Below are 46,973 nucleotides of genomic sequence, written 5' to 3' on the forward strand. Positions count from 1 at the left end.
TCTTTATTAGCGGCAGCTTCTTTTCAGGTTTTAAAAATTTGTAGTGATTTTCAAGTAGAAAGTCAACCGCATTCTTCAGCAGAAAGAATTTTCTTTATTTGTAAAAAAACAAAGGTGAACTCTTAATAAGAGTTCACCTGAAAATTTTTTTATAATATAGAAGGAGTTTATCTTTCTGATAGAGAATTACTTATTTGGAATCTTGCTAAACTGAACAGACACTTCTTCTATATCTTCATAATACTTTTCGTGTGTTGCTTGAAATATTTTTTCAAACATTTCTCCCACTTCATCTTCCAATACTTTGATTCCTTTACCAGTAACCCCACCTTTTACACATACTTTATCTTGTAGAGTAGGAAGGGTATATATTTCTGTTTCCAACAACTTGCCCATACCAACGATCATTTCACTTGCCAAAAGAACAGCCTGCTCTTTGGTTATATTCGTTTCCGCAACTGCACCATCTACAAATCGTTGAAGTAAATAGCTGAAAAAAGCTGGCCCACAGCTAACGATATCAGAAGATACTCTGGTAATATCATCTTCAATTTGAACAGGATTTGAAATTTGTTCAAATAATTCTTCAATTGTTGTTTTTGTCTCCTTATGACACGAATTTCCGTAAGTAATTAGCGAAACCCCGGAGAAAGCCCGGTTCGTTATACTTGGTATCGCTCTTGTAACCTGACATTCTACAAGTGATTCTAGTTGATCAACATTAATAGGACTAGTTATGGATATTATGCATTTATTAGGTGTTAAAAGGTGGTCAAGACTCTTTAAAAGGGGGTGAATATCTAATGGTTTGACACAAATGAAAATTAAATCAGAATGTTTTACTACTTCCTCAGCTGTTTCTACCACATTTGTTTTTGGATATAAACTCTTTATCGCTTCAGCTTTAGACATCGTTCGATTCATCATATAAATGAATGAGGGTTTAATTGCACCCGACTCAATAAATGATTCAATTAATATTCTCCCCATATTTCCTGTTCCAACAAAACCTACATTCAAAGTATATCCCCTCCTTAGAATGCAATTCTCTCATACACGATATGTTTTGTAGTGATGTTTTATGATTAATTTTTAAAGGAGTTTTATTGATGAGTATCGTCCAAAAATACAAAAAATGGATTATCCTGTTAGTTAGTTTATTAGCAGTAACTATACTTTATTATTATTTTTTTAATATCCAAGCCTCATCTGAACTTGTGACAACAAATGTTGAAGGTGCCTATATGGAAACAAGTGTGATGGATGAAACAACTAAGGGTGAACAGAAAACAAGTGAGAATTCAGAAGCATCTACCATCGTTATTGATGTAAAGGGGGCTGTTCAAACACCTGGAGTTTATGAGATTTCAGCTAATGCAAGAGTACATGAAATTATTGAAAAAGCTGGAGGATTGAGTGATCAAGCTGATGAAGCGGCCGTAAATCTTGCTTCTTCATTAGAAGATGGGATGGTAGTTTATATTCCGCAAATCGGTGAAATTAAGGAAAATCCATTTCAGACTACTAACGAAGAAAAGGACAGCCCTAAGAAAATCAATATTAACCTTGCAACAAGTGAGGAGCTTCAAACACTGTCAGGTATTGGACCTGCAAAGGCTGAGGCTATTATTTCATATAGAGAAGAAAACGGTCAGTTTAAATCGATTGAAGGGTTATTAGAAGTATCGGGAATTGGAGAAAAATCATTAGAGAAATTAAAAGAAGAAGTTACTGTTAATTAAACTTAACAAAAGTTTGAATTGACGAATATTTGCATTTCCCGATAAACTAGGTTTAAGAAAAATGTCGAGTGGGGGAAGTAGCAGCATGAGTCGAATATCCTGGAATCAATATTTTATGTCACAAAGTCATTTACTAGCCATGAGGAGTACATGCACGAGGCTAGCCGTTGGAGCCACAATCGTTAGAGATAAAAGAATAATAGCAGGTGGTTATAATGGTTCTATAGCAGGTGGTGTACATTGCTCAGATGAGGGCTGTTATGTTATTGATAATCATTGTGTTAGAACCATACATGCTGAAATGAATGCACTGCTGCAATGTGCGAAGTTTGGGGTACCAACAGATGGGGCTGAGATTTACGTGACTCATTTTCCATGTCTTCAATGTTGTAAAGCACTTATTCAGGCTGGTATTAAAACCGTATACTATGCGGTTGACTATAAAAACCATCCTTATGCAATTGAGTTATTTCAACAAGCAAATGTGAAAGTAGAGCATGTTAATCTAGAGAACACATCTTTTGAGAACAAAAATAAGGAAAAAGAAGCGTTTGTGTTTGAACTACTGGACAAGCTGGAGAAATCACAGAAGAGTGACGAAGAGATAAAACGCTTAAAAAAGGAAGCAAAAGCCTTATTTTCGTAATAAAACAGTTTAAGAAAGCAATTGTTTAATGGCAATTGCTTTCTAATAAATCTTTTATCCAAAGTTAACAAATTCCATCATAATAAGGTGGTGAAGCTTATTAAAGGTCATTTTCTTTTCCTCGCAATAGCAGCTTGTTTAGCCATAACAATGGGGCGTTTTCATTTCCACCCGCTCTCTCTTTTCTTTACAATTACCTTTCTTATTTATCTCCATTTAAAGTTTAAATCCCCCCTCAGTTTCCTTAGTTTGATCGTCATTCTTATCTATCTTTCCACCTATTTTCTTACAGAATCTCAAAATCAAACAAAGCTGAATGAAGGAGAGTATCAGGCTACGGGCACGGTCAACTCTACTCCGGTAATTGATGGGAATTATGTGAAAGGAATCATTAAAACTGAAATAGGGGAGAAATTAACTTATTCCTATTTAATCAAGTCATTGGAAGAGAAAAACTCCTTACAGAAAATAAAAACAGGTGATGTTTGCGTTTTTAAAGGTGAATTAGAAGGACCAAAATCCCCAACAATGCCTAACGCTTTTGATTATAAACAATATCTTCATGACCACCATATCCATTGGGAATTTAAAATAGCTGATATTCACAGTTGTCACGCAGGTGATTTTAACGTGATGACTCTTCTTCAAAAGTATCGAGAAAAAGGACTAACGTTAATTGAGGAGAAATTTCCGAGTTCGTCCGAAGGAATTGTACAAGCCCTCCTTTTTGGAGAAAGGCGTTTACTTGATGAAAAAGTGGAAGTCGCTTACCAAAAATTAGGTATTGTCCATCTGTTAGCGATATCTGGCTTACATGTGGGTTTATTAGTCGGTGGAGCTTACTTTCTATTCATTTATTTAGGTATAACACATGAAAATTCAAAGAAAATCTTGATTATATTACTTCCGGTTTATATGATTTTAACCGGTGGCTCACCATCTGTTATAAGAGCATCCTTTATGGTTGTCCTTTATTTTATCATTGGGCTTGTTCATAAAAAGTTTACTGCAACAGATGTGATCAGTTTTACATGTTTAGTTTTACTTTTGATTAATCCATATTATTTGTTTCAAGTTGGTTTTCAATTATCGTATATTGTTAGTCTTGGATTATTACTTTCATCAAAAGTAATTTCATTGTTTTCCAATGCCTTTGTAAGGCTGTTCATTGTTTCAGCTGTTGCTCAACTTTGTGCGATGCCTCTCATCCTGTATCATTTTTTTGAGGTATCACTCATTAGTTTACCTTTGAATATGATTTTTGTACCTTTTTATTCAATATGTATTTTGCCTTTATCTATTCTGGCAACCGTTTTAGTTTCATTTTCATCAACACTTGGAATGCCACTGGTTTCACTATTACACATTATCTTGGATTATTCCCATCGGCTTGTCTTAAATGCTGCTAACATATCTTTTACCACATTGACGACTGGAAAGCCTTCACTCTTTTTTATTATCCTCTATTGTATGACATCAATTGTTTTATTCCTTCGTTTTGAAAAGAATCCCACATTAAAGTCTTTGTATAAACCGTTTTGTGGATTGCTCCTTCTTTTTTTCATACATTTGCACCTCTCATATATCAATCCTCAGGGAAGAGTTATGGTGATCAATGTTGGACAAGGTGACTCTATTTTTATTCAACTTCCATTCAACAAAGGGAATTTTTTGATTGATACAGGTGGGAAAATGACTTTTCCATCAGAAGACTGGGAGTTAAGAAGGAATGTTTATTCTATAGCTGAAGACACTACCATTCCTTATTTAAAGTCAATAGGGGTAACAAAACTTCATGGAATATTTCTATCACATGGCGACCTGGATCATATTGGGGAAGCCTTAAGAATCATAAATAAATTAAATGTGGATGAGCTTGTTATACCAAAAGGATTTATAAGGGGAGAGCTTGAAAATGAGATTGTTAAGATTGCGACAGAGAAGAAAATGAACATAAGAGTTGTTGAAGCTGGTGATCAATTACTATATAAGGGTTTTATGTTTCGTATTTTGTCTCCTTCTACCTTAACTGATAGTAAGAATGATGATTCCATGGTGTTGGTAGCGGAAATAGGTGGCTTAAAATGGTTATTTACCGGAGATGCTGAAATGAAAAGTGAAGAGAAAATGATGTTGGCATATCCAAATTTAAAAGTAGATGTATTGAAAATTGGCCATCATGGAAGTAGAGGTTCAACTTCTGATCAACTATTAGATCAATTAAGACCATCCATTGCGATCATTTCGGCTGGTTATCAAAACCGATATCAACACCCGCATGATGAAGTAATGGAAAAGTTGAGAAGAAGACAAATATCTATTTTTAGAACCGATCTTCAAGGTGGAATTTTATACGAATATAAAGGAAATGCAGGAACGTTTTTTACTCATCCGCCATACGATGAAGTAAAATGATAAACGAAAAAGAGACTGCAGCAGCAGTCTCTATGTAATCGTGTCATCACTTAAGCAGAGATTAATTTAACAACAGTCGCAATGATGAAAATTGTCGCGAAAAATCCAAATGAAACAACGAATCCCACACCTGAATCAATAGCATCATTACGTTTACTTTGGACGTTCTTTTCAAATTCGTTCACTGTTACCCCTCCTATATCAATTTTAGTATAAGCGATTACTATAAAAAAATCTACACCATCTTCCCATTAAAGGCTCGAGTTGATATGGTGACTGAGTGATTAACAAAAGGCGGCAATTTCCAACAATGTTAGTAACAATCAATAATAGTTCATTTTATATTGGTCACAATAAATAACAATTACATTGGAGCATCGCTTCGAATTCTGGTACCTAGGCCCTGAATCGAAGCGTTCACATAGATAAAAGGGAACTAAAGTGTTTTTAGTTCCCTTATTCATTTTGTATAAAAGAACACCCTTATAAAGTATCCACTTTTTCTTTACTACTTGCCAAAGCTGTTGTTTCATTTTACGATAAATAAAGTGAAACGAACGATTGGAGAATGAACATGATTTTTAATGTATGGAAAGATATTCAGAATAAAAAAGTACAACCAGTTTATCTATTAGTTGGAGAAGAGTCGTTTTTGATGCAGGAAACACTTCGTCATATCGTACAAGCTTCTCTTTTGGAAGAAGAAAAGGATTTTAATCTTTCTGTATATGATATGGAAGAAACACCAGTGGAAACGGCAATTGAAGATGCGGAAACGTTACCTTTTATGGGGGAAAAGCGTGTTGTTATTATAAAAAATCCAGTCTTTTTAACGAGTGAAAAGAAAAAAGAAAAGCTAGAACATCGTGTTGAAAAACTTGAACAATACATAAATTCTCCTGCCCCCTACACAATTGTTGTGTTTGTTGCTCCATATGAAAAATTAGATGAGCGAAAGAAAATAACAAAATTATTGAAAAAGCAATCTGTTGTGATTGAGATGAAATCACTATCTGATGATGAGGCAATAAAGTGGATGCTGAACGTGGCACAGGAACAAAGAGTGGAGTTAGAAAAGGCAGCAGTAGAACAATTGCTTGTGTTAACTGCTGGAGACCTGATGGCGATCCACCAAGAGCTACAAAAGCTTAGCACTTACGTAGGTGAGGGTGGAATCATTTCAGTTGAAACGGTAAACTTACTAGTGGCACGTACCTTAGAGCAAAACATTTTTGATTTAATTGAGCATGTTATTTACCGAAGAAGCAAAGAGGCCTTACAAATATTTTATGATTTATTAAAAAATAATGAAGAACCCATTAAAATTCTTTCCTTGCTTGTAACACAATTTCGCTTAATTTTACAAGTGAAGGAGCTCTCAACTGTTGGGTACGGTCAACAGCAGATTGCTTCGACAGTTAAAGTCCATCCATTTAGAGTAAAGCTTGCATTACAACAGGCTCGACTATTTCAAACAGAGGAATTGGCGCATATATTAATGGAGCTTGCTGAGGCTGATTATGAAATGAAAACAGGGAAAAAAGATAAACAACTTTTACTAGAGTTGTTTTTGTTAAAATTATTTAAAAACGATTAAACAAAAAACGATCCTCTTATTGGATCGTTTTTTATGTATAAGAAAGGGTTGTCTAGGTTTGCATAAAGCAAATTGACAACCATTCTTATCATTATGCAGTTAATCCGTTAACAGCTTTCGCTAAACGAGATTTGTAGCGAGCAGCAGTGTTTTTATGAACTAAACCACTTTGTGCAGCTTTATCGATTTGCTTGTTAGCTTCAACAAGTGCAGCTTTTGCATTATCAGCATCGTTATTTAAAACTAAAGCATCTACTCTTTTAATTGCAGTACGCATTGTAGATTTAATAGCAGAGTTATGTGCATTACGCTCATTGCTAGTTTTAACACGCTTGATTGCAGATTTAATATTTGGCATATCTTTCACCTCCTAAGAAGTTCATCGAGATCTATTTAGCTCGATCATTTCCTTTACATGAACAAAAGATATTCTATCAAACAGCCACTCATATTGCAATACTAATGTAAAGGAAAATACATTGAAAGCATGTAATTTTTTATCTTTCAGCGAAACGATCTCCATTCCAAAAGAATGTTTCACCAGAATAATGGAAAAGATAAGCAGTAGGAATGAATTTGGGAGGTATAGTTATGGGTAAATCACTAGATTTAAGTAATTATTCTGTTCGAACAGATTTAGCGGTAGAAGCACGAGCGATGGCGCTTGAGCAAACTGAAGCAGAAAATTCATCAGATATTTCTGGTGTTGTTATAAAGGAATGGGACGAAGAAGGAGTTAGTATCTCTTCCTTGGATATTGATGAAGAAGGGTCAAAAATTGTTGGGAAAAAGCCTGGCAAATATTTAACCTTGGAAGTCCAAGGAATTAGACAGAAAGATACTGAACTGCAAGAAAAAGTGATAGATGTGTTTGCGAAATTATTTAGTCAATTTCTTGCAGATAGTAATATCCCAAAAGATGCTAGCTGTTTAGTTGTTGGGTTGGGAAATTGGAATGTCACACCAGATGCACTTGGTCCGTTAGCAGTTGAAAATTTACTAATTACAAGACATTTGTTTAAATTACAGCCTGAAAATGTAGAAGAAGGCTTTCGTCCTGTTAGTGCATTAGCACCTGGAGTCATGGGGTTAACAGGTATTGAGACAAGCGATATTATCTCAGGAGTCATTGAGCAATCAAAGCCTGATTTTGTTATTGCGATTGATGCCTTAGCGGCTAGATCAATTGAGCGAGTAAATACAACAATTCAAATATCTGATACAGGCATCCATCCTGGTTCGGGTGTTGGCAATAAGCGAAAAGCGCTAAGTAAGGAAACTTTTGGCATTCCTGTCATTGCAATCGGTATTCCAACAGTAGTTGATGCTGTTTCAATTACAAGTGATACCATTGACTATATTTTAAAGCATTTTGGGAGAGAGTTAAATGAAGGGAATAAACCGTCAAGATCGTTAACACCAGCAGGAATGAGCTTTGGAGAACGTCGAGTACTAACGGATGATGACTTACCAAGTGATGAGCATCGTCAACAATTTTTAGGAATAGTCGGAGGACTAGAGGAAGACGAAAAAAGGAAGCTTATTCATGAAGTGCTATCACCACTTGGGCATAATTTAATGGTCACGCCGAAGGAAGTCGATATGTTCATTGACGATATGGCGAATGTTATAGCTAGTGGATTAAATTCTGCACTTCATCAGCAGGTTAACCAAGATAATTCAGGTGCTTATACACACTAGTTAAAATAGAATGGTTCATAAGAAAAAAACAGATTGTTCTACTTTCTTATGCTTTGTCATACATTTTAGTAGACAAGCATAAGGAGGTTTTTTATGAAATGAAGCGTTCTAGTACAAGTCGCAATATGGTTGTAACCTTAAATGGGACAAGCATAAAAAAAGGAATCGTTGTTAGCTTCATTGTTTTGTTCATGACCTTTTTACTTTCAGGTATTTTAACGTCATTAAAACCTGAATATCGTTTAACCTCCTCATCAATCAATGATTTAACACGAAATATTGATAGTGAGGCTTTTCTTCAATTATTAGGTGCTGAAAACCGCTTTTTTAGTTCTGCATTACCGGAACATGCAGAACCAATTAAGTTATCTTCGATTATGTTTAAAGTTGCCACGAGTATTAACCCTGATGACCCACGCAGCTTGCTAGGACGAGAGCTACCAGGATTCTCTCTGTTTGATAGTGAAATTGTTGTGGCTGGGGACGGGACAAACTATACAAATATGCCATACGAATCTCCACCGCCTACAGAGGTGTTAGAACAAGAAAGAGAAGCATCTATTACAAAGAATGAAGCTGTAAATTCTGGAGACGAAGAGCCAAAAGCTCCTCCTTCTCTTACTACAGGAGATAAAAAGGTCGTTTATATATATAACACTCATAACACTGAATCGTATCTTCCGTTACTAGAAGGAGAAAGTGACCCTAATCGCGCTATTCACTCTAAAGCAAACGTCACAATTGTTAGCGAGTTATTAGGTAAAGCTCTTCAAGATGAAGGAATAGGTTCACATGTAGAAAAAACAGATGTACAAGCCAGCTTAAAGCAAAAAGGTTGGAATTATGCAAAGTCATATACTGCCTCAAGGCCAATCGTTGAAAGTGCAATGGCTAGTAATCGTAACTTAAATTATATGATCGATATTCATCGTGATTCACAAAGAAAAGGTGTCACTACTATAAAAATTGGGGATAAATCATATGCCAAACTAGCATTTGTGATTGGTGGAGATAATCCAACAGCTGACAAAAATGAAAAGTTAGCTAAAGACCTTCATGACTTATTGGAAAAGAAATACCCTGGATTAAGTCGCGGGATCTTCGAGCAAGGAGGAAAAGGATATAACGGAGTTTATAATCAGGATCTCTCTCAAAACGCTATGCTCTTAGAATTTGGTGGGGTTGACAATAATCTGGAGGAACTTAAAAACACAGTTTCAGCTGTAGCTGATGTATTTAGCGAGTATTATTGGCAAGCAGAAAAAGTAAATGGTGATTCATCAGCTGAAAAAAAGTAAAACACATTGTGAGGGAAGTAAGATGATTAAATTCATGTTTAAATGCTTTGTTTTATGTTCTGTGCTTTTATTTGGCGTGTTAGTTGGCATGCAGCAAGCAAACCAAGGCATGATCAAAATGAAAGGATACAATGATCCTGATTTGCAAGGTGCTTTTCAAGTTGACAGTGAATCAGGTGATGTCGCTGCCTCTATTCTAGGAAACGAAGTAACCAGTCAGGATCTTGAAAAAAAACAGGAGCAGCTTGAACAAATTGAAGCCTTTAACTTCTTCTCTCAAATCGGTAAACAGCTTGCAGGTATTGTTAGTAATGGAGTATCGACAATATTGGATATGGTAACGAATTGGTTAAGTGGTTTACTAGAATAATAAGAAAGCCGACAAATAATCGCCATGCTAAACTAATGGCAATTAATAACTGTCGGCTTTTTTAGTACAACAACGGTTCATCCTCCGTTTTTATCCATTGAATCTTGATATGTCAATTGATATAATGAGAAATAGTGTATTTGTAAGCTATGTAGGAGTGAAAACATATTATGAATAGAGAAGAAAAATTAAAAAGGCAGTCGAAAATCCGGAATTTTTCGATTATTGCTCATATTGACCACGGTAAATCGACTCTAGCAGATCGTATTTTAGAAAAAACATCAGCTTTAACTCAGCGTGAAATGAAGAATCAGCTGTTAGATTCAATGGATCTTGAACGCGAGCGTGGAATTACGATTAAATTAAATGCCGTTCAATTAAAATATAAAGCGAAAGATGGAGAGGAATACACTTTCCATTTAATCGATACTCCAGGACATGTCGACTTTACGTACGAGGTTTCACGAAGCCTTGCAGCATGTGAAGGAGCAATTCTTGTAGTTGATGCAGCTCAGGGAATTGAAGCTCAAACTCTTGCAAATGTATATTTAGCGCTTGATAATGATTTGGAAATCCTTCCTGTTATTAACAAAATTGACTTACCAAGTGCTGACCCTGAACGTGTTCGTCAAGAGGTTGAAGACGTAATCGGTTTAGATGCATCTGAAGCAGTTTTAGCATCTGCTAAAGCTGGAATTGGTATTGAAGAGATATTAGAGCAGGTTGTAGAAAAAGTACCTGCACCACAAGGTGACCCTGAAGGGCCGTTAAAAGCTCTTATCTTTGACTCCTTATATGACGCTTACCGCGGTGTTGTTGCATACATTCGTGTTGTGGAAGGAACGGTTAAAGTAGGGCAAAAAATTAAAATGATGGCAACTGGTAAAGAATTTGAAGTAACTGAGGTAGGGGTATTCAATCCTAAACCTGTCCAGTTAAAAGAATTAAATGTAGGAGATGTTGGCTTTTTAACAGCTGCTATTAAAAACGTAGGAGACACTCGTGTTGGTGATACAATTACGAATGCAAAAAATGGGGCAACTGAGGCACTTCCGGGTTATCGTAAGTTAAATCCAATGGTGTTTTGTGGTCTTTACCCAATTGATACGGCTAAATATAATGATTTACGTGATGCATTAGAAAAGCTTGAGCTAAACGATTCGTCTCTTCAATTTGAGCCAGAAACGTCACAGGCTTTAGGATTTGGTTTCCGATGTGGATTTTTAGGACTACTTCATATGGAAATTATACAAGAACGCATTGAACGTGAATTCAAAATTGATTTAATTACTACAGCTCCAAGTGTTATCTATGATGTTCATTTAACAGATGGTGAAACTTTAAGAGTCGATAATCCAGCAAATATGCCTGATCCGCAAAAGATTGACCGTATTGAAGAGCCTTATGTAAAAGCGTCAATAATGGTTCCAAATGATTATGTTGGTGCTGTCATGGAGCTTTGTCAGAAGAAACGTGGAAATTTCATTGATATGCAATATCTTGATGAAAATCGGGTTAATATTAATTACGAAATCCCATTATCTGAAATTGTTTATGATTTCTTTGATCAATTAAAATCGAATACAAAAGGTTATGCTTCCTTTGACTATGAATTAATTGGTTATAAAACATCAACTCTAGTTAAAATGGACATACTATTGAATGGTGAGAAGATTGATGCGTTATCATTTATTGTGCACCGTGACTCATCATATGACCGTGGAAAAATTATTGTTGAAAAACTAAAAGAACTTATCCCGCGTCAACATTTCGAAGTGCCGATTCAAGCTGCGATTGGTCAAAAGATTGTGGCAAGATCGACAATCAAAGCGATGCGTAAAAACGTACTTGCTAAATGTTACGGTGGCGACATTTCACGTAAGCGTAAGTTATTAGAAAAACAAAAAGAAGGTAAAAAGAGAATGAAGCAAGTTGGTTCTGTTGAAGTACCACAAGAAGCCTTTATGGCTGTATTGCGTATGGATGAAAGCTGATTCTTTTAGATAGTATCGGATACATGCTATAATAAGTTCTCTTAGTTATATGAAAGAAAATGGATGCCGCAGCGATGTCTGCGGCTTCTTAATTAGAAGGTGAAAAAATGATTAGATCCGCGTACATTCATATTCCTTTTTGCCATCATATTTGTCATTATTGTGATTTTAATAAGGTCTTCTTCAAACAACAACCTGTTGATGAATATATTGAAAATCTTATAACAGAAATGCATCACGCTAAGGAAATTAATAAACAACAGGAGCCGCTTAAAACCATTTTTATTGGTGGTGGTACTCCTACAGCCTTATCGGCAAAGCAACTTGATCGACTTCTTGAAGGTATTTCGACCGAGCTGCTGTCAACAAATGAACTTGTTGAATTCGCAGTTGAAGCAAACCCTGGGGAACTTTCTATAGAAAAATTGGAAGTTTTAAAAAATGCAGGAGTTAATCGCTTAAGTATTGGGGTTCAAAGTTTTGACGATGAGCTTCTCAATAAAATTGGACGAGTACATCGAAAAGATGATGTATTTCGTACAATAAAACAAGCTGAACAGGTAGGGTTTGATAATTTAAGTCTCGATTTAATGTATGCACTGCCTGGACAAACAATCGAGCAATTTAGAGAAACGCTGGAAACTGCATTTACCCTAAATGTAAAACACTTCTCCGCATATTCTTTAATCATTGAACCGAAAACAGTGTTTTATAATTTAATGCAAAAAGGAAAATTAACACTGCCACCTCAGGAGCATGAGGCGCAAATGTATGAATTGGCAATGGAAGAAATGGAGAAGCATGGCTATAAGCAATATGAAATAAGTAATTACGCCATTCCAGGATATGAAAGTCAGCATAATCTAACGTATTGGAACAACGAGTATTATTATGGATTTGGTGCAGGTGCACATGGATATGTTAATGGGGTAAGAACATCCAATGTTGGTCCAATTAGAAAGTATATGGAGAAAATTGATGAATCTGGGACAGCTTTTTCTACACAAACAGAAGTGAGCAAAGAAGAAGAAATGGAAGAGCAAATGTTTCTTGGGTTACGAATAGTAAAAGGTGTTAACAAGGAAATTTTTCATGAAAGATTTTCAGTTAAATTGGAAGAAAAATTCGGTAGCCAAATCCAAAAACTCGTTAAACAAGGACTACTAGTAAATGACGATGAATCCCTTTTTCTTACTCATAAAGGAAAGCTATTAGGCAACGAAGTTTTCCAAGAATTTTTAATTTCATAAATAACCACGTCTTTATAAAAAAATGTGAGCTTTTCATTGATAAATCAAGTATTTTATAATTGACAATTTATTTTGGTTTTGATAACTTTTTATATATATTTAGCACTCGCGTTATAAGAGTGCTAACAGAGGTGATGAATAGTGCTTACAGATCGCCAATTGTTGGTTCTTCAAGTCATCATTGATGATTTTATTCATTCAGCTCAGCCTGTTGGTTCTCGATCATTAGCGAAAAAAGACGAAATAACGTTTAGCTCGGCTACTATAAGGAACGATATGGCTGACTTAGAGGACCTGGGATTTATCGAGAAAACACACAGTTCCTCAGGACGTGTTCCTTCTGAGAAGGGATATCGCTATTATGTGGACCATTTACTTTCTCCACAGAGATTAACAAAAACAGAAGTAACTCAAATTAAATCTATTTATGCTGAGAAAATTTTCGAACTAGAAAAGGTTGTTCAAAAATCAGCACAAATTTTGTCGGAAATGACAAATTATACATCGATTGTATTAGGGCCGAAAGTGAATGAAAATCGATTGAAACGGATCCAAATCGTGCCAATTAGTAAGGAAACTGCAGTTGCTATTATTGTCACAAATACTGGACATGTTGAAAATCGTACAATTACTTTCCCGGATTCACTAGAGCCAAGTGATATTGAAAAGATGGTAAACATTCTTAACGAAAGATTAGTAGGTGTACCACTGGTTGATCTCCAGAATAAGATCTTTAAAGAAGTTGTTACTGTCTTGAAGAATCATATTGAGAACTATGACATGCTATTAAAGATCATGGCTGGTTCATTAAACTTAGAGTCAAATGAGAAAATTTATTTTGGTGGTAAAACAAATATGCTCAGTCAACCGGAGTTTTCAGATATTGGGAGAATCCGGTCACTTTTAACAATGATTGAGCAAGAAAAAGAGTTGTATGGACTATTAAAAGCAAATTCTGCAGGTATTTCGATAAAAATTGGTAAGGAAAATGACCTTTCAGCAATGGAAAACTGCAGTCTAATTACCGCCACCTATTCATTAGGAGATAACCAGTTAGGTACAATAGCGGTGCTTGGTCCTACTCGAATGGAGTATTCTCGTGTTGTAAGTTTATTAACTAGAATGACACGCGACCTGTCTAAAACTCTTACTGACTTGTATCATGGTTCATAAGCTTGGTTATATTGATAAGGATGGAATGAGTGCTATTCCATCCGATTCCCATGCTATAAATACTAGATATATATATATCTTTCTTTAAGGGAGGTGAAAGATCGTGTCAAATGAAAAAAACGTTGCAGAACAAGAAGAAACAGTAGATACAGTTGAAAATGTCGAATCAGATGCTGAAATTGTAGATGCAGATGATGTTCAAGTAGAAGAAACTGAAGTAGTTGATGAGTCAGCTGCTAAAATTTCTGAACTACAAGCAAAGCTTGATGAAACAGAAAACAAAATGCTTCGAGCTCAAGCAGACTTTGACAACTTTAGAAGACGTGCTCGCTTAGATCAAGAGGCTGCTCAAAAGTATCGTGCACAAAGCTTAGTTTCTGAAATTTTACCTGCTCTTGATAACTTTGAAAGAGCGTTACAAATAGAAGCAAGCAATGATCAAACCAAATCATTGCTACAAGGAATGAACATGGTGTACAACCAATTAGTTCAAGCTTTACAAAATGAAGGTGTAGAAACAATCAAATCAGTTGGTGAACAATTTGATCCACATCTACATCAAGCAGTTATGCAAGTTGAGGATGAAAACTATGATTCTAATACTGTCATTGAAGAACTGCAAAAAGGATATAGATTGAAGGATCGAGTCATTCGACCTGCAATGGTTAAAGTAAATCAATAATTATCATAACTTACATATTAGGAGGTTCTATCTATGAGTAAAATTATCGGTATCGACTTAGGTACAACAAACTCATGTGTCGCAGTTTTAGAAGGCGGAGAACCGAAAGTGATCCCAAATCCAGAAGGTAACCGTACAACTCCTTCTGTAGTTGCTTTCAAAAACGGCGAACGTCAAGTTGGGGAGGTAGCAAAACGACAAGCTATCACAAACCCTAACACAATTATCTCAATCAAACGTCATATGGGTACTGACCATAAAGTAGAAGTTGAAGGGAAAAATTACACACCACAAGAACTTTCAGCCATTATTCTTCAACACTTAAAATCTTATGCAGAAGAATATTTAGGTGAGCCGGTAACAAAAGCAGTTATCACGGTTCCAGCTTATTTCAATGATGCTGAGCGTCAAGCAACAAAAGATGCTGGTAAAATTGCTGGTTTAGAAGTTGAACGTATTATCAACGAACCAACTGCTGCGGCTTTAGCATATGGTTTAGATAAAACAGATGAAGATCAAACAATTCTTGTTTATGACTTAGGTGGCGGTACGTTTGACGTATCAGTACTTGAGCTTGGTGATGGTGTATTTGAAGTTCGCTCTACTGCTGGGGACAACCGTTTAGGTGGAGATGACTTTGACCAAGTTATCATTGATTACTTAGTAGCTGAATTCAAAAAAGAAAACGGCATTGACCTGTCTAAAGATAAAATGGCCCTGCAACGTTTAAAAGATGCTGCTGAGAAAGCGAAAAAAGATCTATCAGGTGTAACATCAACTCAAATCTCATTACCATTTATCACAGCTGGAGAAGCTGGTCCACTTCACTTAGAAGTAAGCCTTTCGCGTGCTAAATTTGACGAGTTATCTTCAGACTTAGTTGAAAGAACAATGGGACCTGTCCGCCAAGCGTTAAGCGATGCTGATCTTTCAGCTAGTGAAATTGATAAAGTTATTCTTGTTGGTGGATCAACTCGTATTCCGGCTGTACAAGAAGCAATTAAAAAAGCATTAGGAAAAGAGCCTCATAAAGGCGTAAACCCTGATGAAGTTGTAGCACTTGGTGCATCAATTCAAGGTGGAGTTATTACTGGAGACGTAAAAGACGTAGTATTACTTGACGTTACTCCACTTTCACTTGGAATTGAAACGATGGGTGGCGTATTTACGAAGCTTATTGAACGTAATACAACAATCCCAACAAGTAAATCACAGGTGTTCTCAACTGCAGCTGATAGCCAAACAGCAGTAGATATTCATGTACTTCAAGGTGAGCGTCCAATGTCAGCTGACAACAAAACTTTAGGTCGCTTCCAATTAACAGATATTCCGCCAGCACCACGTGGAGTACCTCAAATTGAAGTATCATTTGATATCGACAAAAATGGTATCGTTAATGTTCGTGCAAAAGACTTAGGCACAAACAAAGAACAAGCGATCACAATCAAATCAAACACTGGTTTATCAGATGATGAAATCGACCGTATGGTTAAAGAAGCTGAAGAAAACGCAGATGCAGATAAAGCACGTAAAGAAGAAGTAGAACTTCGTAACGAAGCAGATCAATTAGTGTTCCAAACAGAAAAAACACTAAAAGATCTTGAAGGTAAAGTAGACGAAGCTGAGGTTGCAAAAGCGAATGAAGCAAAAGATGCTTTAAAAGCAGCAATTGAGAAAAACGAATTAGAAGAAATCAAAGCGAAAAAAGAGGCTCTTCAAACAATTGTACAAGAGCTTTCAGTGAAACTATATGAGCAAGCACAACAAGCTCAGGCTCAGCAAGGTGGAGAAGCTGGTAATAAAGCAGCTGACGATGTTGTTGACGCAGAGTTTGAAGAAGTAAATGATGACGACAAAAAATAAGTCATATTAAGGTGAAAAGTCAAAGTCAGGGTAGGTCTTGACTTTGGCTTTTTTTGTAAAAGTGAAAGGCTTGTTATAAGCAGTAACTATATGTTGCTTTTCTTCTCTTTTGAGTGATACAATTTACCTTATGTGAGAAAATCGGGAGTGAGAAATTATGAGCAAGCGTGATTACTATGATGTGCTCGGTTTAGGTAAGAACGCCAGTAAGGATGAGATAAAAAAGGCTTATCGTAAGCTTTCAAAGAAATACCATCCAGACATCAACAAAGAAGCAGATGCAGACGAAAAATTCAAAGAAATTACAGAAGCCTATGAAACATTAAGTGATGATCAAAAGAAAGCTCATTATGATCAATTTGGACATACTGATCCAAATCAAGGCTTTGGTGGCGGCGCTGGTTTCGGTGGCGATGGTTTTGGCTTTGAAGATATTTTTAGCTCAATCTTTGGCGGTGGCACAAGAAGAAGAGATCCTAACGCTCCAAGACAAGGTGCCGACTTACAATATACTATGACGCTGGATTTTGAAGAAGCTGTTTTTGGTAAAGAAACTACAATTGAAATCCCACGTGAAGAAACGTGTGAAACATGTGATGGCTCGGGTGCTCAAAAAGGAACGTCCCCTGAGACATGTTCGCATTGTGGCGGTAGCGGTCAACAAAGTGTTGAACAAAATACCCCGTTCGGTCGTATTGTCAATCGAAGAGTTTGTCACTACTGTGAAGGAACAGGTAAAATCATTAAGCATAAATGTGGAACTTGTCGTGGAGCAGGTAAAGTGAAAAAACGCAAAAAAATTCAAGTGAAAATTCCTGCAGGTGTTGATGATGGTCAACAGCTACGTGTCTCTGCACAAGGGGAGCCAGGAGTAAATGGTGGACCTCCAGGGGACCTGTATGTTGTTTTCCATGTGAGAGAACATGAATTCTTTGAAAGAGATGGCGACGACATCTATTGTGAAATGCCATTAACCTTTGCTCAAGCTGCACTTGGAGATGAAATTGAGGTTCCAACATTACACGGTAAGGTAAAACTTAAAGTACCTGCTGGAACACAAACAGGTAAAAAATTCCGTCTTTCTGGTAAGGGAGTACCGAATGTAAGAGGCTATGGCCAAGGAGATCAATATGTGATTTTACGTGTGCTAACTCCTACGAATTTATCAGAAAAACAAAAAGATTTGTTGAGAGAATTTGCTGAAATCAGTGGGGCAAAACCTGATGAACATGAAGAAAGCTTTTTTGATAAAGTAAAACGAGCGTTCAAAGGTGACTAATATTTAAGGTTAAGGATTGGAGTTGGTAGATATGAAATGGTCTGAATTAAGCATCCATACAACACAAGAAGCGGTGGAACCCATTTCTAATATTTTGCATGAAGCTGGAGCAAGTGGTGTGGTCATTGAGGATTTAGCTGACTTAATGAAGGAACGGAGTACATCCCTCGGCGAAATCTACCAACTAGATCCAACCGATTATCCAGAAGAAGGTGTTGTTGTAAAGGCTTATTTACCTGTTAATAGTTTTCTTGGTGAAACCGTTGAGGGCATAAAAGCTGGTATCAACAATCTACTGGTATATGATATCGATCTCGGAAGAAATCATATTACAATAAGTGAAGTAAATGAGGAAGAATGGGCAACAGCTTGGAAAAAATATTACCACCCTGTTAAAATTTCTGAAAAGTTTACGATTGTTCCAACTTGGGAGATCTATGAACCTGTAAGTTCAGATGAATTAATCATAGAACTAGATCCAGGAATGGCCTTTGGAACAGGAACACATCCTACTACTGTATTATGTATACAAGCATTAGAACGTACCGTTCAAAAGGACGATACAGTTATTGACGTAGGAACAGGATCTGGTGTTTTAAGTATTGCTGCTGGTTTACTTGGTGCCAAAAGTATTGATGCATATGACTTAGATCAAGTGGCAGTTGATAGTGCCCGCTTAAATTGTAAGATTAACAAAGTACAAAACATTGTCAATGTTTCTCAAAAAAATCTCCTTGACGGTGTTGAAGGCCCAGTTGATTTAATTGTATCCAATATTCTTGCTGAAATTATCGTTCGCTTTATTGATAAAGCATATGAAGTATTGAAACAAGACGGAACTTTTATTACATCAGGTATTATTCAAAACAAGAAAAATGAAGTAAAAGATGCTCTGCAAAATGCTGGTTTTGTGATTGAAGAAACAATGGTCATGGAAGATTGGGTTGCGTTTATCGCGAAAAAGAAGTAAAGAAAGAGGGAATCCCTTTGCAACGATATTTTATAAATACAGCAAAAGAAAATATTAAGGGAGATATCTTTATTACAGGTGACGACGTACACCATATCTCACGTGTTTTGCGTATGCAACCAGGTAATAAGGTTGTCTGCTGTACAAAGGATGGTTTTGAAGCACTTTGTGAAATTGTTGAAATTACCAATGACCAAGTGAGTTGTTCTGTATTAGAATGGATGACAGTGAATCATGAATTACCAGTTTCTATTTCCATTGCGAGCGGGTTGCCTAAAGGGGATAAGCTTGAGTGGATTATTCAAAAGGGCACCGAATTAGGTGCTTCTTCATTTATCCCTTTTAATGCTGCTCGTTCAATTGTAAAGCTTGAGACTAAAAAGGTCGGCAAAAAGCTTGAGCGTTGGTCCAAGATCGCAAAGGAAGCATCAGAGCAATCATACCGCAATACAATTCCAACAATTAGTGAACCATGTGATTTTCACGAACTGATTTCTCTAGCAAAAGGCTTCGATGTAAAAATTGTGGCTTATGAAGAGTCTGCTAAACAGGGAGAAAAGAAAAACCTGGCTAAAGCCTTTGATGAACTTCAGGTTGGAGGATCCATGCTTGCTGTGTTTGGACCTGAGGGTGGATTAACAGAAAAAGAGGTTTCAAAACTCGAGGAAGCTGGTTTTATTATTTGTAGTTTTGGCCCAAGAATATTAAGAACTGAGACAGCACCGTTGTATTTATTATCTGCTGTTTCCTATAATTTCGAACTATCGAGGTGAAGATCATGCCTACAGTTGCATTTCATACATTAGGTTGTAAAGTAAATCATTACGAAACAGAAGCGATATGGCAGCTCTTTAAAGAAGCTGGCTATGAACGTACTGACTATGAACGTGTTGCAGACGTATATGTTATTAATACTTGTACAGTTACCAACACTGGTGATAAAAAAAGTCGTCAAGTGATTCGTCGTGCCATTCGAAAAAATCCGGATGGTGTTATTTGTGTAACAGGATGTTATGCCCAAACTTCTCCAGCTGAAATCATGGCAATTCCAGGTGTTGATATTGTGGTTGGAACTCAAGACCGTGTAAAAATGCTAGAGTATATTGAGCAATACAAAGAAGAAAGAAAGCCAATTAACGGCGTTAGAAACATTATGAAAACACGTGTTTATGAAGAACTTGATGTTCCTTCATTCACAGACCGTACAAGAGCTTCATTAAAAATTCAAGAAGGCTGCAACAACTTCTGTACTTTTTGTATTATTCCTTGGGCTCGCGGTTTAATGCGTTCTCGTGACCCTAAAGAGGTAGTTGCACAAGCTCAACAACTCGTAGATGCGGGTTATAAAGAAATCGTCTTAACAGGAATTCACACAGGTGGATATGGTGAGGACTTAAAGGACTATAACCTAGCTATGCTTTTAAGAGACTTAGACGAGCAAGTAGAAGGTCTAAAACGTATCCGTATTTCTTCGATTGAAGCAAGTCAGATTTCTGACGAAGTCATTGAGGTACTTCAAAACTCTGACAAAGTGGTTCGTCATCTACACATTCCAATTCAGTCAGGCTCTGATACTGTCCTAAAACGCATGCGTAGAAAATATACGATGGAATTCTTTGCTGAGCGTATTGAGCGTTTAAAAGAAGCATTACCTGGCTTAGCGATTACATCTGACGTTATCGTTGGCTTCCCAGGTGAAACGGAAGAAGAGTTTATGGAAACTTATAACTTTATTAAAAAACATAAGTTTTCTGAGCTACATGTGTTCCCTTATTCTAAACGTACAGGCACACCTGCCGCACGTATGGAAGATCAAGTAGACGAGGACATAAAAAATGAACGTGTTCACCGTCTTATTGAACTTTCAGATCAATTAGCTAAAGAATATGCTTCACAATTTGAAAATGAAGTATTAGAAATAATTCCTGAAGAAAGATACAAAGAAGAAACAAACGAAAACTTATATGTTGGATATACAGACAATTATCTAAAAGTTGTATTCCCAGCAAATGAGGAAATGGTCGGAAAAATCGTCAAGGTCAAAATCACAAAAGCCGGCTACCCATTCAATGAGGGTCAGTTTGTAAGAGTGATGGAAGAGACTGTAAAGGTAGAAGAAGTTCGTTTAACTTCATGATAAGAGACTATAGATTAGGCGCGGATTCTTAGGAATTCGCGCCTAATTTTTGGGGAGAGTATTTGGATCTGTACGGCAAGATGAGGAGGAAATCCCAGTGGAGGTCGAAGAGGGATGAACGACAAGACGAAGAGGAAAGAGAGGTGAAGTGTCGTTCATAAGGGGGATGAACGACAAAGTGAAGAGGAAAGGCCGTTGTAGTGTCGTTCATAAGGTCGATGAAGACCAAAAGCTAGAGAAAAGTAAAGGAATACGATCTTCATACGTACCACTTTTAAAGGCTACTAAAATTAAAATCCAAGTGTATCTACTCGCTCTCTCTATATCAACGTAATTCCGCCCCATGCTATACAGAATTGACTTTTATCTTTCCTCTAACCATAAAAATGACTAAATTTCTCTTACTAGCACAAATTATTTTTATACTCGTTTTTATACATGATAAATGATAAGATGTAAGATGTCGGACAACCATCAAATTAAAGGAGAAGATACATAATGTCTAAAATTGCAAAAATGATAGATCATACAGCTTTAAAAGCGGATACAACAAAAGAAACAGTAGAAAAGCTATGTCATGAAGCAATTGAATTCCAGTTTGCATCTGTTTGTGTAAATCCAACTTGGGTTGAAATAGCTGCCCAACTTTTAAAAGATTCAGAAGTAAAGGTTTGTACTGTTATAGGTTTCCCGCTAGGTGCAAACACTCCTGAGACAAAGGGTTTTGAAACGAAGGATGCTATCTCAAAGGGTGCAACAGAAGTTGATATGGTCATAAATATCGGTGCTTTAAAAGATAAAAATGATGAGCTTGTTCAGCGTGATATTGAAGCAGTTGTGGAAGCGGCAAAAGGGAAGGCTCTAACAAAGGTTATTATAGAGACGAGTCTTTTAACTGAAGAAGAAAAGGTAAGAGCTTGTGAACTTGCTGTTAAAGCAGGAGCTGACTTTGTAAAAACATCAACAGGCTTCTCTACTGGCGGAGCTACTGTTGAAGATATTGCTTTAATGAGAAAAACAGTAGGTCCTGATATTGGAGTTAAGGCATCAGGTGGGGTTAGAGATACTGAAGGTGCAGAGGCATTAATCGCTGCGGGAGCTACTCGTATCGGAGCAAGTTCCGGTGTTGCAATCGTTAAAGGTGAAGTATCCACATCTGATTATTAAAATAAAGGGCTATAGTTTACAAAAAATAACAACAACCAATTTATTCCTTTTTGAGCATTAGTACAAACAAATGACAGGTATATTCATAAGATAGCCTTAAGATAAAGGTTTTTAATAAAAGAATAAGAATTTATTATATGAGTTGACCTGTTTTAGTCATTATATTATAATGTCAAAGTACATGTTTATCTATAGGCATGTTTTATTTACAAGTAGTCGATTGGTTGTATTCGGAGGGAGGGAAAGAGAATGTCAAAAACGGTCGTTCGTAAAAACGAGTCGCTTGAAGATGCTCTTCGTCGTTTCAAACGTACTGTATCAAAAAGTGGTACAATACAAGAAGCAAGAAAGCGCGAATTCTATGAAAAGCCTAGCGTAAAGCGTAAGAAAAAGTCTGAAGCAGCTAGAAAGCGCAAATTCTAAAAGAGGGTGTACGTATGAGTCTTCTTGATCATTTGAATCAAGATATGAAACAAGCGATGAAAAACAAGGAAAAAGAAAAATTAGTTGTCATTCGTATGGTCAAAGCTGCTTTACAAAATGAAGCGATAAAGCTTGGCAATAATGAATTGTCTGCTGAAGAAGAATTGACGGTTCTTTCTCGCGAATTAAAACAACGTAAAGACTCCCTCCAGGAATTTAAAAATGCTGATCGTTTGGACTTAGTTGAAAAAACACAAGCAGAGATTGATGTACTGGTCAAATATATGCCTGAGCAGCTTTCCGAAGAAGAAGTTGCAGAAATTGTTAAGCAAACAATTTCTGAGGTAAATGCTACTTCTAAAGCCGATATGGGGAAAGTCATGGGAGCACTTATGCCCAAAGTAAAAGGTAAAGCAGACGGAAGTCTTGTTAACAAGCTTGTGCAACAACAACTATCATAAATGACAAAAAGACATCTTGCTCTGCAAGGTGTCTTTTATTTTTTGTTTGTGAATTTATAACCTGCTTTAATCTTGGATAACGCTTTGACATCCAGCCTGAACGAGGCACTTGTGCTTTTGTTCATACATAAGAAAATCATTACATGACAATAAAAAAATAGCAAAGAATAAATATGTTTATAATATAATCATCTTTTACAAAAAAAGATGAAACTAATTCATGTGCATAACCGTATTACTAATAGGATATAGAAAGGGGGGTGTAAAGTGAGAAAAAGGTTTTCTCTTTTCTTGATTGTCTTCGCTTTTATATTAAGTATTTATCAAGGTTTTACTTCTATTATTAGTGCAGAATCAAATGAAAAGGTTTATATTATTCCTGTAGAAAAAACGGTTGAAAAAGGTCTATCGCAATATATTAAAAGAACCGTATCCGATGCACAGTCTCAAAAAGTTGATCACATTATTTTAGAGATTGATACACTTGGAGGGGCTGTTGATGGAGCTATGGAAATTGCTGATACTCTTCGTTCAAGTGAGATCCCGATTACTGCTTATATTAATAGAAGAGCAATCTCTGCAGGCGCTTATATAGCTCTTAACGCGAATCAAATATACATGGCGCCAGGTAGTCAAATGGGATCAGCTGCTATTATCACAGGTGATGGAAATGCGGCAGATGATAAAGCCCAGTCTTTATGGTTATCAGAAATGAGAGAGTCAGCAGAACGTAATGGTCGTGACCCCAAATATGCGCTGGCAATGGCTGATAAAGATGTAGATATCCCTGAATACGGAGCAGGAAAAGGTGATTTGTTAACTTTAGAGACAAAACAAGCACTCGAAGTTGGATATTCAGAAGGAACGGCTATTGATCGAGATGATCTACTAAAACAATTAGGCTACAATAATGCCGCGGAGATTGTAGCTGAAGAAAGCTTTGCTGAGAAAGTTGCAAGGTTTCTAACGAATCCGGTTGTTGTTCCAATTCTTCTTTCAATAGGAAGTCTAGGGTTGGTTGTGGAGCTTTATTCACCTGGATTTGGTGTTCCGGGAAGCATGGGACTTGCAGCACTTCTTTTATTCTTTTATGGTCACTTAGTAGCGGGATTAGCTGGAATGGAATCCATTATTCTATTTATTCTTGGGATTATCTTGATAATAGCCGAGTTTTTTGTACCAGGTGGTATATTGGGAATAGTAGGTTTTGTTAGCATTATCACTAGCTTATATGTAGCTTCAGGTGATTTTGTTCACATGACGATTTCACTTTTAATTTCCTTTGCTGTTTCAGTAACAGCATCCATTCTATTAGTAAAGGTGTTTGGAAAGCGTATGAATATATTTAAAAAGCTAATTTTGCGTGATTCAACAAATACCGAAAGTGGTTATGTATCCAATGTATCTAGAGCTGAATTAGTTGGTGCTGAAGGAGTAGCGCTAACAACTTTGAGGCCTTCAGGTACAGCTATTTTTAGTGATGAACGCCTTGATGTAGTGACAGAAGGCGGATATATTACAAAAGGAAATAAGGTAAAAGTAGTAAAAGTAGAAGGCTCACGTATTGTTGTGAGAGAACTATAAAGAAAAAACATTAACATTAGGAGGAATAACATAATGGATGCTTCTGCAATCTTATTAATTGGACTTGTCATATTGGGGCTAATCGTTTTAGGTGTTTTCTTTACATTTGTACCGATTGCCCTCTGGATTTCTGCCTTAGCAGCAGGTGTAAGGATAAGTATTTTTACGCTAATCGGAATGAGATTACGTCGTGTCATTCCAAGTAGAGTTGTCAACCCATTGATCAAAGCACATAAAGCAGGTCTTGATGTGACAACTAACCAACTAGAAAGTCACTATTTAGCAGGTGGTAATGTTGACCGAGTTGTAAATGCGTTAATTGCCGCAGAACGTGCAAACATTGAATTAACATTTGAACGCTGTGCTGCAATCGATCTAGCTGGTCGTGACGTACTAGAAGCTGTACAAATGAGTGTAAACCCAAAAGTTATCGAAACACCGTTTATCGCTGGTGTTGCGATGGATGGTATTGAAGTAAAAGCTAAAGCTAGAATTACTGTTAGAGCAAATATTGAACGACTTGTCGGTGGTGCTGGTGAAGACACAATTATCGCCCGTGTTGGTGAAGGGATCGTAAGTACAATTGGTTCATCAGATAATCACAAAAAAGTTCTTGAAAACCCTGATTTGATTTCTCAAACTGTTTTAGGAAAAGGACTTGACTCAGGTACAGCCTTTGAAATTCTCTCGATTGATATTGCGGATGTTGATATCGGTAAAAACATTGGTGCAGAATTGCAAACAGAGCAAGCAGAAGCAGATAAAAAGATTGCTCAGGCAAAGGCAGAAGAACGAAGAGCAATGGCTGTTGCACAAGAACAAGAAATGCTTGCACGTGTTCAGGAAATGAAAGCTAAGGTTGTGGAAGCAGAAGCGAAAGTTCCTCTTGCTATGTCTGAGGCTCTTCGTTCAGGTAATATTGGTGTAATGGACTATATGAACATTAAAAATATATCCGCAGATACAGACATGAGAGATTCAATTGGAAAAACAAATAAAGATCATAATGATTCAGATCAGTACTAAGAAGTGTTTTCAAATAAAAGGGATTGAGTTTTCAATCCCTATTCCTCATTCAAAAGGAGGGAGTAAAGAGTGGATATAACAGAAATTTTCACAAACCCTCTTGTCTGGGCGGCTTTAGCATGGCTGTTCTCTCGGGTTTTCACTTCTAAGACAAAAGAAGATGAAACGAAACAAAAACAACCAACTAAACAAACAGTTTCTCCGCAGGATACTCGGCAAGATTCTAGACCAAATCCAAGGCCGAACCCAAGGCCAAATCCAAGGACTAGCTCTAGACCAAATCCAAGGCCCGTGCCGAAGCCGGTCATGACTACGGTAGAAACGAAACAAAGAGAAGAAAACAAACCACCTCTTCAAACCGTACAAGAGGCTTATGAGAAGATGAAACGCACACCTGTTAAAGAAGATAGGGTAAATATCGTAAAAGAGCGTCTTGATAAACCTCGAGCTGTAAAAGAAGAGAAGTTACCAAAAGTTAACCGAAACGTAAATCGTAATCAGCTTATTGTTGATCAGGAAAGTGCTGCTCAAGGTGTTATTTGGAGTGAAATTCTTGGGGCACCTCGTTCAAAAAATCCACATTATACCCAAAATAGAAGACGATTGTAACTTAACAAATAAACGTGTTATAAGACTCCGGTTTCTCTCATACATATGAGATGAAAGGGGGTCTTTTTTTATGGCAAAAAAATGGCGCCAGCAATTAACGAGATGGATAACAAATAACATTGAACTCCCGCCGGATGTCATGATGGATCTTCCTAGAATTACGATGGTTGGACAGCTACATATTTACATAGAGAATCATCGAGGACTCCTTACATTTACTGATACTGAGCTCCGCCTATTACTAAAGCAGGGTCAGCTTTTAATTAAAGGTGAAGCCTTTGTCATAAAAACGATTCTTCCGGAAGAAATTTTATTAGAAGGTAAAATCAACCAAGTTTTATACCTTGATGAGTCTTAAATGTTTTTACTCCTATCGTTCGTAATTGTAAAGAACTTCATGTAATCATAAGGAATATTTGGGTGAAATTGTCTAGTTGTCTGCTGTGGTTTCAGCAACACGGCAGACAAGTATATATCTCTTTTTTATTGATGTGTTTCTTAAACAGGGGGATGAGTATGAAGAATCAATGGACGAGTTATTTGTTTGGTGTAGTTAAAGTGAGTATTAGCGGAAGAGGTACAGAGAGGTTTTTAAACGACTGTATCCGAAATAATATTGTGGTGTGGAATGTTAAACGATATGAGTCAGAAAGTTTAAGTTTTTTTATACGCCTTCAAGATGTACATGCTTTACGAGCTGTTGTAAAGAAAAGTGAGTGTAAATGTAGGTTTGAAAAGAGGTTGGGCTTTCCTTTTTTCGTTAAAAAGTCATGGAGAAATAATGGTTTCGTTTTAGGTTTGCTTGCCTTTTTAATGGTCATTTTTGTTTTATCTAATATGATTTGGGGAATAAAGGTCGAAGGTGCATCACCTGAAACAGAACACTTAATTAAAAAAGAATTATCCAGTATCGGAGTTAAAACCGGTAAGTTCCAATTTTTGGTTGAAAATCCAGATGATATTCAGAAGACTTTAACAGATAATATACAACAAATCACATGGGTTGGAGTAGAATTAACAGGTACAACCTATCATCTAAAAGTTGTAGAGAAAAACCAGCCTGAGGAAGAAGAGCTAGTAAGTCCAAGACATATTGTTGCACAGAAGGAAGCTGTAATTAAAAAGATGTTCGTTGAGCAAGGTCAACCGCTAACAACCCTAAATGAACATGTTTCAAAGGGGCAGGTATTAGTATCCGGTTTGATTGGTAAAGAAGATGAACAAAAGAAAGTTGCTGCTAAGGCTGAGATATTCGGGGAAACTTGGTATAAATCTTCAATAACAATTCCATTAAAAACGACTTTTGATGTGTTAACTGGGGAAGCTAAAGTTAAACATTATCTTCAACTGGGTTCCTTAAAAATCCCAGTATGGGGATTTGGAGCTAGTAAATTTAAATCTTTTGAAGTTGAAGATGATGTTTATCATGTGAAATTTTTGAAATTTACACTTCCTATTGCCTATGTGAATGAAACACATCGTGAAAAGGAACAGATAAAAAGAGAGTATAGTGTTGAGCAAGCAAAAGAAGCTGCATTAGATAGAGGACGTAAAGATATTGAAGACAAATTGGATGAAGAAGAAAAGGTCATAGGTGAAAAAGTTTTGCACCAATCGAATGAGAATGGTAAAGTTAAGTTGACTGTTCTTTATCAAGCAATAGAAAATATTGTAAAAACCACACCAATTGTTCAGGGAGATTAAAGAATGCCAGAAGAATTAGTGACAATGAATCAACAAGTAGAAAATCCAAACGAAGCAATTGCTCTATTTGGTAACCATGATCTTCATTTAAAACGAATTGAAGAGGGTTTAAATGTTTCGATTGTAACAAGAGGAGAAGGAGTACATGTTTCAGGAAGTGCCGAGAATGTTAAACTTGTCGATGAACTTCTTAAATCACTTCTTCTCATTATTAGAAAAGGTATTAACATTAGTGAAAGAGACATTATTTATGCCATTAATATGGCGAAAGAACAAAAGCTAGATCAGCTGGAAAACCTTTATATGCAGGAAATTGCAAAAACGGCTAAAGGAAAGTCTATACGCGTAAAAACCTTAGGTCAGCGCCAATATATTTCTGCTATTCAAAAAAAGGATTTAGTGTTTGGAATTGGCCCTGCAGGAACGGGAAAAACGTATTTGGCTGTAGTAATGGCCGTAAATGCATTAAAACTTGGATCGGTTAAACGCATTATTTTAACACGACCAGCTGTGGAAGCCGGAGAAAGCTTAGGATTCCTACCGGGTGACTTAAAGGAAAAAGTTGATCCCTATTTAAGACCATTATATGATGCTCTTCATGATGTTTTGGGAATGGAGCACACCCAAAGGCTGATTGAACGTGGGACAATTGAAATTGCCCCCTTGGCATATATGAGGGGTAGAACATTGGATGATGCATTCGTTATTTTAGACGAAGCGCAGAACACTACGCCGGAGCAAATGAAAATGTTCCTAACAAGACTGGGATTTGGCTCCAAAATGGTCATAACTGGTGATATTACACAGGTTGACCTTCCAAAAGGAGTTAAATCAGGCTTGGCTACCGCGAAAGATATCCTCACAAATGTTAGTGGATTATCTTTTGTGATTCTCGAGCAATCAGACGTTGTTCGACATCCACTTGTAGCTAAAATTATTTCGGCATATGATGAAAATTCAAAATAAGAAAAATGACCCGAGCACCCTTAATCGGGTCATTTTTCTTTGAAAAAAAGTATGTAGAATGCTGCATTCAGTCTAATTGAGTGAGTTATGAATAAACAGTCATTCTTTAGGCACTTTCAACAAAATCCTTTTTAAGGTATTGTTTATGAAAGTGCTTGCACTTTTGTTCTTTTTTTGTCATATTTTGTCTTAACAGTTGAACATTTTTCGATAAAAATGAATAATGGTAGTATAGAATTGTTTATAGGGGCTTTTCTTTGGAAGGTTGTTAGAGGGTGGTGCCAATCATGAAGAAAAAAAATGCCAATTCAAAGGAAAATAAAAGAACGAATAAAGTAATAGATAAGTTAAATAGCTACAAGTTTTTACATATTTTTTTATACAGCATTTTAGCCGTAATCTTATTTGTAGCTTTGTACAGTAATGTAAAGCCTGAAACGCTGGATATTGAGCTCTTTACTGTTTCTGACCAGACAATTTATGCTCCTACAACGGTGGAAGATAAAGTTGAGACTGAAAGAAAGCAACAGGAAGCATATGACTCAGTAGAGGATCAGTATGTTTTAAAAAAGGAAATCTCAGAAAAGCAAGTAGACCTTGTTTCGTCTATCTTTGACACTGTAATAGAGGTTAGAAAAGAAGAAGAAAAAGGCAATGAAGAGGGTGTTTCAACTACCACGTCAAATGAGAAAGTTGAGAAGATCAGAGGGAAATTAACGGATTCAATCAACAAAAAAATACCTGCTGATACATTTGTATCATTAGTTGAAACATCTGAAGACGAACTTGAGTTAGCGAAAGATGCTGTTGTAACAGCTGTGAATAATATAATGAGCAAAGAAATACCTATTGTTCAATTAACAGAAGCAAAAAAGCAGGTTGAGGATGAGCTCCAATATACATCGTTACGACCAGAAGTTTCTGAATCAGCTACAACTCTTGCTAGATTTGCGATCACGCCAAACTATGTGTTTGATCTTGAAGCAACAGAAGAGCAAAGACAGCTAGCTGTAGATAGTGTAAAAGAAGCGCAAATAAAACAAGGGCAAATTTTAGTTGAGGAAGATGAACTCATTAACCGTGAAGTTTATCGAAAACTTGGCCTTGTTGGGTTATTAGATGACCATCAATCTTTTAAACCATTTTTGGGGCTCGGTTTATTTATCCTCCTTATCTTGGCAGCAGTTGTTTATTTTTTCGAAAAGAAAGACAGTCCAATTTCAAGAAAAAATAATTCTTTGTTATTATATTGTTTAATCTTTGCTATTACGATTTTATTAATGAAAATTGTCAGCTTATTTCAAAAGATCGATTATACACACATTGGTTATATCGTTCCGGTTGCAATGGGAGTTATGCTGGTTAAATTATTATTAAATGAACGATTAGCTATTTTAACTAGTATGATCTTTGCTGTTTGTGGAAGTGTTATATTTAATGAAGGAATAACAGGCAATTTTAACTTTTCTATCGGAATTTATTATCTTTTTGGCTGTCTTGCAGGGGTGTTGTTTTTAGGTGAACATAACCTGCGTTCCAAAATCTTGCAGGCAGGTTTATTTGTTGCTGGAGTCAATGTGCTAGCACTTACAGCCATTATGCTTATTAGAAATGGTGGATATTCTAATATGGAAATATCCTCGTATTTTGTGATGGCATGTGCGTCAGGTCTTGTGTCTTCGGTATTGACAATAGGTTTTATGCCATTTTTTGAAACAGGTTTTGGCATACTATCAACGATGAAGCTAATTGAGTTAGCCAATCCTAATCACCCATTACTAAGGAAAATTTTAACGGAGACCCCTGGAACATACCATCACAGTGTTATGGTTGCTAATTTATCAGAATCCGCCTGTGAAGCTATTGGTGCTAATGGACTTCTTGCAAGGGTGGCTGCTTATTATCATGATATTGGAAAAACAAAACGTCCACAGTACTTCATTGAAAATCAAATGAATATTGAAAATCCACATAATAAGCTTTCTGCACAACTTAGTAAAAATATCATTATTTCCCATGTTACAGATGGCGTGGAAATGTTAAGAAAGCATAAAATGCCAAAAGAATTTGTTGATATAGCTGAACAGCACCATGGGACAACACTTTTAAAATATTTTTATCATCAGGCTAAGCAAACGAATGATTCCATCTATGAGGAGGAGTTCCGTTACCCGGGTCCAAAGCCACAAACAAAAGAAATTGCGATTATCTCAATTGCAGATAGTGTAGAAGCTGCAGTACGCTCAATGTCAAACCCTACTCCTGAAAAGATTGAAAAACTGGTCAGGTCAATCATTTCTGATCGATTACAAGATAATCAGTTAGATGAATGTGATATAACATTAAAGGAATTGGATATTATCGCCAAGTCTTTTTGTGAATCATTAAAAGGAATTTTCCATTCTAGAATTGAGTACCCTGAACTAACAAAAAAACAGAAGGTGAAGAAAGAATGAGATTATCTATCGATAGTCATGATGAAACAAATGAATTAACTGAAAAGGAAATACATACAGTTGAAGAACTTTTGCAGTTTGCTGCTGAACAAGAAGGGATAACAGAAGGTGCTGAGATCTCAGTCACATTCGTTACAAATGAACGTATACAAGAAGTAAACCGGGATTATCGAGACAAAGATCAACCAACTGATGTTATTTCATTTGCTTTAGAAGAGATGGGAGAAGGCGAGGTTGAAATTGTTGGTATAGATCAACCTCGAATGCTTGGAGATATCATTATATCGATTCCTCGGACCAAAGAACAGGCTCAGGATTATGGTCATTCATTTATGAGGGAGCTGGGGTTTTTAGCTGTACATGGTTTTCTCCATCTTTTAGGTTATGATCATATGACAGAAGCTGATGAAAAAGAGATGTTTACTAAACAAAAGGAAATTTTAAATCAATATGGACTTAAAAGATCCGAAACTATCTGAATGGAAGCGTTTTTTTAGAAGCTTTATATTTGCTTGGTCCGGTATTATTCAAACCTTTAAAACGGAGAGGAATTTTCAGATCCATGTTTCTATTTCCTTCATCATGCTAATAGTGGGAATGCTTCTAGGGTTTACAACATTTGAATGGGTTCTTCTCCTGTTTTTACTCGGTGGTATGCTTTCGTTAGAATTGATCAATACCGCTTTAGAGCATGTTGTTGATTTAATTACACCAGATTACCACCCGCTTGCAAAAGCAGCAAAAGACGCTGCGGCTGGAGCGGTTTTGGTATATGCGTTTCTTTCGGTTATAATTGGTGTAATTATTATATGGAGTCATCTTAAATTATTTGTATAGCTATGAGCTGTCAAAGCAAATGGTGAGGCTCCGGAATAATGCAGATAGCTTATCATTGTTAAATTAGGACTTCTTTTACTGAAAAAAGGTTTGTTAACTTTAAAGACAAACCTTTTAATGTATTAAATATACTGTCCGAAGATTCTTACAATTAAATGACAAAGTTTGAATTAGGCGTGAAATCTATCCGAAAATTAGGTAAAATAAAAGAGAGAATTAGTCATTCTCTTAGAGAAAGGAAGAAAGATTTAGTGAACATTGAACAACTCATCGAAGAAGCGAAAGCAGCAAGGGAAATGGCTTATACTCCCTACTCTAAGTTTAAAGTAGGTGCAGCTTTATTAACGAAGGATGGAAAAGTTTATAAAGGCTGCAATATTGAAAATGCTGCTTACAGCATGTGTAATTGTGCTGAGAGAACAGCAATATTCAAAGCATATTCAGAAGGTGACAAAGAATATACAACCATAGCCGTTGTAGCAGATACAGTCAGACCTGTTCCACCTTGTGGTGCTTGTCGTCAAGTAATTGCAGAGCTTTGTCCAAAAGACATGAAAATTGTTTTAACAAACCTCCAAGGTGATGTTTCAGAACTTACAGTTAGCGAATTACTACCAGGAGCTTTTTCAGCGGAGGATTTACATGAATCATAATCAATCTTTCAAATCAGGATTTGTATCAATTATAGGAAGACCAAACGTAGGAAAATCTACTTTTATTAATAGGGTGATCGGTCAAAAAATTGCAATTATGAGCGATAAGCCACAAACAACTCGTAACAAGATTCAAGGGGTTTATACAACAAATCAATCTCAAACAGTTTTTATTGACACCCCAGGAATTCATAAGCCAAAACATAAGCTTGGCGATTTTATGATGAAAGTAGCACAAAACACGTTAAAAGAGGTTGATTTAATTTTATTCATGATTAATGCAGAAGAAGGGTATGGTCGTGGTGATGAATTCATCATTGAGAAGTTAAAACAAACGAACACACCTGTTTTTCTAATTATTAACAAAATAGATCAAATACACCCTGATCAACTGCTGCCTCTCATTGAACAATATAAAGAGTTATATCCTTTTAAAGAAATTGTTCCCATTTCAGCACTGCAGGGAAACAATGTTGACACGTTACTACAACAAATCGAAGCTGTCCTACCGGAAGGGCCTCAGTACTACCCGGAAGATCAAGTGACAGATCACCCGGAACGATTTATTATAACAGAGCTAATTCGAGAAAAGGTTTTACATTTAACAAGAGAAGAAATTCCACATTCCATTGCAGTGGTAATGGATACGCTTGAGCGCCGTGAAAACAATGCTGCAATATATGTTGGCGCAACGATAATTGTCGAGCGTGATTCGCAAAAAGGTATTGTAATCGGTAAGCGTGGGAGTATGCTAAAAGAAGTTGGGCAAAGAGCCCGAGTCGATATTGAAGCATTGTTAGGATCTAAAGTGTTTTTAGAGCTTTGGGTAAAAGTGCAAAAAGATTGGCGAAATAAAGCTTCACAGCTTCGTGATTATGGATTTAGAGAAGATGAATACTAAAGCGTTTAGGATGAAACAATAAACAAAATAATCCTATTCATGAAAAGCATTAGTAAAAATTGTTTAACATGAAATGAAGAAAATAAGGTCAAGATAACTGTAAAGAAATTGGATTTATTGCTTGCTAGTCTTAACAACTGAAAGGTGGGGTTTATATGTTGGATTTTACCTGGAAGGTTTTTTCGCAAACAGGTAGTATTGATACGTATCTTCTTTTTAAAGAGTTAGAAAAGGAGAATGATGAAGGACCCGATTCTCAAGATGATGAACTAGCTGAACTAGATTTTCCAATTTCCTGATCTTGCCTGAACCTTTGAAAGGTGAGGGGAAATTTGCTTCAAAAATGTGAAGGAATTGTTATACGATCTACCGATTACGGTGAAACAAACAAAATAATAACATTATATACGAGAGAACTTGGGAAAGTTGGGGTTATGGCTAGGGGCGCTAAGAAACCTAATAGTCGCCTTACGTCAATCACCCAACTTTTTACGTATGGGACGTTCCTATTTCAAAAATCTAGTGGTTTAGGTGGTCTACAGCAGGGAGAAACAATTTTGTCATTTAGAAGTATTCGAGAAGATATTTTTTTAACAGCATATGCTTCATACCTAGCTGAGTTACTAGACAAAAGTACTGATAACCTAGACAGAAACCCTTTTTTATTTGAATTATTAAAACAAACCCTTCAATATCTAGATGAAGATGTAGATCCGGATATTCTGATTCATATTTTTGAAATGAAAATGTTACCAGTATTAGGGCTGCAGCCTCAGCTTAATGCTTGTTCCATTTGTGGTCAAAAAGATGGAACATTTCATTTTTCGATACGAGAGGGAGGCTTTTTATGTCATCGATGTTTTGAAAATGATCCTTATCGATTACAGATATCTCCGATGACAGTAAAGCTCCTTCGTCTTTTTTATTATTTTGATTTAAACCGATTAGGAAATATTTCTGTCAAACAGGAGACGAAGAATGAATTAAAAATGGTCATCAACTCCTATTATCAGGAATATACAGGTCTAACAATTAAATCAAAGCGTTTTTTAGATCAAATGGATTCTTTAAAGGGAAAGTTATAGAAGGACATTGTTGACATTAGAACAATTTTCAATTAAGATGCAAATATAATTTAACAATTGTTGCGTTGAAGGAAAGAAGTAATTACGATTACTCAATGATAGCGACCTTAGGATGGTGAAAGCTAAGGATTGACCCGTAATGAAAGGCGTTCTGGAGCATATTCATTTAAAGTGGCTTATACATATATAAGCAATTAGGGTGGAACCGCGGGCTAGCTCCCGTCCCTATGTCATTAGTCTGACATAGGGACGGGAGCTTTTTTCATTTAAAAGACTGTTATCAAGGCAGTGTCCTTCGAGTCAGTTTTAAATAAGACCACAAAAGTCATGCTGTTTAAACCCAAAAGCAAAAACTTGTTTTATAAATTAATGGAGGTGTATAAAGATGAATATTCAAAATATGATTCTAACGTTGCAAAAGCATTGGTCTGATCAAGGCTGTGTGCTTATGCAAGCATACGATACTGAGAAAGGTGCAGGAACTATGAGTCCTTATACGTTCTTAAGAAGTATAGGACCAGAGCCATGGAAGGTGGCTTATGTTGAACCATCTAGAAGACCTGCTGATGGACGTTATGGGGAAAACCCTAACAGACTTTATCAACACCATCAATTTCAAGTGATAATGAAGCCTTCACCAGACAATATTCAAGAGCTTTACCTTGATTCATTACGTGCTTTAGGAATTAATCCATTAGAGCATGATATTCGCTTTGTTGAGGATAACTGGGAAAACCCTTCGTTAGGCTGTGCTGGTTTAGGTTGGGAAGTATGGTTAGATGGAATGGAAATCACTCAATTTACTTATTTCCAACAAGTTGGTGGGTTAGAGTGTAAGCCGGTTTCAGCTGAAATCACGTATGGTATTGAAAGGCTGGCATCTTATATTCAAGATAAAGAAAATGTATTTGACTTAGAGTGGACTGATGGATACACGGTGCGTGATATCTTTTTAATGCCTGAGTATGAGCATTCAAAATATACCTTTGAAACGTCTGATACGGATATGCTTTTTCATTTGTTCTCAACCTATGAAAAAGAAGCTATGAGACAGATGGATGAAGGTCTTGTCCATCCTGCATATGATTATGTTTTAAAATGCTCTCATACATTTAATCTTTTAGATGCAAAAGGGGCGATCTCTGTTACTGAGCGAACAGGCTATATTGGTCGTGTAAGAAACTTAGCTAGAAAAGTCGCAAAAACATTTTATGAAGAACGAGAAAAATTAGGCTTCCCTATGTTACAGCAGGAAGGAGGAACAAATCATGAGTAAGAAAGATTTATTAGTAGAGATTGGTTTAGAAGAAGTGCCTGCACATTATGTGACAGATGCAATGAATCAATTTGCAGACAAATTAACAAAATGGCTTGATGAAAAACAGTTATCACATGGCGAAGTGAGAACTTATTCCTCTCCCCGCCGTATAGCCGTATTAGTAAAAGATGTGCTAGAAAAACAGCCTGATATTGAAGAAGAAGCAAAAGGGCCTGCTAAAAAGATTGCTCTTGATGAGAATGGCAATTGGTCAAAAGCTGCAATAGGCTTTACAAAAGGACAAGGCGCTTCTGTTGAAGATATCTACTTTAAGGAAATTAATGGCGTTGAGTATGTCCACGTTCAAAAATTCACAAAAGGGATAGAAGCAAAAACATTATTAACAGAGGCTAAACAATTAATAACGGGATTAACATTCCCAAAAAACATGCGTTGGGGAAGCCAAGAATTACGATATATCCGACCAATTAAGTGGCTTGTAGCCTTATTTGGACAAGAAGTCATTCCTTTTGAAATTGCTGGGGTAAAAACAGATTCATATACATATGGTCATCGTTTTCTAGGAGAGAAAGTTGAAATTGCGATGCCTTCATTGTATGAAACGGTATTACTAGAACAATTCGTTATTGCAAATCCTGTAAAAAGAAAAGAAGCAATAAGTCAGCAGTTGTCAGATCTAGAACAGGAACATAGCTGGGTCATCCCGGTTGACGAGGATCTCTTAGAGGAAGTAAACAATCTTGTTGAATATCCAACTGCTTTGTTTGGGAAGTTTGAACAAGAATATTTATCGTTACCAGATGAAGTGTTGGTTACAACGATGAAGGAACATCAGCGTTATTTCCCAGTAAGAAGCCAAGCTGGAGAATTACAGCCATATTTTATTACGGTAAGAAACGGTGATCAAAACCATCTTGAAAATGTTGCAAGAGGTAATGAAAAAGTGTTACGTGCACGCCTTTCTGATGCAAATTTCTTCTATAAAGAAGATCAGAAGCTCAATATTGAGGATGCCGTAAAAAAACTTGATAAAATTGTTTTCCATGAAGAGTTAGGAACTTTAGGAGAAAAGGTGAAACGAGTTGTTAGCCTTTCTGGCAAATTAGCAGACCTACTTCAAGTACCTTCAAATGAAAAGCAAGACGTGGAAAGAGCTGCGTCTATTTGTAAGTTTGACTTGGTTACACATATGGTGTATGAATTTCCTGAGCTTCAAGGGAAAATTGGTGAAAAGTATGCGAGACTAAGCGGTGAAACAGAAGAAGTTTCTCGAGCTATTAATGAGCACTATATGCCAAGACATGCAGAGGATGCAGCACCTACTTCAAATGTTGGGGCAATTGTTGCATTAGCTGACAAGTTAGACACAATTGTTGGGTTTTTCTCCATTGGGAAAATTCCAACTGGGTCACAGGATCCGTATGCTTTAAGAAGGCAAGCAAGCGGAATTATTCAAATTCTTTTATCGAAGCAATGGACAATTGCTTTGCCAGAGTTATTTGAGCTTGCACTATCTTTTTATGGTGATAAAGGTTCTACTGAAGCGAAAGAAGAATTAAAGTCATTCTTTAGACTAAGATTAAAATATCGTTTAGCCGAAGAAAACATTCGTTATGACTTAAACGATGCGGTTTTAGAATCATCTATACTTGAGGTGAATTCACTTGTTGCACGTGCTAAAGTTCTTCAAGAGGCTTCGGTTGAACCTGAATTTAAGGAAACTGTTGAGGCACTGGCTCGTGTGATGAATATTGCTAAAAAAGGAAATAACTTAGATATTAATGAAGATTTATTAGAAAGTGAGCATGAAAGATCACTTTATAATGCATATCTTCAAGCAGTTAATCAGTTAAACAATTTTAAATCTGTAGAAAAGATCCGAGAAAATTATGTTATTTTAGCAGAATTGAAACCGGTAATTATTGATTATTTTGATCATACAATGGTTATGTCAGATGATGAAAATGTAAAGGCGAATCGTCTGGCCCAAATGGTCAAACTATCTCAATTAATAGAATCCTTTGCAAAAATGAATGTCATTTTAGTAAAGTAATGATTAAATAGGAAGGGACTGACTTAATCTTTGTCAGCCCTTTTTCTTTAGCTACAAGGTATTAAAGCTGAACAATATGCTTTTCATAATAGGTAGATAGTATATAATCGACATATGGATAAAAACCATTTGAAGCCTTATCTAAGTATTAATGTGTTATACACAAGAGATTTAATGTTATTATATTAATTAAGGATCTTTTATAGATTGTTATTAAGAGGCTCTTTGATCCGCTGTTTAAGGTTGATTTAGCGGAAAATGAGCAACCTTGCAAAGTGTTTGGAAAAGCCATAATGAAATAATACATATCTAATAGTAAGGCGGTGAGTCTTATAGAACTAAATAAAAGGCAAGAACAAATTGTCGAAATCGTTAAAGCTAATGGTCCAATTACAGGCGAACAAATTGCTGATCAATTAAATTTAACAAGAGCTACCCTTCGTCCGGATTTAGCTATTTTGACAATGGCTGGATATCTAGAGGCACGACCACGTGTAGGATATTATTTCACAGGTAAAACAAATACCCATTTGATTATGGAAGAGCTAAAGAGTCTTCAAGTTAAAGACTATCAATCCATTCCAATTGTTGTAAATGTTAATGTTTCTGTTTATGATGCCATATGTATGATGTTCCTAGAAGATGTTGGAACACTATTTGTAGTTGATGAACAATCGCACTTAATAGGAGTTCTTTCTCGTAAGGATTTACTTCGAACAAGTATTGGAAAGCAGGAACTTACGACGATCCCGGTAAATATTATCATGACACGAATGCCAAATATAACTGTTTGTAGGCCTGAAGATTATATTATAGACGTAGCTCAAGTTCTCATAGAAAAACAAATCGATGGTTTACCGGTTGTAAAAGATACAGATCAGGGTCTTGAAGTTATTGGGAGAATTACGAAAACAAATATGACGAAAATACTTGTTAGCTTTCTTAATGAATAATATGGCTAACTGTTGAAATGGGGAATAGAATATGAGTTATCAATTGATTTATGTAGTTTCGGACTCTGTAGGTGAAACTGCTGAACTAGTAGTTAAGGCAGCGGCAAGTCAATTTAATGGAGCATCAGCTAATACGAAAATCAAAAGAATTCCCTACGTTGAGGATAGAGGAACAATTATTGAGGTTCTTTCGTTGGCAAAGCAGGAAAAAGCTATTGTGTGCTTCACATTAGTTGTACCAGAATTAAGAGAATTTCTAATTGAAGAAGCAACGAGACAAGGTGTTGTTTATTATGACATCATTGGTCCTCTTATTGATAAGATGGAAACTTCATATGGGATAACTGCAAAATATGAGCCAGGAAGAGTACGAAAGTTAGACGATGATTATTTTAAAAAGGTTGAAGCTATTGAATTTGCTGTTAAATACGATGATGGCCGTGACCCAAGAGGGATATTAAAGGCTGATATTGTTTTAATAGGCGTGTCCAGAACTTCTAAAACTCCACTTTCTCAGTATTTAGCTCATAAGCGGTTCAAAGTGGCAAATGTACCGATTGTTCCAGAGGTTGAGCCACCTGAAGAGCTTTATAAGGTCTCAGCACAAAAGTGTATCGGATTACGTATCATGCCGGAGAAATTAAACAATATCCGTAAAGAAAGGCTAAAATCATTAGGTTTAAATGATGAGGCCTTTTATGCGAATATTGATCGCATTAAAGAGGAATTGAATTATTTTGATAAAGTGGTTGACAAAATAGGCTGTAAGGTTGTGGATGTTTCAAATAAGGCGGTTGAGGAAACGGCAAATATTATTGCTAACTTTATGAATAACCAAAATTAAAGACTGGTAAAGGGAATAAATTCCAAGGGGTGGCTGTAATAGTCATCCTTTTCCTTCGTGTTCTTTGTTTCATTTGTCAAATGGTGATATTTTACGATTGATTACGACAAAAAAACAATAGAAATTTATGAACCTTTGTATTATAATAAAAAATTGTGATAAAAAATACTTTTTTTAGGTTTAGAACTTGACATATGGGAATAAACTATTAATTGTAAACTGTCAAGATATTATATAAAAAAAATTTCGACAAAAGGAATTTTAGAACGTTCTCTCGAATAGTAACGATCAAAGGTGTGAAATAAGAAGGAATTTTCGGAGTGATGTAGAATAGAGAAATATGACGAAAAAAATAAAAAAATTTATGTAGATGCTGATGCTTGTCCAGTTAAAACGGAGATTATGGATCTTGCGGGAAAGTATAACATTCATGTCATATTTGTTGCTTCTTATAACCATACAACAGGTAGAACTTATGGAGGAGAATGGGTTTTTGTTGACACGGGTAAAGAAGAAGCTGATTTATACATAGTAAACCACGTCAATAAAAACGACATTGTTATTTCGCAAGACATTGGTTTAGCGGGCTTATTAATAAGAAAAGATGTTATTTTCATTACCCCAAGGGGAAAACAATATACAGAAGCTAATATTGATACAGCTCTTCAATTTCGATACTTGTCTGCCATGGAAAGAAAAGGAGGCAAATATACGAAAGGACCAAAAAAGTTTACAGATGATGATACTTTAAATTTTATCACAAATTTAGAAAAAATTTTGTCGAAACATGCAGGAGAACTTGAATAAATATCGAATATCTGTAATACGGAGTTGTTAGCATGGGAAATCGAATTCCCGAGGAATTACTCGAAAAAATACAAAGAACTTCTGACATTGTTGATGTAATAAGTGAATATGTTCAATTGAAGAAACAAGGACGGAATTATTTTGGGTTATGTCCATTTCATGGTGAAAAGTCACCTTCGTTCTCTGTTTCAGCTGATAAGCAAATATTCCATTGCTTTGGATGTGGTGCTGGAGGGAATGTCTTTTCTTTTCTTATGCAACATGAAGGATATACTTTCATAGAAGCAGCACAGCACTTAGCAGACAAGGCTGGAATCGATTTGCCTTCCATTTCGCCAGTTGATCAAAACCAAGGGAAAGTTGCTTCGAAAAGTACTGATAAAATGGTTGAAGCACATGAGCTGTTAAAGAAATTTTACCACCATTTGTTAGTAAACACAAAAGAAGGTCAACCTGCATTAGATTACTTATTGAACAGAGGATTTACAAAAGAAACAATCGATGCGTTTGAAATAGGCTATTCTTTAGATTCTTGGGACTTTATTTCTAAGTTTTTGGAAAAAAGAGGGTTTGATCTTTCATTAATGGAGGAAGCAGGATTACTTGTTAAAAAAAACAACTCTGACAATGAATTTTTTGACCGTTTTAGGAATCGAATCATGTTCCCAATTATGGATCATCATGGTAATACAATTGCTTTTTCAGGAAGAGTGCTTGGTGACGAAAAACCTAAATACTTAAATAGCCCAGAGACGAAAATATTTAATAAAAGCAAGCTGCTTTATAATTTTCACCGTGCAAGATTACATATTCGAAAAAATCAACAAGTTGTCCTATTCGAAGGATTTGCGGATGTTATTTCTTCAACACGTGCTGGAGTAGAACAGGCCATTGCGACAATGGGAACCTCTTTAACAGAAGAACAGGCAAAGATCATACGAAGAAATGTGTCTGAAGTCATAATATGTTATGATTCTGATTCTGCCGGAATTGAAGCAACCATGAGGGCCTCTAAGATATTAAAGGCAGCAGGATGTAAAATAAAAGTTGCGATGGTCCCAGATGGTATGGACCCTGATGACTACATCAAAAAGTTCGGAGAAGAGAAATTCAAACATGATGTAATAGGGGCAAGCGTACCGATCATGACATTTAAGATGACTTATTATCGAAGAGGAAAAAATCTTCATAATGAGGGGGAAAGACTTCAATATATAGATTCTGTTCTTTCCGAACTATCTAGAATTGAGAATGCTGTTGAAAAAGAAATTTACTTAAAACAATTATCCTCGGAATTTGACCTGTCAATGGATGTATTGAAGGAGCAAATTTTTCAGAAGGAAAAACAAATAAGTAAACAGCAACCTCCGCAGCAACAAAATAAAATGTCTCAGCAGCAGCCAAAAAGAGTCCCTATTCAATCAAAACGGTTATTACCAGCATTTCATACGGCTGAAAGAATGTTGATAGCACATATGCTAAGAAGTAAAGATATTGCTGAAAAGGTTCTTGATCGGCTTGGTCTTCAATTTAATATTGAAGAGCATAGGGCTATTGTCACTTATTTATATGGTTTTTATGAGGAAGGAAATGAAGAAAATGTAAGTTCTTTTCTTTCTAGATTACCAAACCCTGAATTACAACATACCGTATCCAACATTGCGATGATTACCTTAAACTCTGAAGTAAGTGAACAGGAGTTATCTGATTATATAAAACAGGTGTTGAATCATCAAAAAATGTTAATGATAAAAGAAAAAGAAACTGAAAAAAATGAAGCTGAACGAAATAAGCAATTTAAAGAAGCGGCTCAGATTGCAATGGAAATTATTCAATTAAAACAAGCTCTAAAATCATAATAAGTAAGCAATTGATGATGCGGTTAATGATAGACCAAGTCATCTTAAATAAAGGAATACTACCTAAAAAACAGTAATCCAAATGCTTATCTTAAGATGGTAAGTCTGGAAGGAGGGGATCCTATGGCTGATAAACAAACCCATGAAACAGAAGTAACCTTTGAACAGGTGAAAGATCAGTTAACTGAAATTGGGAAAAAACGTGGAGTTTTGACATATGAAGAAATTGCGGAACGTATGTCTAACTTCGAAATCGAATCAGACCAAATGGATGAGTATTATGAATTTCTTGGTGAACAAGGTGTTGAACTAATTGGTGAAGCGGGTGAAGATGTTGAAGATGCTGATCCAAATATCCAAGATCTTGCTAAGGAAGAAGAATTTGATCTAAATGACTTAAGTGTTCCACCTGGAGTTAAAATAAATGACCCTGTAAGAATGTATTTGAAAGAAATCGGCCGTGTTGATTTATTATCAGCTAATGAAGAAATTAATTTAGCTAAGCGTATTGAGGAAGGCGATGAAGAAGCAAAGCGTAGACTTGCTGAGGCTAACCTTCGTTTAGTTGTAAGTATTGCTAAGCGCTATGTTGGTCGTGGGATGTTATTCTTAGATCTAATCCAAGAAGGTAATATGGGGTTAATGAAGGCTGTCGAAAAATTCGACTATGAAAAAGGTTATAAATTTAGTACGTATGCTACTTGGTGGATTCGCCAAGCAATTACACGTGCAATTGCAGACCAAGCCCGTACAATCCGTATTCCAGTTCACATGGTTGAAACAATTAATAAATTAATTCGTGTTCAACGTCAATTATTACAGGATTTAGGAAGAGAACCGACTCCGGAAGAAATTGGAGAAGATATGGAACTAACTCCTGATAAGGTAAGAGAGATTCTAAAGATTGCTCAAGAGCCTGTGTCGTTAGAAACTCCAATTGGTGAAGAAGATGATTCACATTTAGGAGATTTCATCGAGGATCAGGATGCTACCTCACCTTCTGAACATGCTGCTTATGAATTATTAAAAGAGCAACTTGAAGATGTGCTAGATACCTTAACAGACCGTGAAGAAAACGTATTGCGCCTGCGCTTTGGACTTGATGATGGAAGAACACGTACTCTTGAAGAAGTAGGAAAAGTATTTGGTGTAACACGCGAGCGTATTCGACAAATAGAAGCAAAAGCGCTTCGTAAGTTACGTCATCCTAGCCGCAGTAAACGTCTAAAGGATTTCTTAGAATAGGATAAGGGCGGACACAATTGTCCGTCTTTTTTCTTGTGCAAAAGGATCCCTTTAAAATTTTCATTTACAAGCCCTGTTTTCCTTTTTAAAATAAAGGAAACAACTTATTAAGGATGACTACATGAATAGAGAAAAGAAAGATATTATTATTAGCGAGATTAAATATTGGAAAGAAAATAAGTTGCTTCCTGACACTTACTGTAATTTTTTACTTGCCCTCTATACAGAAGGCACCCATGATGAAAAGGGACAACGAGTAGATAAAACAAAGAGACCTAATGTTGCGATTATTGGAATTGGTATTCTTAGTTTTCTTCTTCTTTGTTCTCTTCTTGTCACCTATTTTACTGAATTGTCTTTTGTTTTGCAAACAGTTACAACAGGAATATTTGTTTTAGCTTCGGGACTTGTTACCGCTTACGTAATTAGAAAAAAAGCTGCATTTCAAATTCCGTTAGTAATCACATTTGTGCAACTATTAGTTAGTTCCATAACAATTGTAGATTTTGTTGTGAAAGGGACTGACCTTTGGGTTGTTTTGACAGTTGTTTGTAATTGTTTGCTCTGGGTTATAACTGGAAAGTTATTTCGTATCTATTATTTGCTTGTAAGTGGTATAATAGCCCTCTTTATCGTTATCTTAAGTATTATATTTTGAAAGTATTTACTGGATATAATGTCAACAAAGAATTACGCTTACATTTAACTATTGTCTGTTTTTTGTCTAAAGTGTGAAAAACATGGAGATGTTAAAAGATAGGTCTTTTCCTATTTCAAAAATTACAGTAAAATAGAGGTTGTTTATAAAAATTGTACTTATGTTGATTATCCAGCAGTACCGGGCAGTAGAACCCTATGAGAAATGTAGCTATATTGTTTATTTTGACTATATGTTGATTATCGAAAGTATTCTAAGGGGCAGCGACCACCCATGGATAAGAAATCAGCCATCAAAATAACAAAGCTAAAAATGAAAGTAGATAAAAGAATTATCGGAGGGGACTGCTCGTAAGACAGACGATAATTCTACTCATCATTAGAGGCAATGATATGTTGCCAATGATGAAAAGGCTCACTATTTACATAAGGGAGGTTACATGATGAATCGCAATCCACTTATTCCATTTTTATTAATTGCTGTGCTAGGAATCGGCCTTATGTTCCTTTTATCTTTTAAAGGTATTGGCGATCATGAAGAACTAGCTAGTGGCGGAGAAGAAGAACCAAAAACGGAAGATGTTGCAAACGCTACACCGGAAGAAATTTACCAACAAAACTGTATTTCATGTCATGGACAAAACTATGAGGGTGGAGCTGGTCCTGCACTTGTAGGCGTTGGTGAGAAAATAAGTGTAGATGATATTAAAACAACACTTAAAGAAGGTAGAGGAATTATGCCTGCTGGTCTTGTTCCAGATGAAAAGCTGGACGAAATGGCTGAATGGGTATCTCAAATTAAATAACCTACAAATAAAGAAGTCCTTTGCATCTGTGAAGGACTTTTTTTATACTTTTAAATAGGAGCTTTTGGACAAGATAATGATGTCCAAGAAAATGTAGAATAACGAATTGTGGTGACTAACTTTATGAATGAATTAAAACTATCAAAAAGACTTGAAACTGTTGCATCTTATGTCCCAAAAGATGCGATCTTTGCTGATATAGGCTCGGATCATGCTTATTTACCCTGCTACTCTATCTTACAAGGGAAGGCTAAGGCTGCGATTGCCGGGGAAATTACAGATGGTCCTTATTTATCTGCTAAAAATCAAGTAATGAGATGTGATCTGACTAATGTAATATCTGTAAGACAAGGTGATGGACTTTCAGTAATAGAGGACGGTGAGTCTGTTGACTGTATTACGATTGCAGGTATGGGTGGTGCACTAATTAAAAAGATTTTAGAAGAAGGAAAAGCAAAATTAACAGGTGTTACTCGTTTAATCCTTCAGCCTAACATTCATGCTATTTATATACGTGAGTGGTTAGTAGAAAACGGATGGGAGCTTATTGAAGAAGAAATTTTAGAGGAAGATGAAAAGCTTTATGAAGTACTAGTAGCGGAAAAAGGTGAAGCAACGCGTCCATATAAACATTATTCTTATGAAGCTGGATTGTTATTAGGACCAATTTTAGCTAAGGAGAAATCAGAAACATTTCAAAAAAAATGGTCTGGGGAATATCAACATTGGAAATCCATCATTGCGAAACTTGAAGAAGCTGGACATACATACGAAAAGAATGAGAAATATCAAGAAATAATAAAGCAAATGAAGCTGGTAGAGGAGGTTCTTAGCTAATGACTAAAAAACCAAATGGCTTTGAAGTCATTCAATTGTTTGAGTCATTCTCACCAAAAGCATATGCTGTTGAAGGAGATAAAATTGGGCTTCAAATTGGTAGTTTAAACAAAAAAGTTAAAAATGTGATGATTACATTAGATGTAGTTGAATCTGTTATTGATGAAGCGATCGATCAAAATGTTGATCTAATAATTGCTCATCATCCTCCGATATTTAGACCAATTAAAACTCTATCAACTGAAACCACTTATGGAAAAATGCTTGAAAAGTGTATCAAACACAACATTGCGATTTATGCAGCGCATACTAATTTGGATGTAGCAATTGGAGGGGTTAATGATTTATTAGCGGAAGCATTGCAATTAACCAATTTAGAGGTGCTTGTTCCCACGTATGAGGATCAATTAAAGAAGCTGGTGGTGTTTGTACCTGATACTCATGAAAAAGTGGTGAGAGATGCGTTAGGAAGTGCAGGAGCTGGTCATATCGGTGCCTATAGTCACTGTTCTTTTTCAGCTAAAGGAGAGGGAAGCTTCTTGCCTCTAGATCAGTCAAATCCTTTCATAGGTGAAAAGGGAAAACTTGAGTATGTAGACGAACACAGAATTGAAACAATTTTCCCGCAATCAATTCAAAAAAAG

46 protein-coding genes and 1 other annotated feature are annotated in these 46,973 nt (G+C 36.1%); of the genes, 43 read left to right on the top strand and 3 right to left on the bottom strand.

Translation table 11 applies throughout. From position 1 onward, the window contains the following. Positions 1-186 precede the first annotated feature (186 nt). Entirely contained in the window at positions 187-1,020 is an 834-nt protein-coding gene (gene comER, locus ACEWK1_RS16760; RefSeq protein WP_212136746.1) for a late competence protein ComER, read from the bottom strand. A gap of 89 nt (positions 1,021-1,109) precedes the next feature. Here comER and ACEWK1_RS16765 point away from each other — a divergent pair, with 89 nt between their 5' ends. The 3 genes from ACEWK1_RS16765 to ACEWK1_RS16775 all read left to right on the top strand — a co-directional run bounded on the left by ACEWK1_RS16765 (position 1,110) and on the right by ACEWK1_RS16775 (position 4,803). Continuing rightward, a complete protein-coding gene (locus ACEWK1_RS16765) occupies positions 1,110-1,742 on the top strand; it encodes a helix-hairpin-helix domain-containing protein (protein WP_212136744.1) in 633 nt (210 codons plus the stop codon). 85 nt (positions 1,743-1,827) lie between these two features. After that, positions 1,828-2,388 carry a ComE operon protein 2 gene (locus ACEWK1_RS16770; protein ID WP_121662903.1) on the top strand — a complete coding sequence of 187 codons (561 nt, stop codon included), beginning with the start codon at positions 1,828-1,830 and terminating at the stop codon, positions 2,386-2,388. A gap of 150 nt (positions 2,389-2,538) precedes the next feature. After that, positions 2,539-4,803 carry a DNA internalization-related competence protein ComEC/Rec2 gene (locus ACEWK1_RS16775; RefSeq protein WP_232273901.1) on the top strand — a complete coding sequence of 755 codons (2,265 nt, stop codon included), beginning with the start codon at positions 2,539-2,541 and terminating at the stop codon, positions 4,801-4,803. A gap of 50 nt (positions 4,804-4,853) precedes the next feature. On the opposite strand, the gene ACEWK1_RS16780 is transcribed toward ACEWK1_RS16775, so the two are convergent. Next, positions 4,854-4,988 carry a YqzM family protein gene (locus ACEWK1_RS16780; protein ID WP_121662901.1) on the bottom strand — a complete coding sequence of 45 codons (135 nt, stop codon included), beginning with the start codon at positions 4,986-4,988 and terminating at the stop codon, positions 4,854-4,856. A 389-nt stretch (positions 4,989-5,377) separates the two neighbouring features. Here ACEWK1_RS16780 and holA point away from each other — a divergent pair, with 389 nt between their 5' ends. Continuing rightward, the gene (gene holA / locus ACEWK1_RS16785; protein WP_212136740.1) at positions 5,378-6,400 is read left to right on the top strand and encodes a DNA polymerase III subunit delta; all 1,023 of its coding nucleotides are present in this window, start codon (positions 5,378-5,380) and stop codon (positions 6,398-6,400) included. A 91-nt stretch (positions 6,401-6,491) separates the two neighbouring features. On the opposite strand, the gene rpsT is transcribed toward holA, so the two are convergent. Beyond that, complete coding sequence (gene rpsT, locus ACEWK1_RS16790) at positions 6,492-6,758, bottom strand: 30S ribosomal protein S20 (RefSeq protein ID WP_121662899.1); 267 nt, start codon at positions 6,756-6,758, stop codon at positions 6,492-6,494. Between the two features lie 233 nt (positions 6,759-6,991). Here rpsT and gpr point away from each other — a divergent pair, with 233 nt between their 5' ends. The 39 genes from gpr to ACEWK1_RS16985 form a co-directional block, all read left to right on the top strand. Beyond that, entirely contained in the window at positions 6,992-8,101 is a 1,110-nt protein-coding gene (gpr, locus tag ACEWK1_RS16795) for a GPR endopeptidase (RefSeq protein ID WP_212136738.1), read from the top strand. 98 nt (positions 8,102-8,199) lie between these two features. After that, the gene (gene spoIIP / locus ACEWK1_RS16800; protein WP_212136736.1) at positions 8,200-9,399 is read left to right on the top strand and encodes a stage II sporulation protein P; all 1,200 of its coding nucleotides are present in this window, start codon (positions 8,200-8,202) and stop codon (positions 9,397-9,399) included. 22 nt (positions 9,400-9,421) lie between these two features. Continuing rightward, positions 9,422-9,769 carry a YqxA family protein gene (locus tag ACEWK1_RS16805; protein WP_121665059.1) on the top strand — a complete coding sequence of 116 codons (348 nt, stop codon included), beginning with the start codon at positions 9,422-9,424 and terminating at the stop codon, positions 9,767-9,769. 170 nt (positions 9,770-9,939) lie between these two features. Then, the gene (lepA, locus tag ACEWK1_RS16810; RefSeq protein ID WP_285843002.1) at positions 9,940-11,763 is read left to right on the top strand and encodes a translation elongation factor 4; all 1,824 of its coding nucleotides are present in this window, start codon (positions 9,940-9,942) and stop codon (positions 11,761-11,763) included. A 107-nt stretch (positions 11,764-11,870) separates the two neighbouring features. Continuing rightward, the gene (gene hemW / locus ACEWK1_RS16815; RefSeq protein WP_212136734.1) at positions 11,871-13,013 is read left to right on the top strand and encodes a radical SAM family heme chaperone HemW; all 1,143 of its coding nucleotides are present in this window, start codon (positions 11,871-11,873) and stop codon (positions 13,011-13,013) included. A gap of 141 nt (positions 13,014-13,154) precedes the next feature. Next, complete coding sequence (gene hrcA, locus ACEWK1_RS16820; protein WP_121662894.1) at positions 13,155-14,186, top strand: heat-inducible transcriptional repressor HrcA; 1,032 nt, start codon at positions 13,155-13,157, stop codon at positions 14,184-14,186. A 103-nt stretch (positions 14,187-14,289) separates the two neighbouring features. Continuing rightward, positions 14,290-14,868, top strand: a complete 579-nt coding sequence (gene grpE / locus ACEWK1_RS16825; RefSeq protein WP_121662893.1) for a nucleotide exchange factor GrpE — start codon at positions 14,290-14,292, stop codon at positions 14,866-14,868. Between the two features lie 33 nt (positions 14,869-14,901). Further along, positions 14,902-16,731 (top strand): molecular chaperone DnaK, encoded by a 1,830-nt coding sequence (gene dnaK / locus ACEWK1_RS16830; RefSeq protein ID WP_212136732.1) that lies wholly within the window; start codon positions 14,902-14,904, stop codon positions 16,729-16,731. 157 nt (positions 16,732-16,888) lie between these two features. Continuing rightward, positions 16,889-18,010 carry a molecular chaperone DnaJ gene (gene dnaJ, locus ACEWK1_RS16835; protein WP_121662891.1) on the top strand — a complete coding sequence of 374 codons (1,122 nt, stop codon included), beginning with the start codon at positions 16,889-16,891 and terminating at the stop codon, positions 18,008-18,010. Between the two features lie 31 nt (positions 18,011-18,041). Further along, on the top strand, positions 18,042-18,980 hold the full coding sequence (prmA, locus tag ACEWK1_RS16840; RefSeq protein ID WP_121662890.1) for a 50S ribosomal protein L11 methyltransferase: 939 nt from the start codon (positions 18,042-18,044) through the stop codon (positions 18,978-18,980). 17 nt (positions 18,981-18,997) lie between these two features. After that, complete coding sequence (locus tag ACEWK1_RS16845; RefSeq protein WP_212136730.1) at positions 18,998-19,753, top strand: 16S rRNA (uracil(1498)-N(3))-methyltransferase; 756 nt, start codon at positions 18,998-19,000, stop codon at positions 19,751-19,753. A 5-nt stretch (positions 19,754-19,758) separates the two neighbouring features. After that, positions 19,759-21,117, top strand: a complete 1,359-nt coding sequence (gene mtaB / locus ACEWK1_RS16850) for a tRNA (N(6)-L-threonylcarbamoyladenosine(37)-C(2))-methylthiotransferase MtaB (RefSeq protein WP_121662888.1) — start codon at positions 19,759-19,761, stop codon at positions 21,115-21,117. 498 nt (positions 21,118-21,615) lie between these two features. After that, a complete protein-coding gene (deoC, locus tag ACEWK1_RS16855) occupies positions 21,616-22,284 on the top strand; it encodes a deoxyribose-phosphate aldolase (protein WP_180320428.1) in 669 nt (222 codons plus the stop codon). Between the two features lie 249 nt (positions 22,285-22,533). Then, positions 22,534-22,707 carry a 30S ribosomal protein S21 gene (rpsU, locus tag ACEWK1_RS16860; RefSeq protein ID WP_015595024.1) on the top strand — a complete coding sequence of 58 codons (174 nt, stop codon included), beginning with the start codon at positions 22,534-22,536 and terminating at the stop codon, positions 22,705-22,707. Positions 22,708-22,721: 14 nt separating this feature from the next. Continuing rightward, on the top strand, positions 22,722-23,168 hold the full coding sequence (locus ACEWK1_RS16865; RefSeq protein WP_121662886.1) for a GatB/YqeY domain-containing protein: 447 nt from the start codon (positions 22,722-22,724) through the stop codon (positions 23,166-23,168). Between the two features lie 267 nt (positions 23,169-23,435). After that, on the top strand, positions 23,436-24,752 hold the full coding sequence (locus tag ACEWK1_RS16870) for an NfeD family protein (RefSeq protein ID WP_373995108.1): 1,317 nt from the start codon (positions 23,436-23,438) through the stop codon (positions 24,750-24,752). A 33-nt stretch (positions 24,753-24,785) separates the two neighbouring features. Next, entirely contained in the window at positions 24,786-25,778 is a 993-nt protein-coding gene (floA, locus tag ACEWK1_RS16875; RefSeq protein ID WP_121662885.1) for a flotillin-like protein FloA, read from the top strand. Between the two features lie 69 nt (positions 25,779-25,847). Next, entirely contained in the window at positions 25,848-26,387 is a 540-nt protein-coding gene (locus ACEWK1_RS16880) for a hypothetical protein (protein WP_212136728.1), read from the top strand. A 70-nt stretch (positions 26,388-26,457) separates the two neighbouring features. Then, positions 26,458-26,745 carry a sporulation protein YqfC gene (yqfC, locus tag ACEWK1_RS16885; protein ID WP_121662882.1) on the top strand — a complete coding sequence of 96 codons (288 nt, stop codon included), beginning with the start codon at positions 26,458-26,460 and terminating at the stop codon, positions 26,743-26,745. A gap of 158 nt (positions 26,746-26,903) precedes the next feature. After that, a complete protein-coding gene (gene yqfD / locus ACEWK1_RS16890; RefSeq protein WP_212136727.1) occupies positions 26,904-28,091 on the top strand; it encodes a sporulation protein YqfD in 1,188 nt (395 codons plus the stop codon). Positions 28,092-28,094: 3 nt separating this feature from the next. Next, positions 28,095-29,057 (top strand): PhoH family protein, encoded by a 963-nt coding sequence (locus ACEWK1_RS16895; protein ID WP_121662880.1) that lies wholly within the window; start codon positions 28,095-28,097, stop codon positions 29,055-29,057. A 287-nt stretch (positions 29,058-29,344) separates the two neighbouring features. Then, entirely contained in the window at positions 29,345-31,513 is a 2,169-nt protein-coding gene (locus ACEWK1_RS16900; protein WP_212136725.1) for an HD family phosphohydrolase, read from the top strand. Beyond that, the gene (ybeY, locus tag ACEWK1_RS16905) at positions 31,510-31,992 is read left to right on the top strand and encodes an rRNA maturation RNase YbeY (RefSeq protein WP_121662878.1); all 483 of its coding nucleotides are present in this window, start codon (positions 31,510-31,512) and stop codon (positions 31,990-31,992) included. Before ACEWK1_RS16900 ends, ybeY begins: the two co-directional genes overlap by 4 nt. Beyond that, positions 31,964-32,350: a diacylglycerol kinase gene (locus ACEWK1_RS16910; protein WP_121662877.1), complete on the top strand. Its 387-nt coding sequence runs from the start codon at positions 31,964-31,966 to the stop codon at positions 32,348-32,350. Before ybeY ends, ACEWK1_RS16910 begins: the two co-directional genes overlap by 29 nt. Positions 32,351-32,505: 155 nt before the next feature. Further along, the gene (locus ACEWK1_RS16915) at positions 32,506-33,003 is read left to right on the top strand and encodes a cytidine deaminase (protein ID WP_121662876.1); all 498 of its coding nucleotides are present in this window, start codon (positions 32,506-32,508) and stop codon (positions 33,001-33,003) included. Next, positions 32,993-33,904, top strand: coding sequence for a GTPase Era (gene era, locus ACEWK1_RS16920; RefSeq protein ID WP_121662875.1), 912 nt, complete (start codon positions 32,993-32,995; stop codon positions 33,902-33,904). The genes ACEWK1_RS16915 and era overlap by 11 nt, the downstream gene beginning before the upstream one ends. A gap of 155 nt (positions 33,905-34,059) precedes the next feature. Beyond that, a complete protein-coding gene (locus ACEWK1_RS16925; RefSeq protein WP_098797488.1) occupies positions 34,060-34,203 on the top strand; it encodes a YqzL family protein in 144 nt (47 codons plus the stop codon). Positions 34,204-34,236: 33 nt separating this feature from the next. Further along, positions 34,237-34,989 (top strand): DNA repair protein RecO, encoded by a 753-nt coding sequence (gene recO / locus ACEWK1_RS16930; RefSeq protein ID WP_121662874.1) that lies wholly within the window; start codon positions 34,237-34,239, stop codon positions 34,987-34,989. A gap of 56 nt (positions 34,990-35,045) precedes the next feature. Next, positions 35,046-35,219, top strand: a binding site (T-box leader). A gap of 155 nt (positions 35,220-35,374) precedes the next feature. Continuing rightward, a complete protein-coding gene (glyQ, locus tag ACEWK1_RS16935; protein ID WP_212136723.1) occupies positions 35,375-36,265 on the top strand; it encodes a glycine--tRNA ligase subunit alpha in 891 nt (296 codons plus the stop codon). Next, on the top strand, positions 36,258-38,321 hold the full coding sequence (glyS, locus tag ACEWK1_RS16940) for a glycine--tRNA ligase subunit beta (RefSeq protein WP_212136721.1): 2,064 nt from the start codon (positions 36,258-36,260) through the stop codon (positions 38,319-38,321). The genes glyQ and glyS overlap by 8 nt, the downstream gene beginning before the upstream one ends. Before the next feature lie 323 nt (positions 38,322-38,644). Beyond that, the gene (locus ACEWK1_RS16945) at positions 38,645-39,274 is read left to right on the top strand and encodes a helix-turn-helix transcriptional regulator (RefSeq protein WP_121662871.1); all 630 of its coding nucleotides are present in this window, start codon (positions 38,645-38,647) and stop codon (positions 39,272-39,274) included. A gap of 31 nt (positions 39,275-39,305) precedes the next feature. Next, on the top strand, positions 39,306-40,118 hold the full coding sequence (locus ACEWK1_RS16950; RefSeq protein ID WP_098797483.1) for a pyruvate, water dikinase regulatory protein: 813 nt from the start codon (positions 39,306-39,308) through the stop codon (positions 40,116-40,118). Between the two features lie 402 nt (positions 40,119-40,520). Beyond that, the gene (locus ACEWK1_RS16955) at positions 40,521-40,925 is read left to right on the top strand and encodes a YaiI/YqxD family protein (protein WP_212136719.1); all 405 of its coding nucleotides are present in this window, start codon (positions 40,521-40,523) and stop codon (positions 40,923-40,925) included. A 32-nt stretch (positions 40,926-40,957) separates the two neighbouring features. Then, complete coding sequence (gene dnaG, locus ACEWK1_RS16960; RefSeq protein WP_121662868.1) at positions 40,958-42,784, top strand: DNA primase; 1,827 nt, start codon at positions 40,958-40,960, stop codon at positions 42,782-42,784. Positions 42,785-42,907: 123 nt separating this feature from the next. Then, positions 42,908-44,029 (top strand): RNA polymerase sigma factor RpoD, encoded by a 1,122-nt coding sequence (gene rpoD, locus ACEWK1_RS16965; RefSeq protein WP_121662867.1) that lies wholly within the window; start codon positions 42,908-42,910, stop codon positions 44,027-44,029. Between the two features lie 121 nt (positions 44,030-44,150). After that, a complete protein-coding gene (locus ACEWK1_RS16970; protein ID WP_121662866.1) occupies positions 44,151-44,687 on the top strand; it encodes a hypothetical protein in 537 nt (178 codons plus the stop codon). 442 nt (positions 44,688-45,129) lie between these two features. Beyond that, positions 45,130-45,492: a cytochrome c550 gene (gene cccA / locus ACEWK1_RS16975; RefSeq protein ID WP_121662865.1), complete on the top strand. Its 363-nt coding sequence runs from the start codon at positions 45,130-45,132 to the stop codon at positions 45,490-45,492. A gap of 123 nt (positions 45,493-45,615) precedes the next feature. Then, positions 45,616-46,329 (top strand): tRNA (adenine(22)-N(1))-methyltransferase, encoded by a 714-nt coding sequence (locus ACEWK1_RS16980; protein ID WP_212136717.1) that lies wholly within the window; start codon positions 45,616-45,618, stop codon positions 46,327-46,329. Next, positions 46,329-46,973: Nif3-like dinuclear metal center hexameric protein (locus ACEWK1_RS16985; protein WP_416636528.1), on the top strand; the 645-nt coding region annotated here is incomplete at its 3' end. The genes ACEWK1_RS16980 and ACEWK1_RS16985, both read left to right, overlap by 1 nt.

Origin of the sequence: Metabacillus sp. YM-086, from assembly GCF_048059995.1 — a bacterium.
GTDB lineage: Bacteria > Bacillota > Bacilli > Bacillales > Bacillaceae > Metabacillus > Metabacillus litoralis_B.

What these genes read in the sequence shown, in the direction of transcription:
- spoIIP (WP_212136736.1), top strand. Translation starts at nt 8,200, where the DNA reads ATGAAGCGTTCTAGTACAAGTCGCAATATGGTTGTAACCTTAAATGGG.
- era (WP_121662875.1), top strand. Translation starts at nt 32,993, where the DNA reads ATGAATCATAATCAATCTTTCAAATCAGGATTTGTATCAATTATAGGA.
- floA (WP_121662885.1), top strand. Translation starts at nt 24,786, where the DNA reads ATGGATGCTTCTGCAATCTTATTAATTGGACTTGTCATATTGGGGCTA.
- ybeY (WP_121662878.1), top strand. Translation starts at nt 31,510, where the DNA reads ATGAGATTATCTATCGATAGTCATGATGAAACAAATGAATTAACTGAA.
- dnaK (WP_212136732.1), top strand. Translation starts at nt 14,902, where the DNA reads ATGAGTAAAATTATCGGTATCGACTTAGGTACAACAAACTCATGTGTC.
- ACEWK1_RS16950 (WP_098797483.1), top strand. Translation starts at nt 39,306, where the DNA reads ATGAGTTATCAATTGATTTATGTAGTTTCGGACTCTGTAGGTGAAACT.
- yqfC (WP_121662882.1), top strand. Translation starts at nt 26,458, where the DNA reads ATGGCAAAAAAATGGCGCCAGCAATTAACGAGATGGATAACAAATAAC.
- dnaJ (WP_121662891.1), top strand. Translation starts at nt 16,889, where the DNA reads ATGAGCAAGCGTGATTACTATGATGTGCTCGGTTTAGGTAAGAACGCC.
- ACEWK1_RS16970 (WP_121662866.1), top strand. Translation starts at nt 44,151, where the DNA reads ATGAATAGAGAAAAGAAAGATATTATTATTAGCGAGATTAAATATTGG.
- rpsT (WP_121662899.1), bottom strand. Translation starts at nt 6,758, where the DNA reads ATGCCAAATATTAAATCTGCAATCAAGCGTGTTAAAACTAGCAATGAG.
- gpr (WP_212136738.1), top strand. Translation starts at nt 6,992, where the DNA reads ATGGGTAAATCACTAGATTTAAGTAATTATTCTGTTCGAACAGATTTA.
- ACEWK1_RS16805 (WP_121665059.1), top strand. Translation starts at nt 9,422, where the DNA reads ATGATTAAATTCATGTTTAAATGCTTTGTTTTATGTTCTGTGCTTTTA.
- rpsU (WP_015595024.1), top strand. Translation starts at nt 22,534, where the DNA reads ATGTCAAAAACGGTCGTTCGTAAAAACGAGTCGCTTGAAGATGCTCTT.
- yqfD (WP_212136727.1), top strand. Translation starts at nt 26,904, where the DNA reads ATGAAGAATCAATGGACGAGTTATTTGTTTGGTGTAGTTAAAGTGAGT.
- ACEWK1_RS16895 (WP_121662880.1), top strand. Translation starts at nt 28,095, where the DNA reads ATGCCAGAAGAATTAGTGACAATGAATCAACAAGTAGAAAATCCAAAC.
- ACEWK1_RS16770 (WP_121662903.1), top strand. Translation starts at nt 1,828, where the DNA reads ATGAGTCGAATATCCTGGAATCAATATTTTATGTCACAAAGTCATTTA.
- glyQ (WP_212136723.1), top strand. Translation starts at nt 35,375, where the DNA reads ATGAATATTCAAAATATGATTCTAACGTTGCAAAAGCATTGGTCTGAT.
- ACEWK1_RS16925 (WP_098797488.1), top strand. Translation starts at nt 34,060, where the DNA reads ATGTTGGATTTTACCTGGAAGGTTTTTTCGCAAACAGGTAGTATTGAT.
- rpoD (WP_121662867.1), top strand. Translation starts at nt 42,908, where the DNA reads ATGGCTGATAAACAAACCCATGAAACAGAAGTAACCTTTGAACAGGTG.
- lepA (WP_285843002.1), top strand. Translation starts at nt 9,940, where the DNA reads ATGAATAGAGAAGAAAAATTAAAAAGGCAGTCGAAAATCCGGAATTTT.
- ACEWK1_RS16910 (WP_121662877.1), top strand. Translation starts at nt 31,964, where the DNA reads ATGGACTTAAAAGATCCGAAACTATCTGAATGGAAGCGTTTTTTTAGA.
- mtaB (WP_121662888.1), top strand. Translation starts at nt 19,759, where the DNA reads ATGCCTACAGTTGCATTTCATACATTAGGTTGTAAAGTAAATCATTAC.
- ACEWK1_RS16980 (WP_212136717.1), top strand. Translation starts at nt 45,616, where the DNA reads ATGAATGAATTAAAACTATCAAAAAGACTTGAAACTGTTGCATCTTAT.
- ACEWK1_RS16955 (WP_212136719.1), top strand. Translation starts at nt 40,521, where the DNA reads ATGGATCTTGCGGGAAAGTATAACATTCATGTCATATTTGTTGCTTCT.
- ACEWK1_RS16915 (WP_121662876.1), top strand. Translation starts at nt 32,506, where the DNA reads ATGACAAAGTTTGAATTAGGCGTGAAATCTATCCGAAAATTAGGTAAA.
- ACEWK1_RS16900 (WP_212136725.1), top strand. Translation starts at nt 29,345, where the DNA reads ATGAAGAAAAAAAATGCCAATTCAAAGGAAAATAAAAGAACGAATAAA.
- cccA (WP_121662865.1), top strand. Translation starts at nt 45,130, where the DNA reads ATGAATCGCAATCCACTTATTCCATTTTTATTAATTGCTGTGCTAGGA.
- deoC (WP_180320428.1), top strand. Translation starts at nt 21,616, where the DNA reads ATGTCTAAAATTGCAAAAATGATAGATCATACAGCTTTAAAAGCGGAT.
- prmA (WP_121662890.1), top strand. Translation starts at nt 18,042, where the DNA reads ATGAAATGGTCTGAATTAAGCATCCATACAACACAAGAAGCGGTGGAA.
- dnaG (WP_121662868.1), top strand. Translation starts at nt 40,958, where the DNA reads ATGGGAAATCGAATTCCCGAGGAATTACTCGAAAAAATACAAAGAACT.
- holA (WP_212136740.1), top strand. Translation starts at nt 5,378, where the DNA reads ATGATTTTTAATGTATGGAAAGATATTCAGAATAAAAAAGTACAACCA.
- glyS (WP_212136721.1), top strand. Translation starts at nt 36,258, where the DNA reads ATGAGTAAGAAAGATTTATTAGTAGAGATTGGTTTAGAAGAAGTGCCT.
- ACEWK1_RS16765 (WP_212136744.1), top strand. Translation starts at nt 1,110, where the DNA reads ATGAGTATCGTCCAAAAATACAAAAAATGGATTATCCTGTTAGTTAGT.
- ACEWK1_RS16775 (WP_232273901.1), top strand. Translation starts at nt 2,539, where the DNA reads ATGGGGCGTTTTCATTTCCACCCGCTCTCTCTTTTCTTTACAATTACC.
- hemW (WP_212136734.1), top strand. Translation starts at nt 11,871, where the DNA reads ATGATTAGATCCGCGTACATTCATATTCCTTTTTGCCATCATATTTGT.
- ACEWK1_RS16865 (WP_121662886.1), top strand. Translation starts at nt 22,722, where the DNA reads ATGAGTCTTCTTGATCATTTGAATCAAGATATGAAACAAGCGATGAAA.